Raw genomic sequence first — 57,671 nt, forward strand, 5'->3', positions numbered from 1 at the left:
TACCTCCCGCAGCCAAAGAGCTGCTATGAAATCCATATTTACTCTATATGTTGTATGATATCGCTCAGTAATTGTAACGAGCGCTCAGAAAACGCTGCATAACGCGCGCGTTTATCCCGGATATGCGGTTCGATCGGCGGCATGACGCCGAAATTTGCCCCCATCGGCTGGAAATCGCTTTCCCCGCCGTTCTGTACATACCGGCTCAGTGCGCCGATCATTGTTTCCGGCGGCAAGGTAAGGGTGGCTTTCTCCTGCGCCCGGCGCGCCGCGTTCCTTCCAGCCATCAGGCCGCTGGACGCGGATTCCATGTATCCCTCTACGCCGGTTATTTGTCCCGCAAAAAACAGGTTTGGATTATTCCGCACGCTGTAATCGCTGTTTAAAACCTCCGGAGAATTTAAAAATGTATTACGGTGCATCACGCCGTACCGGATAAATTCTGCCTGCTCCAGCCCCGGAATGAGACCGAACACACGCTTCTGTTCGCCAAATTTCAGGTTGGTCTGGAATCCCACCAGATTATACAGGGTCCCTTCCCGGTCCTCGCGCCGCAGCTGCACCACGGCCCAGGGCCGGTGCCCCGTATTGGGGTCCCTCAGCCCCACCGGCTTGAGCGGCCCAAAGCGGATCGTATCCGCGCCGCGCTGTGCCATGACCTCCACCGGCATACAGCCCTCGTATACCTTTGGGTCGGCAACGTCAAAATCGTGAACCGGCGCACGTTCCGCATGGATCAGCGCATCATAGAAGCGCTCGTATTCCTCTTTGTTCATCGGGCAGTTCAGGTAGGCGTCATCCTCACCTTTGCCATACCGCGACGCGGCAAAAATCCGCTCCCGGTTCAGGCTCTCCGCTGTGACGATCGGTGCGGCGGCGTCAAAAAAGCTGAGCCCTCCGCCGCACAGCGCGGCAATTTCCTGCGCCAGCGCATCGGAGGTCAACGGCCCCGTCGCAACCACGGTGATCCCCTCCGCGGGGATTTTTGTCACCTCTTCGCCACATACCTGAATCAGCGGATGCTCCCGAACCGCCTTCGTCACGGCGGCGGAAAACGCATGACGGTCCACCGCCAGCGCACCTCCGGCTGGAACGCGACAGGAATCCGCGCACTGCATCAGCAGGGAACCCAGCCTGCGCATCTCTTCTTTTAAAAGACCCGCCGCGCTCTCCACACGCTCCGCTTTCAGAGAATTGGAACAGATCAGCTCCGCAAAGTTCGGGCTTTGGTGCGCGGGAGAATACTTTTGGGGCTTCATTTCATAAAGCGTAACCGGAAGCCCGGCCTGCGCGATCTGCCAAGCCGCTTCACAGCCGGCCAGGCCCGCGCCAATCACTTGTATGGTCACCGGTTCTTCCTCCTATCAGGACTCCGCATTTTCCTCTTCGTCCGGATTCTGGACTTTTTCATATCCGCAATCCGGCGTGACGCAGTAGAACTTGGGATGCTTACCCTTCTTCTTTAAAAGGGTTTTTCCACACCGGGGACATTTCTGTGTCGTCGGTTCATCCCAGGAGATGAAATCGCAGTTTGGATATTCGGCACAGCCGTAAAAGATACGGCCTTTCTTTGATTTCTTTACAATCACTTTGCCGCCGCATTTGGGGCACTCCGCGCCCGTCTCCTGCACCAGCTTTTTAATATTTTTACATTCCGGATACCCCGGGCAGGCGATAAACTTGCCGTACCGGCCCATTTTAATAACCATTTGCCGGCCGCATTTTTCACAGATGATATCTGTTTCATCCTCTTTCAGAGGAATTTTCACGCCCTGCATTTCTTCTTTCGCCTGTTTGAGCGTCTTGTCAAAATCGCCGTAGAAGTGGTCCAGCGTCTCCACCCAATCGGTTTTTCCGCTCTGCACCTCATCCAGATCCTTCTCCACCTGCGCCGTAAAACGAACGTTGACAATCTTGGGGAAGCGCTCCTTCATGAGCTTCGTTGTCACTTCTCCCAGCTCCGTTGGCTTGAGCGCTTTGCCCTCACGCACCACGTATTCGCGGCCTGTGATCGTCGAAATAGTCGCGGCATAGGTGGACGGACGGCCGATCCCGTTTTCTTCCAGGGCTTTGATCAAAGAAGCTTCTGTAAACCGCGCCGGCGGCTGCGTAAAGTGCTGGTTGCCCGCGATTTCTTTGCAGCGCAGCAGCATCCCTTTTTCCAGGGGCGGCAGTGCGCCGCTGTCCTCTGATTCCTCGTCCTTCTTCTCTTCATACAAAACGGTGAAGCCGTCGAACGTGACGGTGTAGCCGGACGCCTTAAAGATGTAATCGTTTGCAGTGATTTCCGCCTGCGTCGTACTCTGCAGGCAGTTCGACATCTGGCAGGCAATAAAGCGCTCCCAGATCAGCTTATACAGCTTATATTGATCCGCGCTCAGGCTGTCCTTCACCTGATCCGGGGACAGGCTCGGCATGGTCGGACGGATCGCCTCATGGCCGTCCTGCGCGTTTTTCTTGGTTTTAAAGTGTCGGGGCGTATCCGGCAGATACTTCTTGCCCCAGCGTTCCAGGATATACTCGGACGCGTCCTTGATTGCATCTTCCGACAGGCGCAGGGAGTCGGTTCTCATATAGGTGATTAAACCGACGGCGCCCATCCCTTCGATTTCCACGCCTTCATACAGCTCCTGCGCAGCCTTCATGGTACGGCGCGCCTGGAAGCCCAACCGGCGGGACGCCTCCTGCTGCAGGGTGGACGTGATAAAGGGCGGCGCGGGAGATTTGCGGCGGGTTCCTTTTTTCAGGTTGGTGATGTGGTATTCGGCGTCTTCCAGCGCCGCCAGGATTTGATCCGCCTGTTCTTTGTTTTCAATCTTAATTTTCCCGTTTGCATCCCCGTAAAAAGATGCTGGGAACGCTTTGCGGGACCCTTTGGGAATCAGCTTTGCGTCGATGCTCCAGTATTCCTCCGGCACAAAGGCGCGAATTTCCTCTTCCCGGTCCACCACCAGACGGACCGCCACCGACTGCACGCGTCCTGCGGAAAGACCGCGGCGGATCTTCTGAGAAAGAAATGGGCTGAGTTTGTAGCCCACCAGACGGTCCAAAATTCGCCGCGCCTGCTGTGCGTTGACCAGATCGATGTCAATGCTGCGCGGGTGCTCCATGCCGTTGGATACGCCCGTCTTGGTAATCTCATTAAATGTGACGCGGTTCTGGTCCTCCGTATCCAGGTCCAACAGATAAGCCAGATGCCAGGAAATCGCCTCTCCCTCGCGGTCGGGGTCGGTTGCCAGAAAAACAAAATCGCTCTTTCCGGCCTTTTCTTTCAGTTCGTCGACCAGCTTCTCTTTGCCCTTGATGACCTCATATTTCGGTTTAAAATGCTTTTTAATATCAACGCTCAGCCGGTTCTCCTGCAGGTCGCGCACATGACCCATGGACGCGATCACATCGTAACCCGGACCAAGGTATTTCTTTATGGTTTTCGCCTTTGCAGGCGACTCTACTATTACAAGTTTGGACATACTGCCAAGCACCTCTTTCAAATTCTGGCGGATTCCTTACGAATCCTCAAGTACTTATCTTACACTATATTTTCCATATCGCAATCCTATATTTATCACAAGATTCAGACTTACAAAGCGTTTAAGCCTTGTGAAAGCCTGCCATACATACACAGCAGGCTTTCACAAAGCCTAATGTTGTACTCCATCAGCGAGAATACCGCTTCCCGGAATACGATCGGATTTTCTCACAAATTTCCAGCTCCGTCGCCGCGGCGAGGAAGCGTGAAATTGGAATCCCTGCCTGCGCAGAAAGCTCCGCAGCCGCACACGGCTGGCTTGTCAACACACGGTAGAGCGCCTGCGCTTCGGGAGAAACGTTCTCCGGAGGCTTTTCCTTCGGCTCCTCCGGTTTCGGCTGTTCCACCAAGCGGACCACATCGCCTTCGGATTCCTCCAAATGAATCTGACCGGGAAACCGGGACTGGTACTCCACCAAAATATCATTTGCACAGCTTACCAGCTTTGCGCCGTCCTTTAAAAGATCATTGGCGCCGTGGGCCACGCTGCTGCTGATGCTGCCGGGCAACGCAAAAACGTCTCTGTTCTGTTCCAAAGCGTAATTTGCAGTGATCAAGGAGCCGCTTTTTACCGCGGCTTCCACCACCAGCGTTCCCAGCGTCAGGCCGGCAATGATCCGGTTCCGAATTGGGAAATTGCGCCCGTTAACCGGTGTATCGGGTGGATACTCCGAAATAACCGCGCCGGAATGGGAGACCGCTTCCCGCATCGAGGCGTTTTCCATCAGGTAATTGACGCCTATGCCGCAGCCAAGCACACATACGGTTTTGCCATTTGCCAAGAGCGCCCCTTTATGCGCCTCCGTATCAATTCCCAAAGCGCCTCCGCTGACAATGAGCATCCCCGCTTTTGCAAGGGAATAGGCCAGACTGTTTGCGGCACGTTTTCCGGACTGGGTCGCTTTCCGGGCTCCAACAATGGAAAGAGAGGGCGTTTTTACAAAGTCCGGCATGGTTCCTTTGACATAGAGTACACAGGGCGGATTGTGAATTTCCAGAAGCGGGCGCGGATACGCTTCGTCCTCCGGCGTGACAACCGCCTGTCCCAGCCGTTCACAATATACAATCAGGGAAGCCGCGTGCTCCGGAGAATAAGAGCACATGGCGGAAATCTCCCGTTGTGTAAAAATACCGGCCATTCGCCACTCTGTCTCGCCGGCTTCATAAAACGCCCGCAAGCTGGGATAAACAGACAGAATATGACGCGGCTTGCTGCTGCCGGAATTTAAGGCATGCTGCAGCCAGACCCAGTAGGCCCGATGGTCAACATTCATCTGATTTCCCTCCCTAAATGCAGCGCATTAATTCCCACATCAAAATGGCGGATGACGATGCCGCATTGAGCGATTCTGCGCGCCCCTTCATAGGGATCGTCACAGATGCGCCGCATGCTTGAATCGTCGCCGGCTCCAGACCGTTTCCTTCGTTGCCTACCACCACGACGGATCCCAGAGAAAACCGGGTTTGGGTGATGTCGGCAGCCGCGTGGTCCGGAACCGCGGCATAGATTTTCAGACCCTGTTTTTGCAATTGCTCCACCACTTCCGCCATACTGTCCGCAAAGAAAAACGGCAGGCGGAAAACCGCGCCCATACTCGCGCGCAGCACCTTGGGACTGTAGACGTCACAACAGCTTCCCGCCAGCAGCACGCCGCCGATTCCCAGCGCTTCCGCCGTGCGCAGCACCGCGCCCAGATTGCCCGGGTCCTGGACATTTTCCAAAGCGAGGTATTGCCGGTCCGCCGTCATCCCGGACGAGGCGGTCAAAGCCTCCCGCATACCGCAGACACAGAAAATCCCCTGCGTGTTCTTTGTCTCCGATAAAAGCTCCGCCACATGGGGTTCAATTAAATAGACCTGATGCGCAGCGGCGGCTACCGGTTCCAGGTACAATGCATATTTTTGCTCCGCCTGTTCCGTATAAAACAACGTCTGTACCGGGACGCCGCTTTCCGCCGCATCCCGGCAGAGGCGCGCACCCTCCAGCATAAAAAGGCCCTCTCTCCGGCGATGTTCGGCGGAGGAGGCGAGCTTTGCGGCATGCCGCACGGTTGTATTTTTTCTGCTTGAAATGATTTCGGGCATTGTTTTCACCTATAACAAAAGATGCGCCCGGGTTCAATCCGGGCGCAATTCCAGCTTTTTATACGGCTGCCTTCGCTTTTTCCACAAGCGCCTTGAACGCGGCCTCGTCGCTGATTGCAATCTCAGAAAGCATCTTGCGGTTCAGCGTGATATTCGCCTTTTTCAAACCGTTCATGAATACGGAGTAGCTGATATCGTTCATGCGGCAAGCTGCGGAAATACGGGTGATCCACAGGCGGCGGAAGTCTCTCTTTCTCTGCTTACGGCCGATGTATGCATAGTTGCCGGACTTCATAACGGCCTGTTTGGCCATCTTAAAGTGTTTGCTCTTTGCACCGAAGTATCCCTTCGCCAGCTTTAAAGTCTTTTTTCTTCTTTTGCGTGTCATCAACGCGCCTTTTACACGTGCCATTTTATATACCTCCAGTAATGGTTGTTATTTTATCAAATACGCAGGACGGCTTATTTGTACGGGATCAGGCGCTTTACCTGATTCACATTCGTCTTATCGGCAACGACAGTCTGTCTGAGGCCTCTCTTGCGCTTTCTGGTCTTTTTGTTCAGGATGTGGGATTTATTGGCATGCGCGCGGATGACCTTTCCATTTTTAGAAAGCTTGAAGCGCTTTTTAGCGCCGCTGTGTGTTTTAATCTTGGGCATAATTTGCTCCTCCTTAATTTTGATTATTTGACGGGTTTGGATGCAAGGAACATCAGCATATTGCGTCCTTCCAGCTTCGACGCCTTCTCCACATTGGCGATCTCACTGAGCGCCTCTGCAAAACGTCTCATAATCTCGTGGCCCTGTTCCGGATGCCCCATCTCACGGCCGCGGAAGCGGATGGAAACCTTGACTTTGTTGCCTTCATTCAGGAACCGGGTCGCATGACCGACCTTCGTCTCAAAGTCGTGTGTGTCAATGTTGAGGGAAAGGCGAATTTCTTTGATTTCAACAACACGCTGATTTTTCTTCGCTTCTTTTTCACGCTTTGTCTGTTCAAACCGGAATTTCCCATAGTCGATAATCTTGCACACGGGCGGCGTCGCCTGCGGCGCGATTTTCACAAGATCCAGATTTTGAGCGAACGCCATTTCCAGCGCCTTGGCTGTTGCCAAAATGCCAAGCTGGGAACCGTCCGCAGCAATGACACGCACTTCTTTTTCACGAATTTCCTCATTAATCTGTAGTTCCTTGCTGCTAATTGTTAAGCACCTCCAAATCACGTTATCTGCTGCATAACAAAACGCGGACAGAATCCACCTGTCCGCGCATCAATACAACATTCGTATTGACCCATGACAGACGAAACCTCATAGGTGAGGGCATTGCCCCGCTTTGTTTTTTACTCATTTACTTTACCATCACTGATACGGTTTGTCAAGCAGTATTTTCCTGTTTTTCAAAAGCGTTTCCTTGCCTGTAAATTCCAGTATGCATATTTTTCAAGTAGAATCAATCCGCGCGCCGCCTGTGCTACTGTTGGCGGGAAAGGATTGAACGCTATGTGGAAAAAGATTATTGCACCCGTCGTCATCACGGTCCTTTTGGTCCTTTGGTTTGGCACCTGGCTGACCGCCTGTGTGCTGCTTCCAATTGTGCTTTGGGGCAAACTGCTGGGAAGCCTGCTGTTTGCTTCTTTGATCGGCGTTTCCGTGTATGTGCTGGTGCAGCGAATCAAAGAAATAAGGAGCGGAGAAGAAGATGATCTTAGTAAATACTGACTACATCACCGGCAAGGAACTGGAAATGCTCGGCATGGTGAAGGGAAGCACGATACAATCCAAAAACATCGGCCGTGACATTACGCAGAGCTTTAAGACCATTGTGGGCGGCGAGCTGAAAGCCTACACGGAGATGATGAACGAGGCCCGTGCGCTCGCTACCAAACGCATGGTGGACGAGGCGGAAGTGCTGGGCGCCGATGCGGTCGTCAACATCCGCTATGCTTCCTCCGCAGTTATGCAGGGTGCGGCGGAGGTCATTGCTTATGGGACGGCAGTTAAATTCAAATAATATCTGCTTTCCGGCGCAGCCTTCGGGCTGCGCTTTTTTTGTCATGGTTTATTTCGTGTCTTCACAGAAAAAAACACCACCAGACACAGCGCCGCAAGCGTCAGGACACCTGTAACACGAACGATCCAATCCAGCAGCGGCAAAAACCACCAATGGAGAAGCAGCAACAGCGCTCCTGTCGCGAGCACAAACCAACTGATTCTTTTTATATTTCTCATAGACTCCATCCCCTTACACCTATTAAGGTAAACAGATATGATCCTATTTCACTGCCATGTAAACGTTTATGTGCCGGCGGCATACATGATGATCGTCATAAAAAACGATCGCCGTTTTTCTCCAATACAGCCTTTGCCTCGGCAAAGCGTTCTGATCGCACCAGGATATAATCCGTGTCAAACGTAGACACCGCGAACAGTGGAATTTGCGCCTCCGCTAAAACGCCGGAAATTCTGGCCAGAATCCCCACCAGGGAAAAGTCCAGCGGCCCCTCAACCCGAAAACAGCGCCAGCCAGGCTCCTTTTCCAGGCAGTGGTCCGGCGCGACGGATTCCCGGCAGACCAGAGAACATTCCGTCTCCGTCTTTGCTGCGAACACATCCGTTTCCTCCCAGGGAATATCAAATGCGCTTTGTACTTTACAGACGCAAAAGCTTCCGTCCAGTATTTTTAAATTCATAAAGCTCCCCCTTGAATCGTCCGGTTCATATAGAACGAATATAACAAGCACTCTTTGACCGGCAGACCGGTGCACTGTTCCAAAGCCCGCCGGTACAGCTTCAACTGCGGAGCGTACCGTTCCCATAAAGCGGAAGCATTTGCCGTTCGGTCCGTCTTATAATCCACAATGACAAGCCCGCCGTCCTCTACAAACGCACAGTCCACGGCCCCCTGCAAAATCACCGCTTCCGCCGCAAGCGTTTCGGATAAATCCGCCTGCACTTCGCCCGCGGGAATTTCCACCGTAAACTGGTATTCCCTCCATACTTGCTCAGAAACCAAAATTCGGTTTGCCAAGCCGGAGGAGAAAAACGCGCGGACTCTGTCCAGCTCCACCGCGTTCGCCTGTTCCTTTGTCAGGAACTTCTGTTGTACCAGCCGTTCGAGTTCTGCCTCCGGATGTTGCGCCGCATCCGCATATTTCGCAAACTGCATAAACGCATGCAGCGCGGTCCCCCGCTCCGCCGGCGTCAGCCCCTTTTTTTCGAGGAACGCCGGACGCGACGTCGCTGCATACTGGAAAGAAAACTTTTTCGCCGCCAGCTCGCTGGCGGCTACTTTTGCGGGCACGCCTTTCAGCGCTTCATATGGATACCGGAATGCAATCTTTTTTTGCAGCGTTTGTAACAGAACCGGATCCGGCGCCGCTTCTTTTTCTGGTTCCTGTGTTTCCTGCATGGCTTCCCGTTCCGGATAGACAAGCTGTATGGCCCACCTTGTTTCACAGGGAACGGTAACGCCCGGCAGAGCGTCCGCCATTTCGCGCAGCTTTCCTCCGTCCGGGTGACGCAGCGCACAGAGCAGAAGCCAGTCTGATATACAGGAAACGCCGCGCACCACATAGGGGGGAATCCGCGGTTCCTCTGTCAAGCGGGAGGCAAGCTTACCCAATGTTTTCGCCGCATCTTTCACTGTCGTCAGCAGAAGCAATTTTTCTTTCGCGCGCGTCATTGCCACATACAGGATGCGCAGTTCTTCGCTCATCTCCCCGCGATCAATTTCCAGCGCCGCCGCCGTGCGCGGAAGCGTATCCAACCGCGCGCCGGTTTCCGGATCACGCAGTTTTACGCCGAATCCAAGCTCCGGATGCAGCAGCACGTCGCCCCGTTCCTTATTAAAACGCCGGGAGCAGCCCGCCAGAATGCACACCGGAAATTCCAGCCCTTTACTGCGGTGTACGCTCATAATTTTCACCACATTGGCTGCTTCATTCACTGTAGATGCGGATGCCAGATCGGAATCCTGTTTTTCCAGACGGTCGATCATACGGATAAAACCGGATAAGCCATTGAAACCCGCGCCTTCATATTTTCTGGCATATTCCAGCAGAAGCCGCAGATTGGCCAGCCGCAGCGCGCCGTTCGTCTGCGCCTGTACCAAGTCAGGATAGCCCGTTTTCTCATAAATGGTGCGAATCAGGCGGTCGGACGACATAGTCGCCGCGAGCACCCGGTATTCCTCCAGATCCTTGAGAAACGCCGCCATACGTGTATTGCCGCCCTCTGCGGACTTTGTCACCGCGAGGTACAATAATTCCCTGCGCTCCCCCATACGGACGTCTGCCAGCTCATCCGGCGTAAAGCCGTAAATCGGGCTCATCAGCACAGCAAGCAGCGGGATATCCTGCATGGGATTGTCGATCACACGCAAAAGCGAGAGGACAACCGCAATCTCCGGCGCGGAAAAGAAGCCGCCGGTCGTATCGGCCCACGCGGGGACACCCAGCCGCTGCAGTTCCTGTGCATACTGTTTGGCATAGCGGTTGGCGCTGCGCAGCAGAATACAGATATCCCGGTACTCCACAGGCCGCTGTGTGCCGTTTTCCGTAACGGTCACACCCGACGCCTGCATCTGGCGGACCCGCTGCGCAATGTGAAGGCTTTCTGCCAAAACGGCTTCTTTTTCATCGCCTTTCGAGAGGTCGATGATATCCAGGCTGGTGTCCGGAACCGTACCCGGCGGGAATGAAGCGCCCGGCACCAGCTCTTCCCGCTCGTCGTAGTCGAGATCGCCGGTCTGCACGCTCATGAGCTGATGAAACACAAAATTCACCGCGCCCGTCACGCCCTCCCGGCTGCGGAAATTGCGGTCCAGCGCGATGCTTGCGGGGTATTGATCCCTATCCCGGTCATAGGCCGGATACGACGCGCGGCGGCGCAGGAAAATCTGCGGCATTGCCTGCCGGAAGCTGTAAATGCTCTGCTTGACATCGCCGACAAAAAACAGGTTGCCTTCCTCCCGGGACACCGCGCGAAAAATCATGTCCTGCGCCTCGTTCGTGTCCTGATATTCGTCCACCATAATCTCGTCAAACCGGGAAGCCAGCTCTTCCGCCTCCTGTGTCCGTGCAAATCCCTCCGGTGTATCCCGTACCAAAAGCTTTAACGCCCAATGCTCCAGATCGCCAAAATCGGCGGCACGGCGTTCCATCTTCAGCTGATCCAAACGCGTTCCAAAAGACGACGTCAGGGAGAAAAGGGACTCCACCAGAGGCGCCAGCCGCGCAATGTCGTCCGCACAGTCCGCCTCCGTCGCGGAAAAAATCCCCGCCAGCTTCTCAACGGTCGCCTTTACTTCCTTGCGGGACGACGCCAGCTTATTCTTCAAGGGATCGTCCGCATATCCGCGCAGCGGCTTCAGCTTGGTATAAGAAAAGTTGCAGCAGGCAGCCGCCAATGCGTCCCAGTCCGCTTCCCGCGCTTTTTCCCGCAGGTCCATCAGCCCCGCCAAATCGGCGGTATATGCATCGCGATAGGCCTTGGCAATCGTTTCGTCCTGCTGCATCAGAGAAAGCGCGTTTTGCGTCAGGGAGATTGCATATGTCACGGCATCCTCCGCAAACGCCAATGCCGTCCTTCCCCACACACTTTGGGACGCCGGACCCGCCGGACGATACAGCGCCGCCTTTTCGCTGAGCCATCGTTCCGGAAAGGGATGAGAACGAATAAAATCATACAGTGTCTGCACGATGGAAATCAGCTTGCTGTCGTCCCTGCCGGCGGAAAACGCGTCCACCAGATGGAAGAACGATGGATCACCCGCCGCATAAAATTCCTCCAGTACCTGCGTGATGGCGTCGCTGCGCAGCAGGGTCATTTCCGCCTCGTCCAGGATGCGAAAATCCGGAGAGATTCCAAGTTTATAAAAATTTTCCCGTATCAATTCACTGCAAAAGCTGTGGATGGTACTGATATGTGCGCGGGACAACAGGATTTGCTGGCGCTGCAGCCGCACATTATATGGGTCCTGTTCCAGCAAAAGGGAAATCTGCGCGCCGATCCGGTCCCGCATCTCCGCGGCGGCGGCTTTGGTAAACGTCACCACCAGAAGACGGTCCGCATCCGTTGGATTCCGTTCGTCGGTCAGCCGTTCGATCACGCGCTGTACCAGCACCGCCGTTTTTCCGGACCCTGCCGCCGCGGAAACCAACAGTGTGCCGTTCCGCGCCTCGATTGCGTCACGCTGGCTGGGGGTCCAATTATGCGTTCCCATCGCCATCCCCTCCTTTCGCATCCTGTGTCAGTTCCGCTACCGCCGCGTCGCGGTCCCATTTTGTCATTGGACGGGCAGCGTCCTCCTGTTCATGTCCGCAGACGGCAAAATACGGGCACCACTCGCAGGCGTCCGTGTCTCCATTCAACGGCACCGCTGCAATTTTTCCTTTATGCAGCTCCAACGCCATCTGGGCGACGAGCTCCTTTGCATGCCGCATGATGGCATTCATCTCCTTGGGAGATACGACGCTGTCCCGTTTGGCGGGCGCGCCGTTCTTCAGGGCGACCGGAATGTATTTCCCCTCCGCCTTTTGTTCCATCGCTTCAATGACGGACGCATCGTCGACCAGCAAGCCGTTCATGCGCAGTTTTTTCGCTTCTTCTGCCGCCACCTTGTCCGGCGAAGCGTCCCGCGCGGCGGAGAGGCTGGGCCGGGAAGCCGGCATATAGAGAATTCCAGCAGGACCCGGCTGCATCCCATAGCGGGTCCCCGCGTTTTCACAAAGCGCCGCCAGATAGATCAGCATCTGCATATTCACGCCATAAATGACATCGGAAAGCTTAAACTCCTTTTTCCCCGTCTTGTAGTCGATCACACGCAGGTACTGCACACCTTTTTTCCGATACAAATCCACGCGGTCCACCTTGCCGTCCACGCGTACCTCCCCGCCGTCCGGCAGAGAAACCGTGAGCGGCGGCACCTCTTCCGTTCCGATGGGCAATTCAAAGTCCACCGGCTGAAATTCGCTCTGGCAAAGCTCCTCCGCGATATGCCGGACGATCACCGCCGCGGACTCGGAAAGGCGCGCCACCAGATACGCGAAGCGCGGCGTTTTGCTCTGCAACCCACCCATTTTCGTCTCTGCGTACTGGTTCAGCAGGCGGTCAATCTCTTTTTTCAAATCCGGCGCGTCCAGTTTCTGGAGCCGCTCCGCCCCCAGATCCCGGAAAAGATGCTCCAACAGATAATGCATCAGGCTGCCGTATTCCAGCGCGTCCAGTTCCGCCGTGCGCCGTTCCTTTGCATGCAGGCCAAACCGGCAAAAATATTGGAACCGGCAGAGATAAAACTTTTCAATCTGCGTGGCGGAAACATGCATACTCGCGCCAAACAGGTCAAATGCTTTTTGCGCATCCTCAAATGCGGCCGGACGCCTGTGGGAAACGCGTTCCAGCGCGGCGGTGCGCGGCGCATACGCTTCCTTCTCTGCAAAAAGCTGTTTTAAAGACGCGGAAGCAGGCGTCTGTTCACGCCATCGCTGTGCCGCCAATGCCAACGCGGACTGTTCCGCGTTGGCAAAGAAAGAAAGCGGCAGGCTGAATTGCGTATGAACCGGCACGTCTTTGAGAATGGCCTGCGCCTCCGTCACAATGACCGATGCGCGCTTTGCTTCCCCCTCCGGTCCGGATGCGGGGAAGCTGATGAACAAACGCTCTGAAGCAGCACTCATCGCCGCATACGCCAGAAAACGCTCCTGTACGGCAACACCCTCCAACGTATCGTTGAGGGGCAGTCCCAGGGCAATCAATTCCCGGCGCTCGCTGTCGCTGAAAACGCCGCCGGAACCGGGCGTCAGCGGAAAATCCTCCTGCGACGCGCCCAGCAAAAAGACCACTTTCGGCTCATGCGTCCGGATGCGGTCCGCCGCGCCGACGGTAACCGCGTCCAGCTCCTCCGGGATACTTGCCACATCGTTCGCCAGGATCATCAGCCGGAGCAATTCCGCATAGCGCGTATGACGCAGAACGGCCCCCCCCAGCACCAGCGCGCTTTGATCCAATATCTGCATCAGGACGTCCCACAGGCGGAGCTGCCGTTCCGCCAGTTCCGTTTTTCCCGCATCCGCCAACTGCGCGGCCAGTCCTTTTAAATGTTCCGATACGCCGATTTCCTCCAGCAGTTGATAAACCGCTGCCGCCATCTGCTCTCCATCCGCGTCCGCAATACGCTCCGCGAATCGCAGCAGCGGTTCTACAACCGCCGCACGGCTTTCATTTAAGGATGCGAGCGCATTCCTGTCTTTCTCCGTCCATTCCTCCACAAACCCCTTGGGGTGCTCCGTCCATTTTTCCCGCCACTTTTTTCCCGACAAGCTCCAAAGAAACGTATAGTTCTCCAGGGACGAAATCTCCTCGACTGTCAGACCCGTCAGGCCTGTCTTTAAATAGGAAAACAGGTCTGAGGAAGCAAACCCGGAACGGATGACCTGAAAGGCCGAGAGAACCAAGCGCATCAGCGGTTCCGCATCGATCCGCTGCGGCTTATCCATAAAATAGGGAATCTCCCGGCGTTCCAGCGCCGCGTCGAGAATCTCCCGGTAGGCGTCCGGTGTCCGGACAATCACCGCGAAATCGCGGTATCGATAACCGGCGTCCATCACCAGCTCACGGATCTCCGCGGCTGTAAATTCGGATTCGTCGTATAGGTCCCTTGCTTCGTACAGAGCAACGCCTTCTGCGGGCTTTCTATCCCCGCGGACCGTCCGAAAAGCCCCCCTTTCCAGCGCTGCAATTCCCTTTGCATGGAACCGTTTTCCCGCATCCAGCACAACCGGTGTGGCGACCCGGACGCCCCGTTCCTTCGCCAGACGAACCAGGCTGTTTCCCGTTCTTCGCACCAAAGAGAACAACCCCATCCCTTTTTCCGGATCGTCCAGTGTATCTGTACATAATGATACATACACCTCGTCCGCCTGCTCCAGGATCAGGGAAAGAATTTGATATTCCTGCACGGTAAAGCTTTGGAACGCATCGACCGCCACCACGCAGCCTTTAAAATAGGCATGTTGCTCCAACAGCAATTTCAGGCGCGTCAGGTCGTCCAGCGGGTCAATAAAACTCTGCGCAACCAGCGCTTCATATGCTTCCAAGATCAGAGAAAGCTCCCTGGACTTCTGCTGCAGGGTACCGGACAACCGCGACTGGCCGTTCACGGCCATTTGCAATAAGTCGCAGGGCGTGACGCCGCACATTTTGAGTTCTGCTTCCACAGAAAGAAGCAGGGAGATCAGCTCCACGCTGTCCGCGTTCTTTCGATAAAAATCCAGTTGATCCTTCACCTGCTCCAGCGCCAGGCTCATGAAGGCGTTCCGTCCGCCGTCGTCCAGCCTTCTGCCCGCCGCACCGCCGTATCTCCGGAACACCCGGTCCGCCAAACGGGTAAAGCTGAGCACCTGCACGCGCTGAGCACCTTTCGCCCCGAGAAGACGCAGCATAGCGCGCTCGTTTTGAAAAGAACTTTGCTCCGGGACCAGCAAAACCGGCGTTTGTTCTATTGGCGTCTCTTTTAAAAGCGCTCTTATTTTTGTCGTTTTTCCGCTTCCCGCGCGGCCAAGCAATAAATGCAGCATAGTCTCCTCCGGTTCCCAATGAACTTCTAACCCATTATACGGTTCCATTTTCTATTCTTTTTTCTCTTTAAAAACAAAGCAAAAACGGACCTCCCTGCGGAGATCCGTTTCCTTTAAAAGCTCTGTATCCAGTTTTTCAGCTGCTCATAGTATTCCAGTGTTTTAAACTTAATGACATAGCGGTTTTTCCCCTCCACAATCTGGAGCTGCTCCGCGTTTAATACATCCTCAAGCTCCTGCGGTTCTTCCGCTGCGGGAAGGCACATGGGAGGAAAAATGACGCACCACCAGTTGTGGCCCGCGGCCTCGCCGATAGATACGCGCAGCGCGTCGTAGGAGCCCGCTGGAAGCGTTACCTGCTCATATTCCCGCGTTGTGAAGTAGGTCGTCTCCAGTTCTACCCGGACGGGATATGTATACCCCTGACGGGCGATTTCATCCGCTGCTGCCGCCTGTAATTCCGGCAGCAGATTTCGAACCTTCTGTTCCGCCTCGGCTTTGCCGGAAACACCGTCCAACATATGCGCGCTTTCCTGCAAAATCCGGTCGCGCACCTTGAGCTTCAAGGACTGATCCTCATCGGAATCCGAATTCGCCAACACATGCAACCGCAGGACCCGGTCGGGAATATTCTCACATTGCGCCGCAAAACCGGTAAAAGAAAACAATACCGACAGGATCAACGCCAGACATAAGCTTTTTTCAAACAAATTCCATTTCATATCGTCACATTCTTTCTGTTTCCTTTTGATGTCGAGAGTATTGTCCCAAAACTTCTGATTTATACACCGCAAAACAGAATGGGCAAAACAGACAAATCATAGTTTGACAGAAAGAACTGTCTTATAGTATAATACAAATATTCTAAATATGAGGGGGATTTATATGTCCAGATTCGCAGCAGACTATCGAATTGACAAGCCGGATGATTTCATCAAATTTGTTTCAGAAGACTTTTTTGCAAAAGAGGGCTTCCAGCCCGCCGTATATAAAGGGGAAAGCGTTTGGAAAAAAGGAACCGGCTTTGTGACGGCTCCCCAATATATCAAACTGCAATACGGGCAGGGAAATATCCATATTGAAGCATGGATTAAATCCTTTGGCGAGCACGGTCTGGACGGTTTTTATGGAGCAATCCCCAAAAGCGAGCTGAACGGCCGCGTGCATACGCTCATTAATCTGCTGACACAGAATGTTGCGATTCCGCAGGCAAACGCCGCACCCGGAGAAGCACTGCCCGCCGACAATACAAAAGCACCGGTGCAGACGCCTGTTCCGCCAGTTGCGGTTCCGGTTGCTGTACATAATCCCACCAACAAAGCGACCACTTCTCTTGTGCTCGGTATTGTAAGTATCATCACCGGCCTGTTTATTCCAATTGTTGGTTTAATCACCGGCATTATTGGCATCACCACCGGCAATGTCGGCCGTAAAAGTACTGCGAAAAGCCTGGCGACCGCTGGGTTCGTTCTCGGAATCATCGGCACGGTGATATCGGCCGCCAACTGGCTGCTGGCAATCATCGCCTCCGTCATGTATCTGTATTAAAAATCATCTGAAATAGCAAAATACATAAAAATTGACGATCCCCCCTGCCTGTGGCAGGGGGGATCGGTTGTATTCCGCTGAAACTATGTGCAAACACACACTTTCATACAAGCCTTTTTTATTTTACGGGCACGTCCTGATCGGACGGCATAAAAACGTCTCCGGATACAACGGCAATAACCCTCGCCCGCATTGCTCAGCCGCGTCCCCACTGGCAAACAAGCCGTACACGGCAGAGCCGCTGCCCGTCATGCAGGCGCCGGCTGCTCCATCGCGCAGCATATGATCCCGGATTATATCCACCTCCGGCAACGGCAGAAGATCGGAAAACGCGTTTCCCAACGCACTCCCAATTTCAGAAAGATCCCCCTGTTCCAGTCCTTGTAAAACCTGTTTTGTATACAACGCCCTTCCTGTTCCCCCCTGCTCGTCCGCTTTTGCATAGGCCTCCGCCGTATTGACACCCAGCGGCGGCTTACAAATGACGATCCGGCAATCCGGCAGCGGGATCACGGGCCGCCATTTTTCCCCGATTCCCTGTACGCGTGCCGCGCCGCCAACCACACAGAACGGCACATCCGCACCCACCGTCAGACCAATCTCACAGAGCGTTTCCATAGACAAATTGGTTTGATGCATCAAATTCAACGCGCGCAGCACCGCGGCGGCGTCGGCGCTGCCGCCGGCCAGCCCAATCTCACAGAGCGTTTCCATAGACAAATTGGTTTGATGCATCAAATTCAACGCGCGCAGCACCGCGGCGGGGTCGGCGCTGCCGCCGGCCAGCCCCGCCTGCGAAGGAATCTGCTTATCGATGGAAATCTGGATACCGGGCGTCCGTTCCGTATATTGATAAAAAGCCTCCGCCGCCCGGTAAACGGTATTTTCCGGTCCACAGGGAATTCCCTCTCTATCACAGGATACTGTGACTCCCTCTTTCATCTCCGTCAGCGTCAGCGTATCGCAAAGGGACACGCTGTGCATCACCATGTCCAGCAGATGGTATCCATCTGCACGCTTTCCCAGAATATCCAAAGACAAATTGATCTTTGCGAATGCTTTTACGATCATTTTCTATCACCTACAACAAAGGGCTTCTCTTAAAATGCACGTTGGACACAAAACAGCAGTTAAGATAGCATGTTCCCCCCGCCTGCGGCGGGGGGAACATCAAACTTTCGCTGATTTTTTGCGCATTCTGCCAATTGTAAGAACAGCCCTCTTCTTTATCACGATTTACCACTTAAACAGCCGGAAGCGCTTGATATCGATTACATGCTTCGGGCACATCTCATGACAGCAATAACAACGGATACAATCCTTGTACTGAATTTCCGCTTTACCGTCCACAATTTGAATGGTATGCTGCGGGCAGCTCTCCGCGCACTTGCCGCACCCCACGCATTCCGCCCTGCGGATCCTGGGCAAAGGCGTGGTCAGCTTTGTTGACAAAGGCCGCAAAAAGGCCGGGACCTTCATCAGAAAATCCACATTTTTTGTATCCGGCTGGACAAAATCCGCTACCGCCAGCGCTTGAGGATCCGCGCCCCATAAGTCGATTTCCTCCAGGTTTTTGGGGCAAACGCCCCGGTCCATGCCCAGCTTTAAAATCAGATTTTGTTCAGGCGTCTGGTGAATCAGCGTTGCGCAAACGACATCCGCCGCAAACGGATTGCGGGAGGCAAGCAGCGCGCCGACAAAACGCGGCGTTCCGCCGCTTGGGCCGTTGCCCTCCATTGCCATGACGCCGTCCACAAGGTTAAGCTGCGGTTTCAGCGTGCAGCAGAGGTCCACCAGCATTTCCGCAAACGCGGTGCGCTCCGGAAAACGGCAGTGGAGCTCCGGCTTCATCAGCCCGGGAACCGTGCCGAACATATTTTTGACCGCTGCGCTCAATCCCATCATGCCGTGCGTTTTCAGCTTTGCAATATTGACCACCAAGTCCGCTTCCAGAATGGGGTTAATTCCTGTAAAAAGTCTGGAACGCCGACCTTCCGGCGCAGAAAATTCCGTATACGCACAATCCAGATTCAGTGCAAAACCGTATTTCTGTGCCAGCTCCGTATAGCCGCCCGCCTGGTAGATGCCGCGCAGCAATCCCGGGGTATACGGCCCGCCGGGACTTTCCGCCACGGTGACGCTTTCCGCACCGCGCGCTTTCAGCTCCACTGCTGCCGCGGCAACCACCACGGGATGCGTGATCACTGCTTCTTCCGGCCTTGATTTGATCACCAGATTGGGTTTGATGACCACGCGGCAGCCCGGAAAGAGCAGTTCATTCACTTCCAGGGCGTCAAACTGCCGGCACAGAACTGAGCGGACTTCTTCAAAGTCATACGTACGGCAGGCCGACAGACAAACCCGTTCTTTCTCCGATTTGCTTCCAATCTCCATAAACTAAAACTGACTGATGAAATGGCCGATGCGGGAAAGCGCTTCCGTAATATGCTTGATGGAATAGGAATAGGAAACACGGACAAAGCCCTCCCCGCTCGGGCCGAACGCTGTTCCCGGCACCACGGCAACATGCTCATCATACAACAGCTTTTCGCAGAACTCCTCCGACGTCAGGCCGGTCTTCTTGATGCAGGGAAACACATAAAAAGCGCCTTCCGGCTCAAAGCAGGTCAATCCCATCGCATTAAATCCGTCCACAATCAGACGGCGGCGCATATCGTACTGTTCCCGCATATAGACAATGTCCTCGTCACCATTGCGCATCGCCTCAATGGCTGCATACTGCGCCGTGGTTGGCGCACTCATAATCGCATATTGGTGCAGCTTGGTCATAGCGCCGATGATTTCCTTTGGCCCAACCGCATAGCCCAGACGCCATCCGGTCATGGCAAACGCCTTGGAAAATCCGTTGCATACAATGGTGCGCTCCCGCATATCGTCGATGGCGCTGAAGGTGACGTGGTTGGTGTCACCGTAGGTCAGCGCACCGTAAATCTCGTCTGAAAGGACCGTCAGATGATATTCCTCGACGACTTCCGCAATTTCAATCAGGTGCTTGCGCCGCATGACCGCACCGGTCGGGTTGTTTGGGAACGGCAGGATCAGCAGCTTGCTCTTCGGGGTGATCTTTGCACGCAGCGCCTCGGCGGTCAAACGAAATTTGTCCTCTGCCTTGGTCTCTATGGTGACCGGCACGCCGCCTGCCATCTCCGTCAGCGGGACATAACAGACAAAGCTGGGTTCCGGAATCAGCACCTCGTCTCCGGGACGGATCAGGGAGCGCAGGCAAAGGTCCAGCGCCTCCGAGCCGCCCACCGTCACCAGCACTTCTTCCCTGGGATCGTATTCCACATGATAATGACGTTTAAACCAACGGGAAATTTCCTCACGCAGCTCCATGAAGCCGCGGTTTGGAGAATACCAGGTCTTCCCATCCTCCAGGGAATGGATGCCCTCCTGCCGCACATGCCAGGGTGTCGTAAAATCCGGCTCTCCGATTGACAGGGAAATCACATTGTCCATCTCGTTGGCAATGTCAAAAAAGCGCCGGATTCCGGAGGGCTTGATTGCCTGCACCTTATCGTTGAGCACCGCTCTATAATCAATCACAGAGCACACTCCTTCTCTCGTCCTTCTCGTCCTCGGAATTGAGAATGACGCCGCCGTCCTTATAGCGGGTCAGAATAAAATGCGTGGCGGTAGAAAGTACAGAACCAAGAGGCGCCAAACGTCTGGCGACAAACATGGCGATCGCCTGCATAGTGTCCCCATGCACCATTACCGCCAGATCGAATCCGCCCGACATCAGATACACGCTGTCCACCTCGTCAAACTGCATGATGCGATGGGCAATCTCGTCAAAACCGCGGTCACGCTGCGGCGTCACACGCAGCTCAATCAAAGCAAACGCCTTATTCGCGTCGGCCTTTTCCCAATTGACCAGCGCCTGATAGCCGCGGATGATTCCCGCCTTTTCATACGCTGTAATCTGGTTTTGTATCTCGTCCTCTGTTTTGTTCAGCATAACGGCAAGCTGCTGATTGGACAGACGGGCATTTTGACTCAGTAACTCTAATAAACGGTCCATAACTTCCATTCCTCCGGTCCTGATTTCAAATTGATTTGCCGTCAAAGACGGCACTTTTTTGAATAATAAGATATAGTATACATCATATTCCAGCAGATGGAAAGCCATTACCTGCATAAAAACGCAAAAAAGAGAGCTCCTCCCTGCAAAAAGGGAGGAGCTTAAAAACGCACTATTCAATCGGAAGAAATTTAGGCGTGTGATGGGCATACACTGTAAAATGACTGAAGCCCGCCTTCTTGAGCAGGGCAAGACCCTCTTCCACGCCGCCGCCCACATCGGCCCAGCGGTGTGCGTCGGACCCGACCGTCACCAGCCTGCCTCCCAACTCGCGATACCGTTCCAGGATCTTTTGGTTCGGCATGGTTTCCCCCAGCTTCTGCCGCAGGCCGCTGGTGTTGACCTCCAGTGCCTTGTTGGAAGCAATCAGCGCTTTTAACACCTGATCTACCCGTTCGTCAAACAAACTGTTTTCGATGGTCAGGCCGTGCTCTCCCACAATATAACGCCAGGGATATGTCAGATGCGCCAGGGAGTCAAAGCGGCCCCATTCGATCGTCTCCATGATCTCGTCGAAATACCGCATCAATACGTCGTTGAGCTGTATTTCCCCATAATCCAGCTCGTAAAAGTCGGCCATTCCCTTTACATTATGTACGGACGCCAAAGCAAAGTCAAAATCACAGGCGTCCAGTACCTCATTGGCAGCCTCCAGATTCTGCATTGGCTGCCCAATCTCCACGCCCGCACGCACATGCAGGCGGCCATGAAAAACCGCCGAAGCCTTGCGGGCTTCAAAATACGATTGGCGGACGGAGCGGTCATACGCTTCTTCCTTATATACATTGCATTCACAGTGATCTGTAATTGTCAGTGTATACAAACCCAGCCGGCAGGCACTCTCGCACATCATGGTTGTCGGATCCGCTGCATCGCGGGAACAATCGGTGTGCACATGGCTGTCCGACAAATACCGGTATTTCACTTTCAGTCACATCCTCTATTCTTTTAAACTGCTGTATGAAAATTCATTTTCCTTATAATGGTTTCAGTTTATCATACTTTACAGCCGATTGATAGATGAATCCTCCCTATTTCAATTGCATAAATCAGGGTTAATTTTAAACAACTTTCCGAAGGTACCAAATTGCCGGTTAGATTTCCACTTTCCTTTGTTTACTGCGCCTCTTTTTGCTGCTTTATAAAACAAAGTACGCTTGACACAGCCATTCTTTCCGTTCATAATGGTTTAATAGAGTCGTATGTCCTTTTAAATTAAACTTTCATGGAGGTATTCGCATATGCGAGCAGTTATCACAGTGATTGGCAAAGATATGGTCGGAATTCTTGCACAGGTTTCCGCGATCTGCGCCAAAAACGGCGTCAATGTTGTGGAGGTCACACAGTCCATTCTGCAAGACCTTTTTGCCATGATTATGATGGTGGACATTTCCAAATGTGCAATCCCGTTTCAGAGTCTGGTGGATGAACTCACGCAGGTGGGGGAGAACATGGGGCTGACCATTCACGTTATGCACGAGGATATCTTTAATTCCATGCATCGAATTTAAGAAAAACGCCGGACATTTTTGCAAGTTGTCCGCTTCTCAATTTCATTCTTCTGTCAGCATAACAAAATAAAGGAGTGGTTCCCAAACATGCTGAATTCCCACGATATTTTGGAAACAATTAATATGATCGACAATGAAAATCTGGATGTGCGCACCATCACCATGGGCATCTCCCTGCTGGACTGCGCGGACAGCGACGTCCAGGCTGCATGCCAGAAAATTTACGATAAAATCTGCCGGTATGCGGGCAACCTTGTCAAGACCGGAGAGGACATCAGCAAAGAGTACGGCATTCCGATCATTCACAAGCGTATTTCCGTGACGCCCATCGCCATGCTGGCGGCGGCCTGTCCGGGCAGCAGCCCGGTGCATTTTGCAAAAGCGCTGGACCGTGCTGCCAAGGCGACCGGCGTCAACTTCATCGGCGGTTATTCCGCACTGGTCCACAAAGGCTTTGGCCCCGGGGATTACGCGCTGATGGCCAGCATTCCGGAGGCACTGTCTGAAACCGAGTTTGTCTGCTCGTCCGTAAACATCGGCACCACCAAGGCCGGCATTAACATGGACGCCGTGGCAAAAATGGGCGGCATTGTCCGCGATGTGGCGGAACGCACCGCGGACCGCGACTGCATCGGCGCGGCAAAGCTGGTCGTTTTCTGCAACGCACCGGAGGACAATCCATTCATGGCAGGCGCTTTCCACGGCCCCGGTGAACCGGATTGCGTGATCAACGTGGGCGTATCCGGCCCCGGCGTGGTGCGCGCGGCGCTGGCCAAAGCGGAGGATTGCGACCTTTCCGGCGTAGCGGATATTGTCAAAAAAACGGCCTTTAAAATTACCCGCATGGGCCAGCTGGTAGCACAGGAGGCATCCCGCCGCCTGTTTGTTCCCTTCGGCATTGTGGACCTGTCCCTTGCCCCCACCCCCGCGGTCGGCGATTCCGTCGCCCATATCCTGGAGGAGATGGGCCTGGAAAGCTGCGGCGCGCACGGCACCACTGCCGCATTGGCGCTGCTGAACGACGCCGTTAAAAAGGGCGGCATCATGGCTTCTTCCCATGTCGGCGGCCTCTCAGGCGCGTTTATCCCTGTTACGGAAGACGCCGGTATGATCAACGCCGCGCGCTGCGGTGCGCTTTCTCTGACCAAGTTGGAGGCGATGACGGCGGTCTGCTCCGTCGGTCTTGACATGATCGCCGTTCCCGGCGATACACCGGCGGAGGTAATCTCTGCAATCATTGCGGATGAGGCAGCCATTGGTATGGTAAATTCCAAAACTACAGCGGTCCGCCTGATTCCGGCGATTGGAAAAACGGCGGGCGAAGAACTGAACTTTGGCGGCCTGCTGGGCGGCGGCCCTGTTATGGAGGTCAATCGTTACTCCCCCGCAAAGTTCATTCAGCGCGGCGGAAGAATCCCGGCACCGATGCAAAGCTTAAAAAATTAAAAGCAATTCTGGCAGTTTACCAAAAAAATCTTGTGAATGTTCACCCATATTCTTGCAGAAAAATCGTTACATTTCGCAAATACCCGCTTGAAAAAGCGGAAACCGAAGACTATAATGGGTACACAGCCATGCAGGAGATTTTCCTGCAACCTGCAAAAAGAATGAGGTTTCCCCTTGGCCGCCAACACGGCTTCAAGGATGTGTGCCGCCCTGCTTTTCCCGGAGCTTTCCGAGAAATCCTGTTTTCTCTGAGGTTCTGGAAGCGGGGCTGTCTGTTTGTTAAGGCACGGCCTCCGGACGAAGGCCATCCGATCAATTACGTTTAAGGAGGTACGGTCATGCAAAACCTGATTAAAGAAATTGTGGATATGGACCGTAAAGCCAGAGAGATCACCGACGCGGCGCAGCTGGAAAAGGTGAATTCCGAAAAGGAAGTCACCGAAAAACGCGAGCAGATCCGGGCAGAATATTTGGAGCGCGCCAGGAAGCGCATTGCCATGAACGAGCCGCAGGAGCGTGCGATTGCGGAAGAAGGCTGGAAAAAAATCCAGGCAAAAAACGAAGATCGAGCCAAACATTTGGACGATCTTTACCGGGAAAAAGGCGATGAATGGGTAAATACGCTTGCCGCAAGAGTGATTGGAGAGTGATACGATGCTTTCCAATTTTTCCTCTAACGCCATTCTTTCCAAAGCGCGCGCCATGTATGGCAAGCGACTGAAAAAAGAGGATTACCGGGAACTCCTGAACTGCAAATCGGTCAGCGAGGTTGCCGGCTACCTGAAGAGCCACACGGCATACGGCAAAATTTTGGCCGGCGTCAATGAGAACGAAGTGCACCGCGGGCAGCTGGAAAGCAAACTGCGCCAAAAGCTCTTTGAGGATTACGCCTCCCTGTGCCGCTATGAAATTTCCGTGGGCGAGCATTTTGCCCAATACCTGCTGGAGCGCAGCGAGATCGAACAGATTCTGCACAGCCTGATGTACCTGGGCGCCGGGATGCCGGAAGAATATCTTTTCTCTCTTCCCTCCTATCTCAACCGGCATACGCGCATCGACCTGTACACGCTGAGCCATGTGCAGAGCTACGACGACCTGCTGGATGCCCTGAGCCACACGCCGTACCGCAAGCTGATGGAGCCGTTCCGCCCCGTGGCGGGCGTACCGCTGAACTACACCGGAATTGAAAACGCGCTCTATACCTACCTCTACGACAGCGCCTTTGCGGTCATCCGCAAGTACACCCACGGCGAGACTTCCCGGCAGCTTCGGGAAATCTTTGAAACGTATATTGACCTGATCAATGTGACGCGCATCATCCGGCTGAAAACCGCCTATCACGAAAGCCCGGACTTTGTGCGCAGCACACTGCTTCCCTTTGGAACCATTAAGCCCCGTTTGCTGGAGGAGATGCTGGAAGCGGACGCCGGGGACGTCCTCGACGTCATGGCAAAGTCCTCCATTGGCAAGCGGTGCCAAAAAATAGAGCACACCTACATCGACCAGATTCCAGACCGGGTAAAATACAGTACCTGCCGGCATGATATCCGCTTTTCCACGCATCCCTCCGTGGTCATGATCTCCTACATCTTTCTGACGCAGATCGAGCTGCAGGACATCATCAACATTGTGGAGGGAATCCGTTACCAGCTGGCGCCCGATGAGATTAAAAAGCTGCTCACCGTCGCCGATTATCTATGAAAGGAGGCGTGATGATTGGCTGTACTAAAGATCAAGGTAACGAGCATTATCGGCCGCATGGGAGACCTGGACAAAGTCACCGCCGTGTGCGGTAAGTCCGGCGTTTTCCACCCGGACAACTCCCTTTCCTTTTATTCCGATACCTCCGATTTTACCCCGCTGAGTGAAGAGAATCCCTATTCCGCTCCGCTGCAGCGATTGACCGACGCGGTAAACGCGTCCCGCAAAAAGCTGGAGCTGCTGAGCGAAAAAGAAATGGAACATGTGCAATTCACCCGCGAGGAAACGGAATCCTATGTTCGTTCCATAGCCTCCTCCCTGGACGGCCTGCAAAAAGAGCGCGCGCAGGCGCAGCAGCAGGTGGAACAGTACACCAGGGAGATTGAGCAGGTCAGCCACTTCGTCGGTATGGACTTAAACCTCGACGAAATTCACGACTGCAAATATATTAAAGTGCGCTTCGGCTCCCTTCCGAAGGAGAGCTTTGAAAAGCTGAATTCCTATAAGCAGAATCCTTATATCATCTTCTTCCCCTGCACGCATGACGACCTCAAATACTGGGGCGTCTATTTTGCGCCGATCGACGCGGTCAGCGAGGTGGACCGCATCTTCTCCAGCCTTTATTTTGAACGGACGCGGCTGGCGGAACTGCGCGGAACTCCGGAAGGCGGTGTGGAAGAGCTGCGGACACTGCGCGACCAGGAGATTGAAAAGATCCAGCGGGTGGACGCCAAGATCGACGCGCTCTGGAAAAAGGAGCAGACCGCCTGTGCGCAGATCTATTCGTATCTGACGGAACAGTCCGTCTTCTTCGGCATCCGCCGCTATGCCGCGCGCTATAACGACAACTTTATTCTTACCGGCTGGATTCCCGCAAGCAGCGAGAAAGCGTTTCAAAAAGAGCTGGACCGGCTGGATTCTGTGGAATATACGTTTGAAGGCGCGGAGGAGGAATTGAGCCATTCCCCGCCGGTCGCATTAAAAAACAAAGCGGTCTTCCGGCCCTTTGAATTCTTTGTGGATATGTACGGCCTGCCCTCCTACGACGAGGTCGACCCCACTCCCTTTGTCGCCATCACATATATCCTGCTGTTTGGCATTATGTTTGGCGATCTGGGGCAGGGCATCTGTGTTTCCATCATCGGCTGGTTGATGTGGAAATGGAAGAAAATGAAGCTGGGCAGGATTTTGATCCCCTGCGGCGTGTCTGCCGCAGTGTTCGGCGCGCTCTTTGGCTCCGTATTCGGCTTTGAGCACGCGCTCGATCCGTTCTACAAAAATGTCCTGGGACTGAGTGGAAAACCAATTGAGGTCATGGAACCGGCAACCACCAATATGATTATCTATTCCGCTGTGGGAATCGGCATTCTGTTAGTCATTGTCGCGATCTTGATCAACATATACTCCTGTATCCGCAGAAAGCACTGGGAAAACGCGTTGTTTGGGCCAAATGGACTGGCAGGACTGGTTTTCTACACCGCTTTGGTGGTGGGTTTCGGCGGACAGCTGGTCTTCGGGTGGCAGATTGTCAATACCGCTTATATCATCGGCCTGATCGTACTGCCCATCCTGGTGATGTTTTTCCGGGAGGTTCTCGGCGGCCTGGTGGAGCACCGCTCCGACTGGAAGCCGGAGAGCTGGGGCAATTTCATTATGCAGAACTTCTTTGAGGTGTTTGAATTCCTTCTGAGCTACGCGACAAATACCATGTCCTTTCTCCGTGTGGGCGCGTTTGTACTGGTGCACGCGGGCATGATGCTGGTGGTCTTTACACTGGCAGAGATGTCAAGCGGCATCGCATATGTGCTGATCGCCGTCATTGGCAACGTCTTTGTCATGGCGCTGGAAGGGCTGCTGGTCGGCATTCAGGTACTCAGGCTGGAATTCTATGAGATGTTCAGCCGCTTCTTCGATGGTGACGGCCGTCCGTTCAATCCTGTTGTGGTTCGCAGAGAACAGTAGTCCCGCCTGCCGCTTTGCCGGCGCCGCGCAGACAGAACGCTGTTTTCTGTTATCCAGTGCACCGGGTATTCCCCGATGTCATATTATTTTTGAACTCAATATTGGAGGTATTTATTATGACTGCTGTATTTCTTTGTGTTCCGATCGTATTCCTGGTCGTTTCCGTTGCGCTCTCCATTCGTGCGGTTAAGCGCGGCAAAAAAACAAGCAGAGCCGTTGCCACACAGCTTATTGCATTCCTCGCCGTCTGTGTTGTCAGCTTTGCAGCCCCGATGATGGCGTCCGCAGCGCCGGAGGGCGATGTTCCGGCAGATGCTCCCGTAAGCACCAGCGCAGACGCCTCCCCAATTGACAACTCCAAGGGCATGGGCCTGATCGCCGCCGCTCTCGTTACCGGTCTGGCAGGCATCGGCGGCGGTATTGCTGTCGCCGCTTCCGCTCCCGCCGCAATCGGTGCAACCAGCGAGGACCCGAAGGCATTTGGTAAGTCTTTGATCTTTGTCGCTCTGGGCGAAGGTATTGCCCTGTACGGCCTGTTGATTTCCATCCTGATCCTAAACAAGGTTTAAGGAATCGAGTACTTAACTAAAGAAGGGGATTTTTATGCGCTTTCATTTGATCAGCGACAATGTGGACACCCAGGTCGGCATGCGCCTCGCCGGAATCGACGGCGTTGTGGTCCATGAGCCGGAGGAGGTCCAAAAGGCCCTGAGCGATGCAATGGCGATGGACGATGTGGCGGTCATCCTGATGACGGAACAGCTGATCCAGCTTTGCCCGGATCTGGTTTACGACCTCAAGCTGAAAGCCAAACGCCCGCTGATTGTAGAGATTCCGGACCGGCATGGCAATGGGCGCACCAAGGATTCCATCACCCGCTATGTCCGTGAGGCCATCGGGATCAAAATTTAGGCCGCTTTTGGCGGAACGGGGGGATCGATATGGCGATCAATCAAAACGATGAAAAAATAGGAAAGTTCTATCAGGCAATCAACCATTACGCCGAAGAGCAGCGCAAAAAAATAGAAGAAGAGGTCTCCGCCTTTAAGCAGAAAGAGCTCGACGAGGCGGAGGTGGAAGTCCTCGCGGAAGCGTATCACCTGATTCAAAAAGAAATGATGCAGATGCGCAACAACATTTCCCGTGAGATGGCCCAGCGCGAAATGGAGGGCCGCCGCGCCCTTTTGGAACAGCGCCGCAAGATCATGGAGGACGTATTCCAACGTGCCGCCGACTGCCTGCGCACCTATACGGAAAAGCCGGATTACGTCGCTCTGCTGGAAAAATATGCGCGCAGCCTCTCCACCGCATTTCAAAAGCCGGGCACCGTCATCCGCCTGCGCAAAGAGGATGCAAAATACCAGCCGCAGATTGCGGCGGCCTTCGGCGCGGCCTGCAGTTTTGAAACCGACGACTCCATCCGGATCGGCGGCCTGCGCGCGTACAATACCGAGCTTGGTATTATGGCGGACGAAACGCTGGATTCCATGCTGGATGAGCAGCGCGGCTGGTTTGAAGAAAACTCCGGACTGACCATCGCAGGCTGATACCGCAGGCTCGGGAAAGGAATGATCCGAATTGACAATGAACAACGAAAATGTGATATATGGCATCAACGGCCCGGTCGTGACCGTAAAAAATGCCCGCAGCTTCTCTATGATGGAGATGGTCTACGTGGGAAACGAGCGCCTGGTCGGTGAAATTATCGGTATCACCAGCGCGCTGACCACCATCCAGGTTTATGAAGAAACCACCGGCCTCCGTCCGGGAGAACCCGTAGTAGGTACCGGAAGCCCCATGAATGTCACGCTAGGCCCCGGTATTCTGGACAACATATTTGACGGCATTGAACGCCCGCTGAAAGCCATCGAGGAACAGAGCGGCGCGTTTATCTCCCGCGGCAGCGCCGTATCCTCTCTGGACACGGAACGTCTCTGGGACGTGATCGTAACCGTCAAAGAGGGCGACTTGCTCAAAGGCGGCGATGTTTATGCCGAATGTCCGGAAACGCCCATTATCCGACACAAATGCATGGTGCCGCCGCGCCTGTCCGGCACGGTGGTCAAGGTTGCCGGGAACGGTAAATACCATGTGGAGGATTCAGTGGTAACCCTGCGGGATTCCGCCGGCCATCTGCATGAACTCTCGCTTTGCCAGAAATGGCCGATCCGTATGCCGCGTCCTGTTGCTGAACGTCTGCAAACCACCGTACCGCTCATCACCGGCCAGAGGGTCATTGATACGCTGTTCCCCATTGCAAAAGGCGGCACGGCGGCCATCCCCGGCGGGTTCGGCACGGGCAAAACCATGACGCAGCACCAGCTTGCCAAATGGTGCGACGCCGACATTATTATTTATGTGGGCTGCGGCGAACGCGGCAATGAGATGAGCCAGGTTCTGGATGAATTTTCCGAGCTGGTCGACCCGAAGTCCGGCCGGCCGATGACGGACCGGACCGTGCTGATCGCAAATACCAGCAACATGCCGGTTGCGGCGCGTGAGGCGTCTATTTACACCGGCATCACATTGGCGGAATATTACCGCGATATGGGCTACCATGTGGCGATCATGGCGGACTCCACCTCCCGCTGGGCGGAAGCCCTGCGTGAGATCAGCGGCCGCCTGGAAGAGATGCCCGCCGAAGAGGGCTTCCCCGCCTATCTGCCGAGCCGCCTCTCCGAGTTTTACGAGCGCGCGGGCATGGTGCAGAATCTCAATCAGACGGACGGCTCCGTCACAATCATCGGCGCTGTTTCGCCGCAGGGGTCTGACTTCTCCGAGCCGGTCACGCAGAATACCAAGCGCTTTACGCGCTGTTTCTGGGCGCTGGACAAATCGCTGGCCTACGCCCGCCACTACCCCGCCATCAACTGGACGCAGAGTTACAGCGAATACTTTGGCGATCTCGACCCGTGGTACACCGAACACGTCGGTGAAGACTTCATCAAGTACCGCCGTAAAATCTCCAACATCCTTCAGGAGGAAAACCAGCTGATGGAGATTGTCAAACTGATCGGCTCCGACGTATTGCCGGACGACCAGAAGCTCATCATTGAGACCGCGCGTGTTATCCGCGTCGGTTTTCTGCAACAGAACGCCTTCCATGCGGACGATACCTTTGTTCCGCTGGAAAAGCAGAAGCTGATGATGAAGGTGATTTTACATCTCTATAAAAAGGCCAAACAGCTTGTGGCCGCCAGCATCCCGATCTCCGGAATCATGGAAAGCGGCCTGTTTGAAAAGCTGATCAAGATCAAATATGATATTCCCAACAATAAACTGGAACTGTTTGACGACTACATCAAAGAGATCGACGAGACGCTCTCCCATATCGTAAACGCGTAACCCGCGTTCTTTCGCAAGCTGCGGTTTCAATATGAAAGCGATCCCCGCCGCTTGCCGTATCATTACAAAAGCAGGTGAGAAAAATGATTCTTGACTATATAGGCGTGAAGGAGATCAACGGTTCTTTGATCGTATTGGACGACGTGGAAAACGCTTCTTTTGAGGAAGTCGTCGACATCCGGATGGACGATGGCACCATGCGGCAGGGCAGAATTGTGCAGATGGAAGGCAACCGCGTTGTCGTTCAGGTATTTGAAGGCACCCGCGGCATCTCTCTGAACAACACCCGCACCCGTTTGCTGGGGCACCCGATGGAAATGCCCCTCTCCCCGGAAATCCTAGGCCGCGTCTTCGACGGCGCGGGACGCCCGATCGACGGCCTGGGCGATATCTTCCCCGTCAAACGCGCCAACATCAACGGCACGCCGATCAATCCGGTCTCCCGTGTGTATCCAAAGAACTACATCAATACCGGCATCTCCACCATCGACGTGCTGATGACCCTGATTCGCGGGCAAAAGCTTCCCATTTTCTCCGGTTCCGGCATGAAGCACAACGAGCTTGCCGTACAGATTGCCCGCCAGGCAAAGATCAAAGACGCAACCGAGGACAATTTTGCCATCGTCTTTGCCGCCATGGGCGCAAAGAACGACGTGGCGGAGTATTTCCGGCGTTCTTTTGACGAGTCCGGCGTGCTGCAAAAAGTTGTTATGTTTCTGAACCTGTCCAACGATCCAATCATTGAACGTATCCTGACACCGCGCTGTGCGCTGACCGTTGCAGAATATCTCGCTTTTGAACTGGGAATGCACATTCTCGTCATCATGACGGATATGACCTCTTACGCGGAGGCGCTGCGCGAATTCAGCTCCAGCAAGGGAGAAATCCCGGGCCGTAAGGGCTTCCCGGGCTACCTGTATTCGGATCTCGCCTCTCTGTACGAGCGCGCCGGCATGGTGCGCGGAAAAGAGGGTTCCGTCACACAGATTCCTATTCTGACCATGCCGAATGACGACGTGACGCACCCTGTTCCCGACCTGACCGGTTACATTACAGAGGGACAGATTGTTCTGGACCGCGCATTGGACAACAGCGGCGTTTATCCGCCGGTTTCCGTACTCCCCTCCCTTTCCCGTCTGATGAAGGATGGTATCGGCGCAGGTTACACCCGCGAGGATCACTCCGCCCTTTCCAACCAGCTGTTCGCCTCCTATGCAAAGGTGATGGATGCACGTTCGCTGGCCTCCGTCATCGGTGAAGAAGAGCTTTCCCCCAACGATAAGAAGTATTTGGAATTTGGCAAGCTGTTTGAAAAGCACTATGTCAACCAGGGCTTCAACGAAAACCGCAGCATCGAGCAGAGCCTCGATCTCGGCTGGCGGCTGCTGGCCACCCTCCCGCGCGAAGAGCTGGACCGTGTGGACGACGCCATACTGGATCAGTATTATGAAAAAGCCAAGCAGCAAACGGAAGCGGAAAACGAGCGGAAAGCCAAGCAGGCGGAAGAGGCTAAAAAATAATGCCGCACCGGCAAATGAAAGGGGTGAGCTGCCATGGCCAACCAAGTTGTGCCAACAAAGGGAAATCTGCTGGCTACAAAAAAATCACTGGAGCTTTCCCGCACCGGCTTTGAGCTGCTGGATCGAAAACGCAATATTTTAATCCGTGAGATGATGGCGCTGATCGAACGCGCCAATTCCATACAGGGAAAAATCGACCAAACCTATGAGGACGCGTATGCAGCGTTGCAGCGCGCCAATATCACGCTGGGCGTTTGTGATGAGCTCTCCCAGACGGTCCCGCTGGACGACGGCCTGAATGTGGCTTACCGAAGCGTCATGGGCGTGGAGATTCCAATGGTTTCCCTTACGCCGCGCGATATCCCCATTCCGTTCGGCCTGAACGCCACCAACATTATGCTGGACGACGCATACAACAAGTTCAACGAGGTTAAGCGGCTGACTGCCGAGTTGGCAGAGGTGGAAAACAGCGTTTACCGCCTGGCGGACGCCATTAAAAAGACACAGAAGCGCGCCAACGCTCTGAAAAATATCATGATTCCCCGTTTTGAGGAAACCGTCAAGTTTATCACGGACGCGTTGGAGGAAAAGGATCGCGAGGAATTCTCGCGCTTAAAAGTTATTAAAAAGCAGAAGGAAGAGAAATCTGCCACTGCATAAAAGAGAACCCGGCGTATTGCTATACGCCGGGTTCTCTTTTATGCAATTTTATGAATCAGATGTCTTCCAGGTCCACATAGGTTTTATCCTCTGTGGAAGCATAGTTGAGCTTCTCCACAATAATCTTTGTATCGCGCGCAATGACCAGCTCTTCATTGGTCGGAATCACATAGACCGCTACCTGCGAATCAAATGTGGAAACTTTGCCTTCTCTGCCGCCAACCATCTCTTCGTTTGTCTCCGCGTCGATCTTCAGGCCCAGATACCGCAGGCCGCGGCAGATCGCATAGCGGTGGTGCGGCTGGTTTTCTCCCAAGCCGGCGGTAAAGACCAGCGCGTCCAGGCCGTTCATCGCGGCGGCATAAGCGCCGATCTGCTTGATAATCTGGTAAGCCAGCATCTCATGTGCCAAAATTGCGCGGGGATTTCCTTCGATTGCCGCTTTGGTAACGTCGCGGTCGTCGCTGGAAATACCGGAAACACCCAGCAAGCCGGACTTTTTATTCAAAATATCGTCCATCTGACCGGGGGTCAGGTTTTCCTTTTCCATAATGAAGGTCACAATGGACGGATCCAGGGAGCCGCAGCGCGTACCCATCATAAAGCCATCCAGCGGCGTCAAGCCCATACTGGTATCGATGACGCGCCCATCCTGAATCGCCGCGATGGAAGAGCCGTTGCCGATATGACAGGTCACCATCTTGATATCCTCCAGCGGCTGATGCATCAGATGCGCGCAGTGCTTGCTCACATAACGATGGGAGGTTCCGTGGAAACCATAGCGGCGGATGCCGTATTTTTTATAATATTCATACGGAATGGCATACATATACGCCTTCGGCGGCATTGTGGAGTGAAAGGAGGTATCGAATACCACAACTTCCGGCACCTCTTCGCCAAAAACTTTCTGGCAGGCCAAAATGCCTTCCAGCTCCGGGCCGTTGTGCAGCGGAGCCAGCGGAATCAGGCTTCTGATTCCCTCGACGACTTCCTCATTGACCAAAACCGATTTGCGGAAAATAGAACCGCCCTGTGCTACACGGTGGCCGATCGCGCTGACCTCATCCAGGTTTTTGATAACGCCCACCTTTTTATCCGTCAGCGCCTGTGTAACGTGCATAAACGCATCCGTGTGGTCCGCCATAGCGACCTGCACCCGTTTGTCGCGTCCGTCGGACGTTTTGTGAATAAAGACGCTGCCGTCCATGCCGATTCTTTCGCAGTTTCCTTTTGCCAGCATCCGCTCACTGTCCATGTCAATCAGCTGATATTTCAGGGAAGAACTGCCGGCATTGATGACCAAAACTTTCATTATGGAAATCCTCCTACTCAATTTTGTGACGCACCTGTTCCCCTTTTATTATGTCCTATTACAGAATGCGTCAGCCCTCTGCCTGTATCGTGTTGGGCAAAACAGAGAAATCGTTCGCTTGTCCAATTTCAATATGCAAATAACAGACAATATGGTAATATATATATAATAGTACAGGAAACGATTGAATTCAAGGAGTTTTTCTACAAAATGCTAATTGCTGGAATAATTTGTGAATATAACCCATTCCATCTGGGACATATGGCGTTGATTGAAGAGACCCGCCGGCAGGGCGCAACCCATATTGCCGCCGTGATGAGCGGCAACTTTGTGCAGCGCGGAGAACCCGCGATCCTGAGTAAAAACGCGCGTACCCGGCAGGCTCTGCTCTGCGGCGCGGATCTGGTGGTGGAGCTTCCGCTTCCCTGGGCCATGGCGGGAGCGGAAAAATTTGCCTTGGGCGGCGTGTCTTTATTGGACGCTCTGGGCTGTGCACAAATCAGCTTTGGCAGTGAATGCGGCGATGCGCAGCGGATATTCCAGCTTGCCGGGCTTTTGCAGTCCCCGGCGTTCTCACCCGTACTGCGGGAAGAACTTTCGACAGGCGCAACATTCGCACGCGCCAGGGAGCGTGCCGTCGCCCGGATGGCCGGGCCGGATACCGCCGCTCTGCTTTCCGGCGCCAACAACACTCTGAGCATTGAGTATGCTAAGGCAATCCGTGTGCTCCATTCTCCCATGCAGCTTTTTACCATGGAACGAGTCGGGGCGGCACACGATTCCCAGGAAAACGCTTCTATTTCCAGCGCCAGCCGTATCCGTACCATGGTCCGTGACGGCCTGAATTTTTCCAGCCATATGCCGCACGCCGCGGCAAAGGTATTACAGGCGGAGATGCAGAACAGCAGGGCCCCAGCTTCCCTGCCGCGTATGGAGCGGGCAATTCTGGCCAAACTAAGGTCGATGCTGCTGGAGGATTTTGCCGCGCTTCCGGACATCAGCGAGGGACTGGAAAACCGCATTTATCAGTCGGTTCGCCGCGCCGGTTCCCTGGACGAGCTGTATGATCTTATTAAAACCAAACGGTATCCATTGGCCCGCATCCGCCGCATCGTTCTCTCCGCCTTTTTGGGACTGACGGCAGCGCATGCGGAAGGCCTTCCGCCTTACATCCGTGTGCTCGGCATGAACCGACGCGGCGCGGAAATTTTGCATGTATCAAAAATGACCACAAAACGACCAATTGTTGCCAATACATCGGATATTTTATCTCTTGACAATTTAGCAAAAAATATGATTGAATTAGAGTGCAAATCGACGGATATTTATGCTCTTTTTTTACCCGATCCGCCGCCCTGCGGGTGGGACCGGACCGCCGGGATCATCAAGGAATAGACCGGTTTCGGATCTTTTTCCTGCCCTGCATTCAGGAATCTCTGTTTGGGACAACAATATTTTCATAAAAAGGACGTGTCATTTTCTTGGAACTAAAGGAAATTACGTATGAAAACTATGGAAAATGCGTACAACTCAGCAACGGTGTTGTCGATGTGGTTGTAACCATCGACTGCGGGCCGCGGATTGTGCGTTTTGGGTTTGTCGGCGGCGATAACATTTTTTATAACGATTTGGATCGGGTTTATTGTACACAAAACGAAGACATGGACTACTACTATGGCAAAGGCGCCGCCTGCCATCTCTACGGCGGCCACCGCCTCTGGCTGGCGCCGGAGCGGATGCCGCAGTCCTATTTTCCAGACAATGATCCTGTCATTTACGCACTCCTGTCCGACGGCGTGACCTTTTCCTCTGCCAAACAGGCGCACAATGAGGTACAGACGCGCCTGGAGGTCGTAATGGGCCGGGATTCCGCAGATATTATGCTGGTACACAGCGTGATGAACTTCGCCAAAGAGCGCCAAACGCTGGCGTTATGGCCAATCACGATGCTGAACGGCAGCGGCCTTGAGGTGATCCCGCAAAACCGTCCGGATGAAAACGAACTTCTTCCCAACCGGGTACTGACGCTCTGGCCATATACCGACTCGCAGGACCCGCGCCTGTTTATCGGCAACCGGTTTATTACGCTTCACCATGATCCCAACATGCAAAAGCCCTTAAAAATTGGACTGAACAATGTTCTGGGCTGGTCTGCGTATATCACGCCGCAAACAACGTTGGTCAAACGCTTTGTCCATTCCTCCGCCGCATATCCCGACTACGGCAGTTCTTTTGAAACATATTTGAACGGCGATTATCTGGCAATGGAGACGATGAGCCCTTTGTACACCATGGAACCCGGCGGCGCCATTCGCCATGTGGAAAACCTTTCCCTGTTCCATACCAACAATTGCGTACATCCACAGGATGAAGACGGCATCGCCAAATACATGGACCATCTGGGCCAGTGATTTTGCTCCCATCACGCAAAAAATGGATACAACAAAAATCCCCTTTGAATATTGCGCAAAAAAATGCCCGTGAAATCTGTTTTTAAATGGATTTCACGGGCGTTTTTATCCCTTCTGGGCTGTTTTTACATTTTATGTGCTTGTCTTTACACAGAATATGCATTCTGCAACGATTGCGCCCTGTTTGCTTCTATGAATAAACTGTAGACTTAACCCAACAACGCGCAATCTGCCATGCTCTTTTTCCTCTTCTCTATATTTTTTTCCCAATATAGAAGACGTAACCATAGTATTGTTTATACTTTGCATATAACTCTACCTCATCCCGGTTCTCCGCAACAAATGCCTCTACCGTTTCATTCCCATTATATTTTTCTAAAAGTAACTTGAGTGCTGCTTCTCGTGGAATAAAGTAGTGATCCGTCCAGCATTTTTCCGGCAGCGTAAAGGAGGAAACAAATTGATAGCCGCATTTTTGCAATATCTCAATATTATGCGCAACCGAATCCAATCCGCTTCCGGCATCCGTCCAGAATTTATCAATGACAGCGGGACGCTCATCCGTGAGCCAGGAGGGACATGTCACAACAACATAACCACATATTTTGAGATATCCGTGCCAATGCGCAAGCCCCTTTTCAAAGCCAATACTGTCGATTGCACCTTCCGACCAAATCAGATCGAACGCTTCTTTTTCAAAAGGCAAATTTTCCATTGATCCGACAACGCCCTTTACTCGTTCTGCAAGGTTTTGCTTTTGAGCATTCTCGTTAAGCACATTGACAAAGTCTGGGAACAGATCCAAGCCGATGATATTTCCGGCCAAATGTTGCGCCAGAACCATGGTTTGTCCGCCGCTTCCACAGCCCAAATCCGCTGACAGAGAAAATTGATCAATATGATCAAGAAACCCTAACGCCTTGCGTGTCATCTCAGGGCTGCCAGGCCCCTGACGTTCCAATCCCGCATGTGTTTCAATCAGTAAATCCAATACAGATGGTTGTTTGTTTTCCATTTTTTATTTCCTCCTTTTAGTGAAATACCGCACTTTTTCTAAAGACCTCTTTACTGAAATACTCCATGAATTCGTTCGTAAAAATACAACCTTTTTTCTGCCGCACTTTATCCGCCTAAGGTGAATCAATACAAATGAATTGCTTTTTTACTTAACTACTTTTGTGTCATACTTTAAGCCATTAAAAATTATTCCTTTTGTTCATTAGGGTGCCAACTGCGCAGCGTTTTATCGATCGCAAATGAGACGGCACACATCAGAAATAGCTATTTATAATCTTTTTCAGCTAAAAAGATTTCATGACCATTGAACATCTCTATTGTTTTATTCCTTTTCCCGTTCCATCTGCCATAGCGGGAACGGAGGCGCCGCCAATGGCTTCATCGCAATGGACATCAGAAGAGTTGGATTGTCGTCCGCCGCGATGCGGTTGGAACTGAACGTCCCGCAGGAACGGCAGCGGTGGATGATTGCCCATTCTCCATTTTTGCGCACCCAAACGCCTACCGGTTCCATCACGCCCTTACAGAGCGACGCCCGGTCCCCGGGCTGGTTGTCCACATGGACGCTGGACAGGCAGCGTGGGCAGTGGTTGCGGTGCTGGCTTCCCGCCGCCTCCGGAACCACCAGAGCCCCGCATACCTTGCAGGTAAAACTCTCCGTGCACGGCATATGGCGGTAATCGGCTTTCTGAAGCTGTTTCTGCAGCTTGGCAATGTTCTTACCCCACTGCTGCTTTTTACGCAGATATCCCGCTTTGTCTTCGGCATAACACGCTTCCTGGTGAAGACGCTGATAGCTTTCCCAACGCTCCAAGGAGAGTTCTCCGCGCTGAATCGCGGCTGCAACTGCACAGCCGGGCTCTCCCTGATGGCGGCAGTCGCTGAACTTGCACTGTCCCAAATATTGTTCCACGTCGGTAAAGCTTTGCTCCAGCCCGTCGCTGACATCCCACATTCCCAGTTCTCTCATACCGGGCGTGTCAATAATCATGACGCCGCTGTCCAATAAAAGCAGCTGGCGGCAGGTAGTCGTATGCCTTCCCCGTCCGTCCTTCTCGCGGATGTCCCCGGTTTCCATTTTTTCCTGTCCCGCGAGCGCGTTCACCAGGCTGGATTTACCGACCCCCGAAGAACCTAAAAAGACGATCGTTTTTCCCGGTTTCATATACTCCGACAGCTGATCAAGCCCAAATCCCGTTTTAGAACTGACTGCAAAAACCCCCACGCCCACGGCCAGCCGCTCCGCAGTGCGGAGCTGGGGCAAATAGTCCTCCACGCAATCGGCCTTTGTCAGAATCACCGCTGGAACAGCGCCAGACTGCCAGGCAAGTGTCAGATAGCGCTCCAATCTGCGCGGATTAAAATTCTGATCAAGTGATTGCATAATAAACACATAATCAAAATTGGCGGCAACCGCCTGTTCCTTGTATCCGGACGCGGACGGGTCGCGGCGCGAAAAGTACGTCTTGCGCGGCAATGTTTTCAAAATCCGGCTCTCGCCATGTTCCTGCCAATCCAGCAGGACAAAGTCTCCCGTAGTCGGGATCTCCTCTTTACCCGCATGGTACTCCCCAGCTTTCAGGCGTGCAAACCCGCTTCCATGATCGCAGATCATTTCAAAACGATCGCGATGGACCGCAGTGATCCGTGCAGGTATCCCGTTTTTATATTCCATACTCGTTATTGGGTGGAACCCATATTTTTTGATATGCAATGTTTTTTGCCTCCAAATTTTCTTTTACATATAATTTATTGATTCTCATCTTCTTACTCCTTTTCAGCGAGGCCCGCTTTCCTCAAAAATAACGCAAAAATCCCGCGGAGACAGAGCCTTTCCGTCCTGTCTCCGCGGGATCATCCAGTGCGTCCTTTATGCAAAATGGGCGCAAAAAAGGACACGCCAAACGTGCCCTGCAATGCGTATCAACGCGACAGTATTCACGAAAGGTTGCAGGAACATGACAAACTACACGGAGTTTTCCTCCGCGTTTTGCTCTGTTCCACGGTATTCGGTTTTAGAGGAAAGCCACCTCAAAAACGACCGACATCTCGCAACTTCCTTTCGTTATCCGAATCATTCGGATTTTTATCGGTTTAATCATAAACGATTCGCCGCAAAAAAGCAAGTGTTTTCTAAAAATCCGAGTTAGAAACTTCTTCCACGCGTCCTAAAACAAATGAGGCGGCAGCCCTATGTGAGCCGCCGCCTGACAGTTTACAATTAAAGGGTGCCGAAGATGCGGTCGCCCGCATCGCCCAGGCCGGGAACGATGTATCCGATTTCATTCAGATGATCGTCCACCGCCGCGCAGTAGATATGCACGTCCGGGTGCGCCTCTGCCAGCGCCTTTACCCCTTCCGGTGCGGCAATGATGCACATAAACCGAATGCTCTTCGGGTTGCTGCGTTTGATAATGGTAATTGCATCGATTGCGGAACCGCCGGTCGCCAGCATCGGGTCCAGCACAATGACATCGCGCTCGGTGATATCCTGTGGCAGTTTGCTGTAATATTCCACCGGTTTGAGCGTTTTGTGATCACGGTACAAGCCAATATGTCCCACCTTAGCCGCCGGAACCATCTGCAAAACACCGTCCACCATCCCCAGGCCGGCACGCAGGATCGGCACAAAGGCCAGCTTGCGGCCCGCAATTACCTTTGTTGTCGCCTCGCCCATCGGCGTTTCAATATGTGCCTCCATCAGCGGGAGGTCGCGGGTCGCCTCATAGCACATCAGCATAGCGATTTCCCCCACCAGCTCACGAAATTCCTTAGAGCCTGTGTTTTTATCGCGCAGATACGTAAGCTTGTGCTGAATCAGCGGATGATCCATAACAAATACCTGATTTTCCATAATAATATCCCCCATTCTCTTATTCCCTGTTTTTAAAGTTCCCCACATTCAATGGCTGTAATTTCATCCAGACGGCGCTGATGGCGTCCCCCTTCAAACTCTGTTTCCAAAAAGATTTTTGTCAACTCCACGGCCTTTGCCTCGTCGATTACCCGGCCTCCCAGGCAAAGGATATTGGCGTTGTTGTGGCGGCGGGTCATTTCCGTACTATATGCCTCGGAGCAAACCGAAGCGCGGACGCCCTTTACTTTATTGGCGGCAATACTCATGCCGATTCCCGTGCCGCAGCACAAAATGCCCTTCTCAGCTTGTCCACCTGCCACACCATGCGCCACCTGCGCGGCAATCGGTGCGTAGTCGACGGAATCCGTATCGTTTGTTCCAAAATCCCGGTACGGGATTTCATTTTCCTCCAGATACCGTTTGATTGCGGCTTTCAACGCAACGCCGCCGTGGTCAGCTCCCAATAAAATCATGTTGTTCCTTCTTTCTGTATGTTCCATTTAGTTTACGATGCAACCTGAACGGAGAACTGCGGCGCAGGCGCGCCGCCTCCGTAAGTCGCATAAACATATGTCTGCTGTCCGGCGGCGTTTGCAGCCGCCGACACTGCATAAATTGCGTAATTCCCCTGTGTTTTTGCCAGCTTTACCGAAATCGCACCATTTCCCGTTGTCACAGAAGGCAGGATTAAAGCGCCCGGATTGGTATAGGTCATCTTAAAATAGTAGGTCTGGCCCGGCTGCAGCGTCAGGCGGCCGGAGGTGTCGCACTCATAGAGAGCCCCTTGCACAGTCAGCGGAAATTTCACAGTTTTACCGCTCTCTGCAATCACCTCAATATTGGTTGAACCGGCCTTTAGACCCTCCAAACGGAAGTAATATGTTCCACCGGCTTCCGCGGAGACCAGCTCCACCCTCGCCACCGTTCGGTCTGTGGGGCGGGCCACCACAATCTGGCCCGGGGACACCTGTACCTTAAACACATAAGTCGCACCCTTTTTGCAGGTGTACGACGCCGTATCCACCAGCAACGACGTATTAGAACGGTATTTTGTCTCCATCTGGGAGATAAACTGCTTCCAATCGCGGTTATCCAGAATCGTGCTGTATGCAGGCTCCGGCAGGTTGGTCCAGTCCTTGTGCTGGTTTTCGCTGTTGCTCGCTTTTGCATCGCTGGTCAACAGCATATCGACTGAATACTGGCCAGGCTGATCCGGCGCGGCGTCATCCCAGGTGACATCCACATGGTACCAGCTTCCGTCCAGCTGCACGGCGTTCCACGCATGATTCATGGAATCGCTTTCTACAATCGCACAGGGAATCCCCAGCTGCTGCATCAACAGCTCAAATGCCAGCGAATATCCCTGGCACACAGCGACACGCTTCACCAACGCCCCATACGCCGTATAGGAATCCTTGGGAATTGAGTTTGTCTGATAATTATCATAGTCGTACGCACAGGTGAGCGCCAGATAATTGTGAACCTGAACCACTTTTTCTGTAGCGGTCATATTGGGCTCGATACAGGAAAGCGCCGCCTGCATGGACTTTTTCAGCTCTTCCGTCATCTTTTGGACAGTTTCCTTGTCATAGGTATTGCGCGGAATCATGTCCACCACAATACCGGCTTTACTGGCGTGATAGGTGCAGCCCTCCACATAGAAGAGCCACGGGTCCTCACGCAGGACTTCATCGTACAAATCAGAAAACTGCTGCTCTGTCAGGTTGTATTGGCTTAACGAAACGGACGCATCCATATTGGTGAGCGTCTGGTGAATGGCGTTCTTTGCAGCCGTTAAATCATTAACAGGAGCCGTTTGCGTAACCGCTGCCGCTGTACCGGACGGGTTTTCCGCCGCAAGGGATACCGTTGCGCCCCACAACGACAGTGCAATTGCAGCGGACAAAAGGACGCTGACAAATCTTCTTGCTCTCATTTAACTCTCACTTTCCGGCCGCGCAGAGGCAGCCTGCCGTTTTTTCAGTTCCCGCTCCGCCTGCGGAAGACGCAGGTAAACCGGGGCTAAAGCCGCAGCCGTTAAAGTCTCCTTCCGTTGAAACAAGTCCTTTGCAGCCTCCGCAACCCCCCAAGCGCGTTGGTACAAAAGCGGTTCTGGGGGCAGAATCGCACCCAGAGCCTTTATTTTTTCCTCATTATAACACAGTTTTGCACCGTCACCAACCAGAAAAACCGGTTTTTGACCATACTCTTGCAATTCCTCCGCCAGTGCGGCGATGGCAAGCGCACGGTCCTCTGTCAAACGGTTTAGTTTTCCATTCCTTGCTTCAAAAAGCGCATTGTACACCTGGCTGCACCGGGCGTCCATCACCGCGCAGATGATCCCGTCCAAATGCGCCAGGTTCCGCGCCATGGCTTCCAATGTAGAAACCCCCGCGCACGGTTTCTCCTGCGCCATGGCAAGGCCTTTGACGCTGGCTACGCCAATCCGCACACCGGTAAAAGAGCCCGGCCCGGCGGAAACTGCGAAGAGATCAATACTCTCCAGCGGCACGCGCGCACATTCCAGCACACCCTGCACCATCGGCATCAGCGTCTGGCTGTGCGTCAGACGCGTATTGGTATAACATTCACCCAGTATTTTTCCATCCTCCACAATCGCGGCAGAAGCCGCGCTGGCGGAAGAATCAATCGCCAAAATTTTCAATCGATCACCCTTCTGCTGTCACAACGTTAAACCTTCTACTTGAAAAACGCGCGTATCCTCTCCATCGCCCTCCGCAATGGCAATGCGGACAGCGTTCTCCGGCAGCGCGTTTTCAATGTTTTCGCTCCATTCGATCACCAGCACACCGCCGCACTCCAGATAGTCGAAAAAACCGGTGGAATACAAATCGTCCCAGCCGTCCACGCGGAACATATCAAAATGATAGACGGGAACACGCCCGTTATATTCATGCACCAGTGCAAACGTCGGGCTGGAAACGCCGTCCTCCACGCCAAGGCCGCGCGCCAGGCCGCGGGTCAGGGCGGTTTTCCCCATCCCCATGCCGCCGAACAGCGCGATGACCTCCCCACCGGATAGTCTTTGCGCGATTGCTTCCCCCAGCGCCTCCGTTTCCTGCGGAGAATGGGTCGTATACGTCAAAGCTTCCACCTCTTTTATCCAATCAGAATAATCCGGAGATTTTGCCCGCTTCATCCACATCGATACGTTCCGCCGCGGGAACCTTGGGCAGGCCGGGCATGGTCATGATGTCGCCCGCATAGGCAACCACAAACCCCGCGCCGTTGGAAAGGCGCAGGTCCCGGACCGTGATGCGGAACCCGGAGGGCCGGCCCAAAAGCGCCGCGTTGTCCGAGAGCGAATATTGCGTTTTCGCAATACAAACCGGCAGTGCGTCTCCGCCCAGAGCGGCGATTTCTTTTGCCGCCTTAACCGCCTGCGGCGCAAAATCCACGCCATCCGCGCCGTAGATTTCCCTGGCAATCGTCTCGATCTTTTCCTGTATGGAACCGTTCAGCGGATAAACCGGATGGAAAGCAGAGGGCTGTTCCACTGCTTCGCATACCTTGCGCGCCAGATCCATGCCGCCTTCCCCACCTTTGGCAAAGACCTCGCTCAGTGCGAAATCCGCACCGTTTTCCTTGCAGTATTTCTCAATAAAGGCGACTTCCGCGTCCGTGTCCGTCCCAAAGCGGTTGATCGCCACCACAACCGGGACGCCATATTTGCGCATGTTCCGGATATGCGCGCCCAAGTTGACAATTCCCGCTTCCAGCGCTTTCAGGTTTTCATTGCCGGTTTCCGCTTTGGGAACCCCGCCGTTGTATTTCAATGCGCGGGCCGTCGCCACCAGCACAACTGCGCCCGGCTTTAAGCCTGCCAAACGGCATTTAATATCGAAGAATTTTTCTGCGCCGAGATCGGATCCGAAACCCGCCTCTGTAATGCAGTAATCCGCAAGCTTCAATGCAAGCCGCGTCGCACGCACGGAATTGCAGCCGTGGGCGATGTTGGCAAACGGCCCGCCGTGCATGATGGCAGGCGTTCCCTCCAGTGTCTGGACCAAATTGGGATTGATCGCATCGTGCAGCAGGGCCGCCATCGCACCCTCCGCTTTTAAATCCTTTGCATAGACCGGCTCGCCGTCCATATTATAGGCAACCAGTATCCGGCCCAGCCGTTCTTTCAAGTCGCGGCTGTCCGTTGCCAGGCAAAGGATCGCCATGACCTCACTGGCAACAGTGATGATAAATCCATCCTCGCGCGGCACACCGTTTACCTTACCGCCCAATCCCACAATGATATTGCGCAGCGCACGGTCGTTCATATCCATGCAGCGTTTGAGCAAAATGCGGCGCTGGTCAATCCGCAGGGCATTCCCCTGTTGCAAATGGTTATCCAGCATCGCGCATAACAGGTTGTTTGCAGAGGTAATCGCATGCATATCCCCCGTAAAGTGCAGGTTGATGTCCTCCATCGGGACCACCTGCGCGTATCCGCCGCCCGCGGCGCCGCCTTTTACACCAAAGACCGGGCCAAGGGAGGGCTCCCGCAGGGCAATGATCGCGTTTTTGCCGATCTTCGCCATTGCTTCGCCCAGTCCGGCGGTCGTGGTGGTCTTTCCCTCTCCGGCAGGCGTCGGATTGATCGCGGTAACCAGAATCAGCTTGCCGTCCTTTCGGTCTGCCACGCGGCTGTAAAGCGCATCGTTCAGCTTCGCTTTATATCGTCCGTACGGCTCCAGTTCTTCCTCCGCGATGCCAAGTGCGGAAGCAATTTCCGTAATGGGCTTCATCTTCGTGCTTTGGGCAATCTCAATATCCGTCAGCATTCCCATTCTCCTTTATTCTGCGCAGTGCTTTGTCCGTCTCCTCTGCGCGCATTATTAAAATGATTATATCACATCTCCTGGTAAGAGAAAAGAGCAAAACTGTAACTGAGCGGCACGATCTGACAAGCTTCGTTGACTTCTCCCGTTGGATATGGTATAACGCAACTATACGTGCGAGCGAAAAGAATCATTCTTAAAATTAAAGGGGACTACAACAATGACGATCTGGAACCGGTTTCAACAAGAATGCAAAGACACAGCGCTCTTTTTCCGGGAGCGGTTGCTCCGTATCTTTCTGATTTTGTCGCTGATATTCATCGGCGTGGGTGTCGCATCCTATTTTTTGTTTTTATCCAACCCGGATACTGTTAACAATATGATGCAGGAGCTGGCTAAAAGTTTTCAGGATAAGGGATTGATTGACGAAGGCGGTATTTCTTTCTGGTCTCTCCTGGGCAATAATCTGTGGGCATCCGCGGTCTGCATCCTGATGGGGTTCCTGCCCTTTCTGTTTTTGCCTGTCATTCCTTTGGCGTCAAACGCCGCTATATTGGGCCTGTCGGCTGCTTACAGCAGCATTTCCGGTATGGGACTAGCTATATTTGCCGTCGGCATCCTGCCGCATGGAATTCTGGAGCTCCCCGCGCTGGTGCTATCCATCTCATTGGGATTTTACCTCTGCAAAGAGATGGTCAAACAGATTCTCGGTCGGGCCGATTCCTTTTTAAAGACGCTTTGCAACATTGCGCGCACTTTTACCCTGTTTGTTATTCCCCTGATGTTTGCCGCCGCCCTGATCGAAACCTATGTGACCCCCCGCCTGCTTGGCGTCTGATCCGATGCGCCGGAGGAAACCGTAAGATTTCCGTAAGAAATCAATTCGGTTTTTCGTAAGGACTCTTTTGTAAGATACAGATACGGACATAAACTTTTGGGTAGAAAGGGTTTGAACCATGAGCGAAGGAAGTATTTTAGTGGTGGACGACGATCGCGAAATTGTGCGCGCCATTTCCCTGTATTTGCAGCGGGAAGGATATTCTGTCTTATGTGCATACGACGGTTTACAGGCATTGGATCTGGTGATGAACCAGTCCGTGCGCCTGCTGATTATCGACGTCATGATGCCGAAGCTGGACGGCTTATCCGCCATGATGAAGATTCGGGAAAAGAAAAACCTGCCGATTATTGTGCTCTCCGCCAAGAGTGAGGATACCGACAAAATTCTTGGACTCTCCATGGGTGCGGACGACTATGTGACAAAGCCGTTTAATCCGATGGAACTGGTGGCGCGGGTCCGCTCGCAGCTGCGCCGTTATACCAGCCTGGGAGACATCCACGCCGTGCAGAACAGCAGCGTCATCGTCAACGGGCGTCTGAGTTACAACACCGAAGAGCATATGCTGCTGGCAGACGGTGAACCGGTCAAGCTGACCGCAACGGAGAGCAAAATTGTGGATTTATTCATGCGGAATCTGGGGCGCATCTTCCCCGCCGAGGAAATTTACCGGCGCGTGTGGAACGAGCCCGCCTTCTCCGCTGAAAACACCGTCATGGTTCATATCCGCCGCATCCGTGAAAAGATCGAACTCAACCCAAAGGAGCCCGAATATTTAAAGGTGGTGTGGGGGATTGGATATAAAATTGAAAAGAAGTAAGTCCGTTCTCAGCCTGATCTGCTGTTACCTGAGTGTCACCGTATTCCTTGCTACGGGAATCTTTGGCCTTTCTTTTCTGGCAAATTATCAAAGAGGGGTGCAGTATATCGAGGATTTACAGCAAACCGATTATCAGAATACCAATGCGTTTCGAAAAGAGATCAGTACAACCCTGAACTGGATGCTGCGCGACCTGTCGTGGGAAAGCAGCGGCAGCTCCAGCGAAACTGCTTATGGCACAGCAGCGATAGAGGATGGGACGGAATACAGCGACGTAGTCTGGTCAAACAGCCTTCGGTCTTATCGAATCGTCACCGATCCATATTCCTATACCGTCTTTGACCGGTTAAATGAGGACAGTGCCCGGAACCTGCTCTATCAGGCGGGTACACAGGACAACAATCGCAGCCACACCAACTACTTAACCGATACCAGTCTTTACGAAGGCGCGCTGCCGGATGGATATAATTTCCGTCTGGTCTTTGACGGTAAAAAAGTCACCATTACCAAGGATGGCCAAACGATCGATCTCTATGGGGATGGCTTCTTTAAAAGCGATTCCGGCATGTGGGACGTTCCCGGCTATGAAAACACAACGGAAGACCCCACGCACGCCAACCTGCGCATCTGTCTGGTTGCACGCGCCATTCCCGCGGAAGCGGTCGACGGCTACAGCTCTTTATACGACATAGCACAGAGCAGGCCGGATACGCTTCTTTTCCTGCGGGTATGGGCCGTTTTACTGGGTGTCGCGGCAATTTTCCTGTTCATCGCCATTCTGTGGCGCAAAGAGCGCAAAGAGCTGAACAGAGCTATTGCCGCCAGAACAAAGAACATCTATTTTGATATTAAAGTCCTTGTTTTTGCGCTTCTGGTCATTTTCGACTTGACTCTTATCAGTACCTCCATAATTCCCAATCTCATTTTGCTTTTGGTTTCCCTGTTCGGTTACTACCTGCTCATCAACGATATCCGCTACAACCATTTAAACTATAAGCACAATTGGATCAACCACATGCTGCATCGCAGGGAAGAACGGCGCCTGCTGCTGGAATCCAAAATGCCACTGGAGCGCCGCCTGCTGGACCGCTGGTCCGATTTTCTAAAATGTGAAACGATTACTTTTGCAGTTGGTCTCTTTGTCAGTGTCTTATCCCTTGGCTTTTTGCTGCCGTTCACCATCCTGTTGATGATCTATTTTGCCCACCGCTATAACAAACAGCAAAAGCAATTGGCGGCAGACCTGGGGCGTCTGACCACCCAGATTTCCGCTGTACACGACGGAAACGACACGGCGCCGCTGCTATTCCCACAGGATTCCGACCTGCACGCCGCCGCACGCCAGTTGAACGAGATTGAGCGGGGCATTAGCACCGCTGTGGAGGAACAGGTCAAAAGCGAGCGGATGAAAGTGGAGCTGATCACCAACGTATCCCACGACATCAAAACCCCGCTTACCTCCATCATCAGCTACATCGATCTTTTGAAGCAGGAGGAAACGCTGCCGGATTACGTCCAGGACTACATCAAAATTCTGGATGAAAAGTCCCTCCGCCTGAAAAATATGATTCAGGATATCTTTGAGGTGAGCAAAGCGACCAGCGGCAATATTGAGCTGCAGCTGGAGTCGCTCGACTTGGGCAAACTGCTGCGGCAAACGCTGGCGGATATGAATGAGAATATTGACGCTTCCCCTCTGATCTTTCGGGTAGATATCCCCGAACGCCCCGTTATGATCACCGCAGACGGACGGCGGCTGTACCGGGTTTTTCAGAACCTGATCTCCAACGCACTGCGCTACTCCCTGGAAGGAACGCGCGTCTTTATTTCTCTGTCCGACCACGGCGGCCAGGCGACCGCTGTCCTGAAAAACATCTCCAAATACGAGCTGGACCGCAATATCGATATTACGGAACGCTTTGTGCGCGGCGACGCGGCACGCTCCACCTCCGGCAGTGGACTGGGGCTTTCCATCGCCAAGAGCTTCACGGAAGCCTGCGGCGGCACGTTTACCATCTGTGCAGACGCCGACCTGTTTTCCGCGCAGGTTACCTTTCCTTTAAATCCATAAACAAACGCATCTGCAAAGTCGTTTCTTTGCAGATGCGTTTTTATTTCTATTCTGCTAATAAATTATGTCTTTGCCACCGGCCGCCGGCAAAGTAAGCCAAACCCGCAAAGAAGGATAAAATGGGAGAAAGCATTTCTCCCCAATAAATGCCGATAAAACCGTATCCCAGTACGCTTCCCAAGAGCCAGCTGAGCAGCAGGCGCATTACCACAGAATGCAGCAGCGCGTTGCACATGGCAAACAGAGAATCTCCCACGCCGGTTGCAAACGAGTCAAACGTATACATTGCCGCATAGAGCAGGGAATTTAAAGAACAGCAGATGCGCAGATATTGTATCCCCTCCTGAACAACCTCCGGATCTGAATTGAACAGTTCAATAATGGGCCCGACAAAAGCCTGAACCAACAGCATGGTAATGAAGGATGCTCCCAGGCTGATCCATAGCCCGGTTTTTGCGGTCTTTGCCGCGCGCGAGGTTTGGCACGCCCCCATATTCTGCCCCGCCATGGTGGTGACTGCCTGCCCCACCGCCCAACAAGGCATCGCGGCAAACGTGTTGACCTTCAGCCCGATACCGGACGCCGCAGCTACCGCCACGCCGTACTCGTTGAGCATCCCCGTCACCAACAGATAGGAGAGATTGAGTACCGCGATCTGTATTGCGGACGGAAGGCCTATTTTTAAAAGCATCCGGCAGATCGGTCCCCTGATCCACAGATCCTGTGCGGTAAAATCGGATAAAACGGCACGCTTTTTCAGATAAAAGAGCGATATAACAAAGGACGCCCCCTGCGAAACGATTGTAGCCAGCGCCGCCCCTCTCGTCCCCATTCTCAGAGGACCGACCAGCAGCAAATCCAGCGCAATATTGATCCCCGTGGCGATTGCTACAAAGAGCAAAGGACTTTGAGAGTCCCCCAATCCGCGCATGATTGAGCAGACCGCATTATAGCCAAATACAAAAAGAGTTCCCCAGCAGATCACCTGCATATACTCCTCCGCCAGTTGCATTGCGCCTGCCGGAACACGCATCCATTGAAACACCGCGCGGTAAGAAAGCAGGCTTATCAGAGTGACCAGTGCCGCGGCAATTGTTGATACACTGAACAGTGTACCAATCGCCTGCCTCTGTCCCTGCGCATCGTGTGCGCCCTTATACTGCGCGATCAGCACCGTCCCGCCCATTGTGACGCCGGTACAGACCGACTGGATAATAAAGCCGATCATTGCGGCATTGCTGACTGCCGCCAGTCCGGCTTTGCCTACAAACTGTCCGACTACCACCATGTCTACCATGCTGTAGCAGGATTGCAGCAAATTCGCAATGAATATTGGAAACGCAAATTTTAGGAGCTGCTTGGGTACGCTCCCATTTGTTAAATCGTATTGTTTCATCAAAACACACCCCAGACTTTAAAATGCAAAACAGGAGGTCCGCTCGTTTGCGGCCTCTTGTTTTGTTTGTAACAGAAAATAAAACAGCCGCGGACAAAGCACCTGTCCGCGGCAATACTTTTCAAACCTTTCAACGGGCAACAGCAAAGCTGAGGATACAAAATCCTCTTCTCATTTGCTATTTGCCGATGAAATTTATATGCTCCGGACAACGCTTCATCGTTTTCATTTGTGCGGAGCAGCCTCTGATACAAAGTCTGGAATTGGCTTTCATAGTTCCCATCTTTTCATTGGATTTGCTTTTATTATAGCGTTGCGTTCATGATTTGTCAATTTTATTGGTTTAGAATAGAATTTACTGTTTTACGGCCTGACTGGGCGCATTTTTCTGTAACGTTTTGTTTATTGTGGATGCGTTTTCCCTATGCTATAATAAATCTACACGAAAAATGCCACACTTTGCCTGCTTTATCCCCCGGTTCCGCAAAGTCTGACGGATTAAAATACGCAGAGGTACTGATATGGAAAGAATGGGAAAATCCTTTATAGACTACTTTAAACGGGCTGACAAGCTCCTGTGGCTGATCATGCTGGCAATCTCCGCATACAGCCTGCTGCTTCTAAGAACCGTTCCCTCTCCCGCGGGAAAGCGCTCCTGGTTTGCCACGCACCTGCTGGCGATGCTCATTGGATACATCGGGGCCTGGTTCATTACTCTGATCGATTACCGTGAGATCAGCAATCTATGGTATCTGATCGCCGGATTCAGCATATTTTTGATCATTTACACGCATTTTTTCGGGATCGCGGTTGAAAACTCCGGCGGCATCAGTGCCAGAGCCTGGATTAAAATACCGGTTTTGGGCACCTTCCAACCCTCCGAACTGATCAAGATCGGATTTATCATCACGTTTTCCAAGCATTTATCGGCATTGAAAGAGCGGGGGCTTCTGGAACGACTGCCGCATATTATCCTGCTCGGACTGCACGCGCTGATTCCAGTGGCAGTTGTTTTCCAGCTGCAGGGCGATGCCGGCTCCGCCGCGATCTTTTTCTGCATGTTTCTTGCAATGAGCTTTGGCGCGGGCGTTCAGCTTCGGTACTTCGTCGCATTGTTTATAGCGATAGCCGCCGCCTTTCCACTGGTTTGGGAGCATGTACTGGACGATTACCAGCGCGACCGGTTCACAATCTTCCTGCATCCGGAAACCGATCCGACCGGTAAGGGCCTGCAGCAGCTGCAGGGAAAGATCTCCATCGGCAGCGGGCAGCTTTGGGGGCGCGGCCTGTTTTCTCCTGATTCCCGTGTCCAAAAGGGAAGCGTTCCCGTTCAGCAGAGCGATTACATCTTTTCCGTAGCGGGCGAACAACTGGGCTTTATCGGCTGCACGCTGATTATTGTTCTGCTGTTCCTGCTTCTCCTGCGAACCATCCACGTCGCACGGCACGCGACCGAACCTCTTGGCAGCTGTATTTGCTTTGGGTTCTTTGGTATGATCGCCTCCCAAATGGCTTTTAATCTGGGGATGTGCCTGAACCTGTTCCCTGTTATGGGCGTTACGCTTCCGTTTTTCAGCGCAGGTGGTTCTTCCGCCGCATGTTTGTACTTTGGATTCGGTCTGGTGCAATGTGTCGCGATGCACAAAATCAATATGGATATTGTTAAGATTCACTCATAGGCAGAAATTGCAGGCAATCCATATTTACAATTTTCAAATTATACAAAAAGCAGGCGCATCTCTCCGCCAAAGGCAAAGGGATGCGCCTGCTTTTTTGTGTAGAGCATGTGCCTAAAACACATGCTCTTTTTCATACTTTTACCCGCTTAGCCGATTGTAACGACGCAATGCTGTTGCGGCGCTTCATTGGGGATCTCCGGCCGGGACGCGCTTACAGTGAGGACCATTTTAAGCAATGGTGACGACACAATGTTTCTGTGGCGCTTCATTGGGCATTTGGGTGTACACGCCGGTGCTCTGGCCCGGTGCGCCAACTGCCCAGATTCTGTAATAGCAGTCGTTGCCAATCTTCGCCACAAACTGGGTCTTCAGCACATTGCCGTTGCCTACAGTAAAGCTGGGCGCCGCTGTGCTACCATTCAGCACCGTCATTTTAAAGCAATATGCGCTGCCCTTCTTCAAGACAAACGGAAGTGTGGTGTCAGAGCGTACGGAAGGCTGTGCAATCACATTCTGTGCCGCAGCTACGACCGGAACCGCGCCCACAACCGCTGTCCCTTCTCCGCCGGTCTGGCCGCCGGAAGGACGACTGCCACCGGACGGTCCACCAGAAGGCTTGTCATGCGGCTTTGTCAGAATGGCATAGGTGGTTTCCACACCATTGCATGCCGCGGCAATCTGCTCGGGGGTTGCATACGGGTCGTTATAAGCCTCGTCCGCCACCTGCATCGCCGCCTGGAACGCTGCATAAAGGGATGCGTTGTAACCGTCCGGCTTCACATCCGCATATTTATCAAGCAACGCCTTCAGTGCGCTTTTATTCGGGACTTTACGCAAATCGGCCATCGCCTCAAACAAAGCTGACGCCGCATCATCCACCTGCTTCTGTGCGGCATTTTCATTCGCAAGAACCTCTACGGCCGCTGCATAAGCTTCTTCAAAAGCGTCCTTTTCATCGCCGTCAAGATACCCTTTCAGATCCATCTCATCCGCCTGATCGATCAGCGTTTGCAGAGACGCCATATCTGCTTTAAATTCCAGATTTATAATCACTTCGTACAGGGTATCATACGCCTCTTTTACATCCTGTTCCAGCGCTTCGTCTGAATCACAGATCTCCTGTGCGGCAGTGAGTGCCTCTGCAAATCCCTCCTGGCTCTTTGGTGTGAATTTTTCCAGATCAATCAGCTCTGCGATCTGAACCAGCGAATCCAGTACCGTTTTGTCGCCCTCTTTAAAGCTCAGGAGATGCATCGCATCGATCAAATCCTTCCAGGCCTTATCAACCTGCTCTTCCGTTGCTGCCGGATCCTTGTAAATTTTCTGCGCCTGTTCGCGCGCGTCAATGAATTGCTCGCGAACCGAAAAAATCAGTTCATTCAATTCTTCATCCGTAACTTCGTTTGCTACTTCCAGCACGGCCTCCAAAATGGACTTGTCGACCCTGCTGAAGGTAAAGCGCAGAATAGCGGATTCGTTCGGCATTACGTAGTCATAGGTAAAGCCGTCCGGATCAAAGTCAATCGCTTCGCCGTTCAGCTCCGCGCTGGAGAACCGGCTGCCAACCGGCTTAAACGTAAAGTGAAGCGTTTCGCCCGCCATTACCTTCGCGCCATAAAGGCCGTCGCGTTCAATAATGACCTTTGTATCGCCTTCCACTTTCAAATTTGCATTAACGCCGTATTGCAGGTTCAGGACATGCGCTGTTTGCTCGCCCTTCGGGCGGACGGTAACGGAGACTTCTGCCTTCACATTTTCCGGATTGGTAATCGCTTCATCTGCAAACTGCAAAACGCCGGTAATGCGTTGAGTTCCAACCGTCTCCGGGTCATACGCATTGCTGTCCCATGTGACAGAAGCCGTTGCCGTGCTCTCGTTGCTGAGTGCAGCCTCTACCGTTTCCGGAAGATGCAGCTCTTCAAAAGCGGTGCCATATTCTACCATCTGCGCTTCCGGATGAACGACCGAAACGACGGTGATCGGTTCTTCCACCTGCACCTTGGTGATGGTGAAGGAATCAAGATTCGCGGTGGATTTCAGATCGTTGAAGAACTTAATCCGGTCAACGCCCTTCTTCAGGGCCACACGGATCGTCTTTGTACCAAAGTCGGGATTGGTCTGCTCGCAGGGGATGCTGCTGCTGATTGATTGATCCAAATTCTCATAATACAAATCGTCGTTTGCACCGGAGAAATACCGGAAGGAAACATCGTATTCCGCATCCTGCGGCACATCCAGCCACAGGTTCAGCCACGCGTTGCCGTGCGCGCCGCAGTTGCCAAGCCAGCCGACCAGCTTGCCTCCGTTGGCGCTTGCCTTTTCTTCCACCACAGCGCCGCCGCCAAATTCAAGCGCCTCCGCTTCTACGTTGACAGGCGCCGTATCGCCGTTCAACACAACCGGGTTGTTCTCACCATAATAGTTCATGGCGCGGAACGTCGCGTCAATCGTATGGTCAGCATTGACCGCCTCAAACGTATAGGCTTTGACCGCGCCAACGGAAGCGCCGTCCACCAGCACATCCGCCACTTCATATCCGCGATCCGGCGTAATGGCAAACGCCTGGTTCTCTCCCTCTTCCACTTCTACTGCACTGGCTGGCGCAATGGTGCCGTTTTCACCTGCGGTTGCCATGATAGTATAATAGTTGGAAATCAGTTCCTTTGCGGTGATTTCAAACTTGTCCAGATTAGGGGCAGCGTTGGAATCTGCCGTGATGACCAGTTCTCCCGGTCCCGATTGGGTAATTTCCAGATCAAACGCAATGTTTTTATACGGTGCGCTGGCATCGCCAAACACGCGAACCGAACCGCTTGTAATATGATTGCCGCTCCAGTTGATCGCGTTTGCCGTGTCCGCATCCAATCTGCCGCTCTGATACCGGCAGTTAACGGTATATGTTCCCGCCTTGGGCGCATTGTAAGCCAGTTTGATCACATTGCCCGGCTCCATCCAGCTGACTTTTTTGCCATTGCTGGCGCTTGCGTCCGACTGAACGCGCACGTACTTGTCTCCGGAAATGGGAACCAGCGTAAAGAACTCTGCTTCCGCCAGCTTGGTGCCGTCGTTCTCCTTTGGGAATGCAAACGGATCGTCCGCCGTATAGGCGGTGCGGGCAACAAGCGCTTCCTGCGCGGCCTGCAAATTGGTGAGCGCTGTCCGGAGCTGTTCTTCCGTTGCTTCCGCACGATCCAAAGCTTCCTGCGCCGCCTGCTTTGCCACGGCGAATCCCGTCCAGCTTGCCGCTGTGAAGAGACCCTCATTTTTACCGCCTGCCGCACTTAGTGCCGCTCTCAGTTCCTTTACGATATCCGAATCATTGTCTTTAATCGTAATCTCTGCTCTGGTATTAAAGCCGAGGATCGCACCATCCGCCGGATTGACGATATCACCGAAGAAACGGAGATCTCCCGTAAGTTCGTTGTTCTCAATCGCTTCCACGGTTACGGTGGCGGAATCCTGCCCGTCCGCAAAGGTTACGGTTTTGGAAACGTCGTTATAATGTCTGCCGTGAACCGCTGTGTCTGGAGACGTCTCAAAATCGACGGATACACTTCCGGCTGTACCGCCGACGCGTTTGATCGTGATTTCCGTAGTCGCACCCTCGTTGACCGTATAGGTTTTGGGTTCTATCTCAAACATGCCCGCGCCCTTGTTGGCCAATACCAGCGCGGCGTCCAAACCAGTCGCTTTATTGATACACACCATGCGAACGGTGTGCTCCCCATAGGGCAGGGTGTCGGTTTCATACAGAACCTGTTTGAGCTGGCGGTTCGCCTGATACGCATTCGGCGATGCTACCTTTGTCCCATCGATGTATACATCCATCACGCCGTGGCCTGGGTCCTTGGTGCCAATGATCCACGCTTTTGTTCCGGTAAAGGTAAAGCTGGCTTCCGCACCGGGGTCCGCCCAGATGCCTGTATCGTTTAAACCGGCAATGGTTTCCTCGTGCCAAGTTCCACTTCTGGAGAAGGCACGGTCATCAATCAGGTCCAGTCCCTCCGGTAACGGATTTTCCTGTTCAAACGCGCCTTCTGCTTTGAACACGCCGACATTTTCAATCAGCGGAACCGCATAGGAACCCGTAATATTAATGCGGATCTGGTCGGCGTGCACCGGATTCCCCCGCACCAGGCGCTTGGCACCGATGGTGTGTCCGCTGCCAAAGTCCTTCCAGCCTGTGGAGGTATGCGCTTCCACTGTAAAGTCGGAGATACGCTGTCCCAGTTTAATATATTCTTCGATGGATACAAGATCAAACAACTGCGTACCGCCAAGATCAATGGTGATGCTGCCGGTCGTCTGACCGTCATCCATGGTCCAATAGGTATCTGGATTGTCATCCAGCACATTTGCCGCCGCAAACTTGGCGCTGTTGCCCCTGACGGCGGTTGCAGACGCTGAAACACCGTCCTTATTGGTGAGGTCTGTGCGGAACGTGGACCGGATCGTCTCGCCGAGCTCGGAAACGCGGTCCACAAAGTTCTGCGGCAGAACACCCGTCGTATCCGGCGGCACATTCAGCAGCAGCGGCTGGCCGCGGCCGACCGATTTAAAATAGATATCCGTCAATTCTTCCATGTTTTTCGGCTGTTTACCGGCTTTCCAGAACCAGCCGGAGGTCAGGGAAACATCGCATTCGCCAACGCTCCAAATGTCGCCGTTGGGATCACCGGCATTTAAGTAGCTGGCTTCATCACCGCCATGCGTATCATACCAGTTTCTCTGGCGCGTCTGGTCCAGCTTGGACCAGCAGGGATCGCCCGCCTTGCCGGACTCGTTGCCGATCCAGCGGATGGTGGAGCCATAGGGACTGAACACCACCGCGCCGGGCTGTAATTCTTCAATCAGGTCAAACCATTCCTGGAATTTGTACTGCTGTGCGGCGGCGCCGTTTCCCTTTGCGCCATCCATCCACACCTCTACAAATTTGCCATTGTTTCCATACTTCGGATTGCCGAGTACCTCTTTCAGCTGATTCATGTAGTATTCGTTGTAGTCGCCGTTGGTATCGGTTGCGTCGTCATGCCCGCTGCCATAGCCGTAGCTGGGATTGTTGGCATCCCACGGGGACAGGTACAATCCCATGTCCATATCGTACTTGGTGCAGGACTTGGAAAGCTCCAGGAACACATCGCCGGACTGCCCTCTTGCTGCCTGTGTCTGCTGGAAATTCGTGCTGCTGCCCACATCGTGCGTGGTGGCGTCACTCTCCCACAGGCAGAAGCCGTCGTGGTGGCGGCCGATCATAATAATGCGTTTAAAACCCGCATCCTTCAAGGTCTTGACCCACTGGTCCGTGTCCAGCCCTGTGGGATTGAACACATTCGGATCCTCCTGTCCATTTCCCCACTCCTGACCCGTATAGGTATTCGGACCATAGTGGATAAACGCGGAGAGCTCCTCCTCATGGTACTGCAGCTGTGTCGCCGATGGAACCGGCCCGTATGCTGCGGGAGCTTCCACATCTTCCGCTGCCGCGCCA

At 53.4% G+C, this 57,671-nt stretch carries 48 protein-coding genes (1 of these 48 running past the window's edge); 20 read left to right on the forward strand and 28 right to left on the reverse strand.

The window, feature by feature from the left end; genetic code table 11:
• Positions 1-38: 38 nt before the first annotated feature.
• The 7 genes from trmFO to infC all read right to left on the reverse strand — a co-directional run bounded on the left by trmFO (position 39) and on the right by infC (position 6,837).
• Positions 39-1,349, reverse strand: coding sequence for a methylenetetrahydrofolate--tRNA-(uracil(54)-C(5))-methyltransferase (FADH(2)-oxidizing) TrmFO (trmFO, locus tag BN2106_RS09985; RefSeq protein WP_050698387.1), 1,311 nt, complete (start codon positions 1,347-1,349; stop codon positions 39-41).
• Between the two features lie 15 nt (positions 1,350-1,364).
• The gene (topA, locus tag BN2106_RS09990) at positions 1,365-3,470 is read right to left on the reverse strand and encodes a type I DNA topoisomerase (RefSeq protein ID WP_050698388.1); all 2,106 of its coding nucleotides are present in this window, start codon (positions 3,468-3,470) and stop codon (positions 1,365-1,367) included.
• Positions 3,471-3,657: 187 nt separating this feature from the next.
• Positions 3,658-4,803 (reverse strand): DNA-processing protein DprA, encoded by a 1,146-nt coding sequence (gene dprA, locus BN2106_RS09995; RefSeq protein WP_050698389.1) that lies wholly within the window; start codon positions 4,801-4,803, stop codon positions 3,658-3,660.
• Between the two features lie 13 nt (positions 4,804-4,816).
• Positions 4,817-5,614 (reverse strand): TrmH family RNA methyltransferase, encoded by a 798-nt coding sequence (locus BN2106_RS10000; RefSeq protein WP_050698390.1) that lies wholly within the window; start codon positions 5,612-5,614, stop codon positions 4,817-4,819.
• 58 nt (positions 5,615-5,672) lie between these two features.
• Positions 5,673-6,026 (reverse strand): 50S ribosomal protein L20, encoded by a 354-nt coding sequence (gene rplT, locus BN2106_RS10005; RefSeq protein ID WP_050698391.1) that lies wholly within the window; start codon positions 6,024-6,026, stop codon positions 5,673-5,675.
• Positions 6,027-6,076: 50 nt separating this feature from the next.
• A complete protein-coding gene (gene rpmI, locus BN2106_RS10010; RefSeq protein ID WP_050698392.1) occupies positions 6,077-6,274 on the reverse strand; it encodes a 50S ribosomal protein L35 in 198 nt (65 codons plus the stop codon).
• Positions 6,275-6,297: 23 nt separating this feature from the next.
• The gene (gene infC, locus BN2106_RS10015) at positions 6,298-6,837 is read right to left on the reverse strand and encodes a translation initiation factor IF-3 (protein ID WP_242846297.1); all 540 of its coding nucleotides are present in this window, start codon (positions 6,835-6,837) and stop codon (positions 6,298-6,300) included.
• A 279-nt stretch (positions 6,838-7,116) separates the two neighbouring features.
• Here infC and BN2106_RS10020 point away from each other — a divergent pair, with 279 nt between their 5' ends.
• Complete coding sequence (locus BN2106_RS10020; RefSeq protein ID WP_050698393.1) at positions 7,117-7,335, forward strand: hypothetical protein; 219 nt, start codon at positions 7,117-7,119, stop codon at positions 7,333-7,335.
• Complete coding sequence (locus BN2106_RS10025; RefSeq protein ID WP_050698394.1) at positions 7,316-7,627, forward strand: YbjQ family protein; 312 nt, start codon at positions 7,316-7,318, stop codon at positions 7,625-7,627. Before BN2106_RS10020 ends, BN2106_RS10025 begins: the two co-directional genes overlap by 20 nt.
• Before the next feature lie 41 nt (positions 7,628-7,668).
• Here the strand turns inward: BN2106_RS10025 and BN2106_RS16160 are convergent, their stop codons facing one another.
• The 5 genes from BN2106_RS16160 to spoIIR all read right to left on the reverse strand — a co-directional run bounded on the left by BN2106_RS16160 (position 7,669) and on the right by spoIIR (position 15,913).
• Complete coding sequence (locus BN2106_RS16160; RefSeq protein WP_154666474.1) at positions 7,669-7,845, reverse strand: hypothetical protein; 177 nt, start codon at positions 7,843-7,845, stop codon at positions 7,669-7,671.
• A 95-nt stretch (positions 7,846-7,940) separates the two neighbouring features.
• A complete protein-coding gene (locus BN2106_RS10030; RefSeq protein WP_050698395.1) occupies positions 7,941-8,306 on the reverse strand; it encodes an ACT domain-containing protein in 366 nt (121 codons plus the stop codon).
• Positions 8,303-11,839 (reverse strand): helicase-exonuclease AddAB subunit AddA, encoded by a 3,537-nt coding sequence (addA, locus tag BN2106_RS10035; RefSeq protein ID WP_050698396.1) that lies wholly within the window; start codon positions 11,837-11,839, stop codon positions 8,303-8,305. The genes BN2106_RS10030 and addA overlap by 4 nt, the downstream gene beginning before the upstream one ends.
• A complete protein-coding gene (locus BN2106_RS10040; protein WP_050698397.1) occupies positions 11,826-15,191 on the reverse strand; it encodes a PD-(D/E)XK nuclease family protein in 3,366 nt (1,121 codons plus the stop codon). The genes addA and BN2106_RS10040 overlap by 14 nt, the downstream gene beginning before the upstream one ends.
• Positions 15,192-15,304: 113 nt before the next feature.
• Positions 15,305-15,913, reverse strand: a complete 609-nt coding sequence (gene spoIIR / locus BN2106_RS10045) for a stage II sporulation protein R (protein WP_050698398.1) — start codon at positions 15,911-15,913, stop codon at positions 15,305-15,307.
• Between the two features lie 163 nt (positions 15,914-16,076).
• Between spoIIR and BN2106_RS16615 the strand changes: the two genes are divergently transcribed.
• A complete protein-coding gene (locus BN2106_RS16615) occupies positions 16,077-16,739 on the forward strand; it encodes a DUF4190 domain-containing protein (RefSeq protein WP_207641713.1) in 663 nt (220 codons plus the stop codon).
• A 123-nt stretch (positions 16,740-16,862) separates the two neighbouring features.
• Here BN2106_RS16615 and BN2106_RS10055 read toward each other — a convergent pair whose 3' ends face one another.
• From BN2106_RS10055 to BN2106_RS10075, 5 genes are all read right to left on the reverse strand, one after another.
• Positions 16,863-17,810 carry a 4-(cytidine 5'-diphospho)-2-C-methyl-D-erythritol kinase gene (locus tag BN2106_RS10055; protein ID WP_050698399.1) on the reverse strand — a complete coding sequence of 316 codons (948 nt, stop codon included), beginning with the start codon at positions 17,808-17,810 and terminating at the stop codon, positions 16,863-16,865.
• Positions 17,811-17,975: 165 nt separating this feature from the next.
• A complete protein-coding gene (locus BN2106_RS10060) occupies positions 17,976-19,133 on the reverse strand; it encodes a DUF362 domain-containing protein (protein WP_050698400.1) in 1,158 nt (385 codons plus the stop codon).
• Between the two features lie 3 nt (positions 19,134-19,136).
• Positions 19,137-20,306 carry an aminotransferase class I/II-fold pyridoxal phosphate-dependent enzyme gene (locus tag BN2106_RS10065; RefSeq protein WP_050698401.1) on the reverse strand — a complete coding sequence of 390 codons (1,170 nt, stop codon included), beginning with the start codon at positions 20,304-20,306 and terminating at the stop codon, positions 19,137-19,139.
• The gene (locus tag BN2106_RS10070) at positions 20,299-20,784 is read right to left on the reverse strand and encodes an Lrp/AsnC family transcriptional regulator (protein ID WP_050698504.1); all 486 of its coding nucleotides are present in this window, start codon (positions 20,782-20,784) and stop codon (positions 20,299-20,301) included. Before BN2106_RS10070 ends, BN2106_RS10065 begins: the two co-directional genes overlap by 8 nt.
• A 172-nt stretch (positions 20,785-20,956) precedes the next feature.
• Complete coding sequence (locus BN2106_RS10075) at positions 20,957-21,769, reverse strand: histidinol-phosphatase HisJ family protein (RefSeq protein WP_050698402.1); 813 nt, start codon at positions 21,767-21,769, stop codon at positions 20,957-20,959.
• 316 nt (positions 21,770-22,085) lie between these two features.
• On the opposite strand from BN2106_RS10075, the gene BN2106_RS10080 reads away from it, so the two are divergent.
• From BN2106_RS10080 to BN2106_RS10130, 11 genes are all read left to right on the forward strand, one after another.
• On the forward strand, positions 22,086-22,355 hold the full coding sequence (locus tag BN2106_RS10080) for an ACT domain-containing protein (RefSeq protein WP_050698403.1): 270 nt from the start codon (positions 22,086-22,088) through the stop codon (positions 22,353-22,355).
• Positions 22,356-22,442: 87 nt separating this feature from the next.
• Positions 22,443-23,801, forward strand: coding sequence for a PFL family protein (locus tag BN2106_RS10085; protein WP_050698404.1), 1,359 nt, complete (start codon positions 22,443-22,445; stop codon positions 23,799-23,801).
• A 338-nt stretch (positions 23,802-24,139) separates the two neighbouring features.
• Positions 24,140-24,451: a hypothetical protein gene (locus BN2106_RS10090; RefSeq protein ID WP_050698405.1), complete on the forward strand. Its 312-nt coding sequence runs from the start codon at positions 24,140-24,142 to the stop codon at positions 24,449-24,451.
• Between the two features lie 4 nt (positions 24,452-24,455).
• Complete coding sequence (locus BN2106_RS10095) at positions 24,456-25,502, forward strand: V0D/AC39 family V-type ATPase subunit (RefSeq protein ID WP_050698406.1); 1,047 nt, start codon at positions 24,456-24,458, stop codon at positions 25,500-25,502.
• Between the two features lie 15 nt (positions 25,503-25,517).
• Positions 25,518-27,464 carry a V-type ATP synthase subunit I gene (locus BN2106_RS10100; RefSeq protein WP_050698407.1) on the forward strand — a complete coding sequence of 649 codons (1,947 nt, stop codon included), beginning with the start codon at positions 25,518-25,520 and terminating at the stop codon, positions 27,462-27,464.
• 116 nt (positions 27,465-27,580) lie between these two features.
• Complete coding sequence (locus BN2106_RS10105; RefSeq protein WP_074017484.1) at positions 27,581-28,033, forward strand: ATP synthase subunit C; 453 nt, start codon at positions 27,581-27,583, stop codon at positions 28,031-28,033.
• A gap of 34 nt (positions 28,034-28,067) precedes the next feature.
• Entirely contained in the window at positions 28,068-28,376 is a 309-nt protein-coding gene (locus BN2106_RS10110; RefSeq protein WP_050698408.1) for a V-type ATP synthase subunit F, read from the forward strand.
• A gap of 29 nt (positions 28,377-28,405) precedes the next feature.
• A complete protein-coding gene (locus BN2106_RS10115) occupies positions 28,406-29,011 on the forward strand; it encodes a V-type ATP synthase subunit E (RefSeq protein ID WP_050698409.1) in 606 nt (201 codons plus the stop codon).
• A gap of 37 nt (positions 29,012-29,048) precedes the next feature.
• On the forward strand, positions 29,049-30,809 hold the full coding sequence (locus BN2106_RS10120) for a V-type ATP synthase subunit A (protein ID WP_050698506.1): 1,761 nt from the start codon (positions 29,049-29,051) through the stop codon (positions 30,807-30,809).
• 83 nt (positions 30,810-30,892) lie between these two features.
• A complete protein-coding gene (locus BN2106_RS10125) occupies positions 30,893-32,329 on the forward strand; it encodes a V-type ATP synthase subunit B (protein ID WP_050698410.1) in 1,437 nt (478 codons plus the stop codon).
• Positions 32,330-32,362: 33 nt separating this feature from the next.
• Positions 32,363-32,989 carry a V-type ATP synthase subunit D gene (locus BN2106_RS10130; RefSeq protein WP_050698411.1) on the forward strand — a complete coding sequence of 209 codons (627 nt, stop codon included), beginning with the start codon at positions 32,363-32,365 and terminating at the stop codon, positions 32,987-32,989.
• Between the two features lie 55 nt (positions 32,990-33,044).
• On the opposite strand, the gene BN2106_RS10135 is transcribed toward BN2106_RS10130, so the two are convergent.
• The gene (locus BN2106_RS10135; RefSeq protein ID WP_050698412.1) at positions 33,045-34,301 is read right to left on the reverse strand and encodes an acetate/propionate family kinase; all 1,257 of its coding nucleotides are present in this window, start codon (positions 34,299-34,301) and stop codon (positions 33,045-33,047) included.
• 210 nt (positions 34,302-34,511) lie between these two features.
• On the opposite strand from BN2106_RS10135, the gene BN2106_RS10140 reads away from it, so the two are divergent.
• Complete coding sequence (locus BN2106_RS10140) at positions 34,512-35,696, forward strand: tRNA(Met) cytidine acetate ligase (protein WP_074017485.1); 1,185 nt, start codon at positions 34,512-34,514, stop codon at positions 35,694-35,696.
• Positions 35,697-35,782: 86 nt separating this feature from the next.
• Positions 35,783-36,712, forward strand: coding sequence for a hypothetical protein (locus tag BN2106_RS10145; RefSeq protein ID WP_050698414.1), 930 nt, complete (start codon positions 35,783-35,785; stop codon positions 36,710-36,712).
• A 253-nt stretch (positions 36,713-36,965) separates the two neighbouring features.
• Here BN2106_RS10145 and BN2106_RS10150 read toward each other — a convergent pair whose 3' ends face one another.
• From BN2106_RS10150 to BN2106_RS10185, 8 genes are all read right to left on the reverse strand, one after another.
• Entirely contained in the window at positions 36,966-37,727 is a 762-nt protein-coding gene (locus BN2106_RS10150) for a class I SAM-dependent methyltransferase (protein WP_050698415.1), read from the reverse strand.
• A gap of 324 nt (positions 37,728-38,051) precedes the next feature.
• Positions 38,052-39,443 (reverse strand): ribosome small subunit-dependent GTPase A, encoded by a 1,392-nt coding sequence (gene rsgA, locus BN2106_RS10155; protein ID WP_082236440.1) that lies wholly within the window; start codon positions 39,441-39,443, stop codon positions 38,052-38,054.
• Positions 39,444-39,950: 507 nt separating this feature from the next.
• Positions 39,951-40,583 (reverse strand): uracil phosphoribosyltransferase, encoded by a 633-nt coding sequence (upp, locus tag BN2106_RS10160; RefSeq protein ID WP_050698508.1) that lies wholly within the window; start codon positions 40,581-40,583, stop codon positions 39,951-39,953.
• A gap of 32 nt (positions 40,584-40,615) precedes the next feature.
• Positions 40,616-41,059, reverse strand: coding sequence for a ribose 5-phosphate isomerase B (rpiB, locus tag BN2106_RS10165; RefSeq protein ID WP_050698416.1), 444 nt, complete (start codon positions 41,057-41,059; stop codon positions 40,616-40,618).
• 32 nt (positions 41,060-41,091) lie between these two features.
• Positions 41,092-42,522, reverse strand: coding sequence for a transglutaminase domain-containing protein (locus tag BN2106_RS10170; RefSeq protein WP_050698417.1), 1,431 nt, complete (start codon positions 42,520-42,522; stop codon positions 41,092-41,094).
• Entirely contained in the window at positions 42,523-43,251 is a 729-nt protein-coding gene (gene tsaB, locus BN2106_RS10175; protein WP_050698418.1) for a tRNA (adenosine(37)-N6)-threonylcarbamoyltransferase complex dimerization subunit type 1 TsaB, read from the reverse strand.
• Between the two features lie 18 nt (positions 43,252-43,269).
• Positions 43,270-43,692, reverse strand: coding sequence for a tRNA (adenosine(37)-N6)-threonylcarbamoyltransferase complex ATPase subunit type 1 TsaE (gene tsaE, locus BN2106_RS10180; RefSeq protein ID WP_050698419.1), 423 nt, complete (start codon positions 43,690-43,692; stop codon positions 43,270-43,272).
• Positions 43,693-43,714: 22 nt separating this feature from the next.
• Complete coding sequence (locus BN2106_RS10185; protein ID WP_050698420.1) at positions 43,715-45,382, reverse strand: formate--tetrahydrofolate ligase; 1,668 nt, start codon at positions 45,380-45,382, stop codon at positions 43,715-43,717.
• Between the two features lie 217 nt (positions 45,383-45,599).
• On the opposite strand from BN2106_RS10185, the gene BN2106_RS10190 reads away from it, so the two are divergent.
• From BN2106_RS10190 to BN2106_RS10200, 3 genes are all read left to right on the forward strand, one after another.
• Positions 45,600-46,217, forward strand: a complete 618-nt coding sequence (locus tag BN2106_RS10190) for a stage II sporulation protein M (protein WP_050698421.1) — start codon at positions 45,600-45,602, stop codon at positions 46,215-46,217.
• 118 nt (positions 46,218-46,335) lie between these two features.
• The gene (locus BN2106_RS10195) at positions 46,336-47,037 is read left to right on the forward strand and encodes a response regulator transcription factor (protein ID WP_050698422.1); all 702 of its coding nucleotides are present in this window, start codon (positions 46,336-46,338) and stop codon (positions 47,035-47,037) included.
• Complete coding sequence (locus BN2106_RS10200; protein ID WP_154666477.1) at positions 47,024-49,108, forward strand: sensor histidine kinase; 2,085 nt, start codon at positions 47,024-47,026, stop codon at positions 49,106-49,108. Before BN2106_RS10195 ends, BN2106_RS10200 begins: the two co-directional genes overlap by 14 nt.
• Positions 49,109-49,154: 46 nt before the next feature.
• Here the strand turns inward: BN2106_RS10200 and BN2106_RS10205 are convergent, their stop codons facing one another.
• Entirely contained in the window at positions 49,155-50,504 is a 1,350-nt protein-coding gene (locus BN2106_RS10205) for an MATE family efflux transporter (RefSeq protein ID WP_050698424.1), read from the reverse strand.
• 521 nt (positions 50,505-51,025) lie between these two features.
• Between BN2106_RS10205 and BN2106_RS10215 the strand changes: the two genes are divergently transcribed.
• Positions 51,026-52,183 carry an FtsW/RodA/SpoVE family cell cycle protein gene (locus tag BN2106_RS10215; RefSeq protein ID WP_050698426.1) on the forward strand — a complete coding sequence of 386 codons (1,158 nt, stop codon included), beginning with the start codon at positions 51,026-51,028 and terminating at the stop codon, positions 52,181-52,183.
• A 228-nt stretch (positions 52,184-52,411) separates the two neighbouring features.
• Here BN2106_RS10215 and BN2106_RS10220 read toward each other — a convergent pair whose 3' ends face one another.
• Positions 52,412-57,671, reverse strand: partial view of an alpha-L-fucosidase gene (locus tag BN2106_RS10220; protein WP_050698427.1) — the 3' portion only. It continues 77 nt past the right edge of the window; 5,260 of the gene's 5,337 nt are visible here — the last part of the coding sequence; its start codon lies off the right edge, out of view — the gene reads right to left on this strand; it ends in the stop codon at positions 52,412-52,414.

Origin of the sequence: Anaeromassilibacillus senegalensis (assembly GCF_001261775.1) — a bacterium.
Taxonomy (GTDB): Bacteria; Bacillota; Clostridia; order Oscillospirales; family Acutalibacteraceae; genus Anaeromassilibacillus; species Anaeromassilibacillus senegalensis.

Coding starts and splice junctions, on each gene's coding strand:
- topA (WP_050698388.1), bottom strand. CDS start 3,470: ATGTCCAAACTTGTAATAGTAGAGTCGCCTGCAAAGGCGAAAACCATA.
- dprA (WP_050698389.1), bottom strand. CDS start 4,803: ATGAATGTTGACCATCGGGCCTACTGGGTCTGGCTGCAGCATGCCTTA.
- BN2106_RS10000 (WP_050698390.1), bottom strand. CDS start 5,614: ATGCCCGAAATCATTTCAAGCAGAAAAAATACAACCGTGCGGCATGCC.
- rplT (WP_050698391.1), bottom strand. CDS start 6,026: ATGGCACGTGTAAAAGGCGCGTTGATGACACGCAAAAGAAGAAAAAAG.
- rpmI (WP_050698392.1), bottom strand. CDS start 6,274: ATGCCCAAGATTAAAACACACAGCGGCGCTAAAAAGCGCTTCAAGCTT.
- BN2106_RS10020 (WP_050698393.1), top strand. CDS start 7,117: ATGTGGAAAAAGATTATTGCACCCGTCGTCATCACGGTCCTTTTGGTC.
- BN2106_RS10025 (WP_050698394.1), top strand. CDS start 7,316: ATGATCTTAGTAAATACTGACTACATCACCGGCAAGGAACTGGAAATG.
- BN2106_RS16160 (WP_154666474.1), bottom strand. CDS start 7,845: ATGAGAAATATAAAAAGAATCAGTTGGTTTGTGCTCGCGACAGGAGCG.
- BN2106_RS10030 (WP_050698395.1), bottom strand. CDS start 8,306: ATGAATTTAAAAATACTGGACGGAAGCTTTTGCGTCTGTAAAGTACAA.
- addA (WP_050698396.1), bottom strand. CDS start 11,839: ATGGGAACGCATAATTGGACCCCCAGCCAGCGTGACGCAATCGAGGCG.
- BN2106_RS10040 (WP_050698397.1), bottom strand. CDS start 15,191: ATGCTGCATTTATTGCTTGGCCGCGCGGGAAGCGGAAAAACGACAAAA.
- spoIIR (WP_050698398.1), bottom strand. CDS start 15,913: ATGAAATGGAATTTGTTTGAAAAAAGCTTATGTCTGGCGTTGATCCTG.
- BN2106_RS16615 (WP_207641713.1), top strand. CDS start 16,077: ATGTCCAGATTCGCAGCAGACTATCGAATTGACAAGCCGGATGATTTC.
- BN2106_RS10055 (WP_050698399.1), bottom strand. CDS start 17,810: ATGATCGTAAAAGCATTCGCAAAGATCAATTTGTCTTTGGATATTCTG.
- BN2106_RS10060 (WP_050698400.1), bottom strand. CDS start 19,133: ATGGAGATTGGAAGCAAATCGGAGAAAGAACGGGTTTGTCTGTCGGCC.
- BN2106_RS10070 (WP_050698504.1), bottom strand. CDS start 20,784: ATGGACCGTTTATTAGAGTTACTGAGTCAAAATGCCCGTCTGTCCAAT.
- BN2106_RS10080 (WP_050698403.1), top strand. CDS start 22,086: ATGCGAGCAGTTATCACAGTGATTGGCAAAGATATGGTCGGAATTCTT.
- BN2106_RS10085 (WP_050698404.1), top strand. CDS start 22,443: ATGCTGAATTCCCACGATATTTTGGAAACAATTAATATGATCGACAAT.
- BN2106_RS10090 (WP_050698405.1), top strand. CDS start 24,140: ATGCAAAACCTGATTAAAGAAATTGTGGATATGGACCGTAAAGCCAGA.
- BN2106_RS10095 (WP_050698406.1), top strand. CDS start 24,456: ATGCTTTCCAATTTTTCCTCTAACGCCATTCTTTCCAAAGCGCGCGCC.
- BN2106_RS10105 (WP_074017484.1), top strand. CDS start 27,581: ATGACTGCTGTATTTCTTTGTGTTCCGATCGTATTCCTGGTCGTTTCC.
- BN2106_RS10110 (WP_050698408.1), top strand. CDS start 28,068: ATGCGCTTTCATTTGATCAGCGACAATGTGGACACCCAGGTCGGCATG.
- BN2106_RS10115 (WP_050698409.1), top strand. CDS start 28,406: ATGGCGATCAATCAAAACGATGAAAAAATAGGAAAGTTCTATCAGGCA.
- BN2106_RS10120 (WP_050698506.1), top strand. CDS start 29,049: ATGAACAACGAAAATGTGATATATGGCATCAACGGCCCGGTCGTGACC.
- BN2106_RS10125 (WP_050698410.1), top strand. CDS start 30,893: ATGATTCTTGACTATATAGGCGTGAAGGAGATCAACGGTTCTTTGATC.
- BN2106_RS10130 (WP_050698411.1), top strand. CDS start 32,363: ATGGCCAACCAAGTTGTGCCAACAAAGGGAAATCTGCTGGCTACAAAA.
- BN2106_RS10135 (WP_050698412.1), bottom strand. CDS start 34,301: ATGAAAGTTTTGGTCATCAATGCCGGCAGTTCTTCCCTGAAATATCAG.
- BN2106_RS10140 (WP_074017485.1), top strand. CDS start 34,512: ATGCTAATTGCTGGAATAATTTGTGAATATAACCCATTCCATCTGGGA.
- BN2106_RS10150 (WP_050698415.1), bottom strand. CDS start 37,727: ATGGAAAACAAACAACCATCTGTATTGGATTTACTGATTGAAACACAT.
- upp (WP_050698508.1), bottom strand. CDS start 40,583: ATGGAAAATCAGGTATTTGTTATGGATCATCCGCTGATTCAGCACAAG.
- rpiB (WP_050698416.1), bottom strand. CDS start 41,059: ATGATTTTATTGGGAGCTGACCACGGCGGCGTTGCGTTGAAAGCCGCA.
- BN2106_RS10170 (WP_050698417.1), bottom strand. CDS start 42,522: ATGAGAGCAAGAAGATTTGTCAGCGTCCTTTTGTCCGCTGCAATTGCA.
- BN2106_RS10185 (WP_050698420.1), bottom strand. CDS start 45,382: ATGCTGACGGATATTGAGATTGCCCAAAGCACGAAGATGAAGCCCATT.
- BN2106_RS10190 (WP_050698421.1), top strand. CDS start 45,600: ATGACGATCTGGAACCGGTTTCAACAAGAATGCAAAGACACAGCGCTC.
- BN2106_RS10195 (WP_050698422.1), top strand. CDS start 46,336: ATGAGCGAAGGAAGTATTTTAGTGGTGGACGACGATCGCGAAATTGTG.
- BN2106_RS10205 (WP_050698424.1), bottom strand. CDS start 50,504: ATGAAACAATACGATTTAACAAATGGGAGCGTACCCAAGCAGCTCCTA.
- BN2106_RS10215 (WP_050698426.1), top strand. CDS start 51,026: ATGGAAAGAATGGGAAAATCCTTTATAGACTACTTTAAACGGGCTGAC.